Consider the following 53,791-nt stretch of genomic DNA (forward strand, 5'->3'; position numbering starts at 1 on the left):
CAGGTCGGCGCCGCCGTGGGACATCGCGGCGATGTCATCAAGGGTCAGGTTCAGCTCCTGGAAGCTGAAGCCGCCGGCCTTGCGGATGGTCCCGGCGAGCAACTGGTTGCCGGTGATCGACAACGGGTGGCTCTCCGACCAGGCCGGGCCTTCGGCGCGCACCTCGACCCCGAGAAACCCGTTGGCGTCGAGGCGCAACACCCGCGCGCCGACCACGTCGATGGCGTGCAGGGCATCGCCGATGATCATCTGCTGGGCGGTAAAGCTGGGGTCGAGCCAGTTCAGCGAGGGCTGGCCTTCCTTGAAGTAATGCAGGTACACCCAGCGCCGGCGCACGCCGTCGACGCCGACGACCGGCGCGGTGGCGCTCCAGTCGGTCTCCTTCACCCCGGGCTCGAAGAAGATCACCCGCTGCAACTGGCCAACGATGTAGTGCTTCTCGCGCAAGGCATCGACCACCGCCGGCGGCAGGTTGACCGCGTCACGCCCGGCCGGCACCTCCGGCAGCAGCGGCCAGTCGTCTTCGCGGATCTCGACCATGTGGTACAGCCCGGGGTAGTCGGCGTGGCCCAGCTCGGCCAGGCGGAAGTCCGCGCCCTTGCCGGTGTGCGAGGGGATGGCGTCTTCGATCACGATGGCATTGTGCGCCGCGGCCATGCGGCTGAGGTTGTGCAATTGGGCGTCGGTGCCCAGCGCTGGGTCGACGTCAAAACTGATGCGGTCGAAGTTGCCGTCGATGGTGGGCGTGTATTTTTTACCCTTCAGGCCGCCGCTGAGCTTGAGCGGGCCGTTGTGGATGCCCTGGATGCCAATCTGCGACAGCGCCTGCCAGAGGTCCTGGTCGCCCAGGGCCTGCAGCACGGTTTCACCGTCGCGGGTCACGATCGACGCTGGGTAGGCGGTGAACCACACCGAGGCGATGGCCGAGGCGTCGCGCGCCCGGGCCTGGGCGAACGGCCGCTGCCACAGGCGCGCCTGGCCGGAATACAAGCGCGCGCGGGCCTTGGCCGCTTGCAGCATGGAGCGTTCGACCAGCCATTGTACGTGGGCGGGGTCCGGTGTGGTCATGGCAGGGTTCCTGATGGCGGGTGACCCTTTCTATGAGCGCAACGCTGGCCGAACGTTGCATGGCAGGCGCGGAGTTATTACCGGCGAGCGCGCGCGCCCGGCTAGCGCAGGCGTGTTCTGTTCACCGCCAGCGCAGTGTCTCTCAGGCCGCCGTAGAGGCCGCGCATCTGCTGGCCGGTGGTGGCATACCAGGCATCGAATTCCCGCACCGCTTTTGCCGGAACGGAGCGGCGCACCGCCTGCTGGGCGATCCGATCGATTGTGTGATGGCCAAGGTCGTCATACAGCCGGTTCAGCCGGCTGTAACCTCGCGTATGCGGGCTTGGTGCCCCGGAGATCACCTCGGCGACGGCTAAGCGAGTGCTGCTGGCAAGATGGGCGTAACGGCTGGCATTGGCAGGGTCGCCCAGCGGGCCTGAGCGAAACACTGGGTGGTTGCGCTGGGTGATGAACGTCAGTGAGTCCAGTTCGAGCCGCCGAATGGCAGCCTGCGCGGCCTGCTGGCTGGCCGCAGCTGCCTGGGGGTCGATGCCGCCGCGCAGCATGGGCAGCAGTTCCTGCACCAAATCGCCCAACGCGTTGAAGATATGTTCACCCTGCCGGCTGATTGGCATGTGTTCGCCCCCCCTGTACCCCGATTTATCAAGACTGCCCGGCCCACGCCGTTGGTTGACGATAGCGGCCCCGCCTGCGGGCTGCCTTGAAAAACTGCTTACGCCCGCCACCGCCATTGGCCACCTGCTTTTACCCAGGATTGGCCATTGGGCCCCCGCGGCCAGGGCAGTAAGGTAGCGCCATCCTTTCGACCCCTTGGGAGCCACCCGATGAACGCACGCCTGGAATGGGCCAAGAAATCCCCCGCCGCCTACAAGGCCATGAACCACCTGGAAAACGCCGTGGTCCACAGTGGCCTGGAGCACGCGCTGCTCGAGCTGATCCGCCTGCGGGTGTCGCAGCTCAACGGCTGCGCCTATTGCATCAACCTGCACGCCAACGACGCACGCAGCGCCGGTGAAACCGAAGCGCGCCTGCAAACCCTGAGCGTGTGGCGTGAAACCCGCTGGTTCACCCCACGCGAGCAAGCCGCCCTGGCCTGGGCCGAAAGCCTGACCCTGCTGCCCGGCCGCGGCGCGCCGGAAGGCGAATACGGCCAGGTGCTGGAGCACTTCAGCGAGCAGGAGGCCGCCGACCTGACCCTGGCCATCGCCACCATCAACGCCTGGAACCGGTTCGGCGTCGGCTTCGCCATGGTCCCCGATTGATCGGCGCGGGTGTAGCCATTAGGATACGGGCATCAACTTGCCATCACTGACAGGGATGCCCTCTGATGCTCAAAGCCAGCCTGCTGGCGCTGCTGTGCCTTCCCGCCGAGGCCTGGGCCGATGCCTACAAGTGCATCGACCGCGGCGGGCGCATCAGCTATGCCGCCGTACCCTGCCCGCCGGAACAAGGCGAAGCGCAGTACCAGGGCAAGACCACCCCCGGGCACTACGTGAGCGCCAACGAAGAAGACGCCAAGCCCGCGAACATCAACAAGCGTGCGCTGCAGGTGCTGCAAACCAGCTACCGGGCGAAGGTCACCTACAAGGTGCACTACCTCGACGGCCCGGCCCCGGCGCGCACGCCCAAGCCAGCGCCCAAGCTGACCCCGATCAGCTGCCAGGCCGAGGCCGGGGTCACCCGTTGCAGCAAGGCGCGTTGATCAGGCGGCCGCCAGCACCGCCGCGCGCTTGCGCTCAAGCAACACCACCACGCTCAACGCCGCCACCACGCACATCGCCCCGGCGAAGAAAAACGCCGGCAGGTAGCTGTGCAGCTCGGTGCGCGACCAGCCGGCGCCATAGGCCGCGGTGGCCGCGCCCAACTGGTGGGCGGCGAACACCCAGCCAAACACCAGGCCGGCTTGCTCGCGGCCGAAACGGTCGGCCACCAGCTTGACCGTGGGCGGCACGGTGGCGATCCAGTCGAGGCCGTAGAACATCGCGAAGACCGACAGCGCGTAGGGGTTGAAGCCGGTGAACGGCAGGAACATCAACGACAGCCCACGCAGGCCGTAGTACCAGAACAGCAGCCAGCGGTTATCGTAGCGGTCCGACAGCCAGCCCGAGCCGAGGGTGCCGACGAAGTCGAACAGCCCCATCACCGCCAGCAGGCTGGCCGCGCCCACCGCGGCCATGCCGTAGTCGCCGCACAGCGAAACGAAGTGGGTTTGCACCAGGCCGTTGGTGCTCAGCCCGCACACGAAAAAGGTGCCGGCCAGCACCCAGAAGGTCAGCGTGCCGCTGGCGAGCTTCAAGGCCCGCAGCGGCGACAACAAATGGGCGATGAACGGCTGCGGCGGCACCGCCGGGGCGACCTCGGTTTCGCCGTACAGCGGCAGGCCCAGGTCGGCCGGGCGGTCACGCATCAGCAGCAGCGCCACCACCGCCGCCAGCACCAGCAAGGCGCAGACGAACAGCGTCGCGCTGCGCCAGCCATAACGGCTGGTGAGTTCGGCCATCAGTGGCAAAAACAACAACTGGCCGGTGGCCGAGCTGGCCGACAGCAGCCCCAGCACCAGCCCGCGGCGGTGCACGAACCAGCGCGTGGCCACGGTGGCGCCCAGCACCATTGCCACCATGCCGGTACCCACCCCGACCACCACGCCCCACAGGGCCAGCAGTTGCCAGGTGTTGGTCATGCCCAGCGAGCCGAGAAAGCCCAGCGCGATCAGGCCCATGGCGCAGCCCACCACCGGGCGCAGGCCGAAGTGGTTGATCAGCGCCGCGGCAAACGGCCCGAATAGGCCGAACAACACCAGGCGCACCGCCAGGGCCACGGAGATTTGCGAGGTGGACCAGCCAAACTCAGCCTGCAGCGGCTGGATCAGCACCCCGGGCGCGCCCATGGCGGCGGCCGCCACCAGCATCACCAGGAAGGTGGCGAACACCACGGCCCAGCCGTAATGCACCTGCCGGCGCGCAAGGCCGGCGGCAAGGGAACGCGCGATCATCGGGGCACACTCTGAAGAGGTTCAAGGCTAGGGAGGGCAAGCATACAAGCCTTGTAACAAATTTGCCTCTGGGGCCGCTACACCGCCGCCGCGACAACGCTCGCCTCAGGCCTGATAGCGCCCGGAACGGTGGTTCAGCGCGATGATCAGGTTGAGCACCACTGCCCCCGCCACCGACACCGCCAGCACCGCGGGGCTAACGATGGTCAGCGACAGCAGCAGGATCGCCACGTCAGCGCCCATCTGCAGCCAGCCGGCGCGCCAGCCGAAGCGGCTTTGCAAAAACAGCGCAAGGATATTCAACCCGCCCAGGCTGGCGCGGTGGCGAAACAGCACGAGGAACCCTACCCCCAGCACCATGTTGCCAATCAGCGCGGCGTACACCGGCTCGACGTGGCGCAGGCTGATAACCGCCTGTTGGTGATCGCTGAACAGCGACACCAGGCCGATCGCGGCGAAGGTTTTCAGGGTGAACGGCCAGCCCATGCGGCGCACGGCGAGGTAATAGAACGGCAGGTTGATCAAGAAGAACGTGCTGCCGAAGGCCAGGCCGAAGGCGTAGTGCAGGTACAAGGCGATGCCGGCGGTGCCGCCGGTGACGATGCCGCCTTCGCGCACCAGCAACAGCCCGAGGGCGACCATCAGCGTGCCGACGAACAAGGCCATGGCGTCTTCGCCGTGGCTATGGGGATAGGGTATGGGGCTGGCGGAGGGCATGGGCACGCTCGATTGCGGATTCCGGGCGCATGATAGCCAAAAACCGATCACTTCATGAGAATATAATTACATCCATGCACAGAAGCCGCGCCTTAAATAAGAATTACGCACTGATCAACGCAAGCCTTCATTCACCGCGCGCCCAGCCCGGCCTCCTTCACCCGTTGCAGCACCACGGCGGTTTTCAGGTGGCCGATGGCGCCGCTGCTCGCCAGCCGGCCCATCAGGCCGTTGAGCTCGTCCAGGCCGGCCACCGCCACCTTCAGGGTGTAGTCAGCATCGCCGGTGGTCTTGTAGGCGTCGATGATCGCCCCCTCGCCCAACACCAGCGCCTCAAAGGCCGCCGAACGGGCCGGCTCATGGTTGACCAGGCTCACTTCGATCATCGCCACCATCTCGGTGTTCATCGCCTGCGGCGCGAGCCGTGCGTGGTAGCCGAGGATCAACCCGCCCTGCTCCAGGGCAATGCGCCGGCGCGAGCATTGCGAGGCCGACAGGCCGACCAGGTCGCTGAGGTCTTGGTTGCTTAGGCGCCCGTTGGCCTGCAGTTGGGTGAGGATCTTCAGGTCGAATGCGTCAATCGTGGGCATGGCGGGTTCCGAGGTAGCCATCTTCAAGGCCGCTACCTTAACAGCAGTGGCCCGTGGCGCGGCACAGCGCTGGACAACCCCGGCGCCGCTTTGTAGCGTTCAGGCATTCCCCCTGGAGTGGCTTGCATGCAAACGATCAAAGCGGGTGCGGTGCTGTTCGCCAAAGACCTGGCCGGCCTGGCGCTGTTCTACGAGCAAGTGGCCGGGTTCACCACCGTGGTGCGCCTGGACGACCGCATAGTGCTGGAAACCGACCACTTCCAGTTGGTGCTGCACGGCCTGCCGGCGGTGATCGCGCAGAATCTGCAGATCGAGCAGCCGCCGCTGCGGCGCGACGACGTGGCGGTCAAGCTGGTGTTCCCCACCCCTTCGCTGGCGCGGGTGCGGGTGCTGGCGCGCACCCTCGGCGGTGGCCTGGATGAACCGCTGGAGGAATGGCAGGGCCCTTATTTCCGGGCCTGCGACGGCTTTGACCCGGAAGGCAACGTGCTGCAATGGCGCGAGCCGCTGCCCGGCAATGACATGGAATGAGCGGGCCCGGCCGTGGTCCACCGTAGGTACCCACCCACGCAGGGCCGCGCCATGAATGAGCCCCACGAACATGAAGAAGAATTCGAGCCCGGCGAGCTGCCGGTGATCAACGACCCCGGCAACGAAGACCCGGGGTCGGAGCTGGACGATGCGCCAGTGCCGTTGGTCGATGAGCCGCAGGTGCCGGGGTAGGGTTTCAGGGCCCATCGCCCGGCACAGCCGGCCTCCCACGGGTTCTGTGTTGGCTGGTAAATCAATCACTTACACAAATCTGGTGGGAGGCCGTGGTCCGGCACTCCGGCTGTGCCGGGCGAAGGGCCGTCAGCACCTACAACCCAAAGAAATCACAGGCCACGGTCGTCACGTCAAAGCCCTTGGCCTTCACCCCCAGAACCCGCGGTGCCCGCCCATTGGGCTGCGGCAACACGTGGCCACCGCCGCGCAGCTCATACAACGCCACCCGCGCCCCCGCCGCCACCACCCAGCGGTGCACGATCACCTCGCTGCGCGCCCCCCCGGGGTTAGGCAGTGGTTCGGGCGATTCGCCTCGGGCCTGGGCCAGCTCGCCAAAGTACGCGGCCGTGGCGCGGGCCGAGAGCACCTCGCCGCGCCCAGCAAAGCCGAACACACTCTCCTGGCCGCCCTCGAACGGGCTGATCGGGTCTACCGTGCCATGCACCAGCAGCGCCGGCACCATGCGCCGGCGGTGCTGGGCGATGTCGTTGGCCGGCACTGGCAGGTTGGCCGCCACCGCGGCGATGCCGGCGAGCTTGTCGGGTTTTTCCAGCGCCATGCGCAACGCCATCTGCCCGCCGCTGGCGTAGCCGAACAGCATCACCCGCTTCGGGTCTGCGCCATGGGCCTGCACCAGGCGCTCGATCAATTGCGCGAGGAACGCGCAGTCGTCGACCTGGGCCCGCCGCGCGGGCACGTCCAGTTGCTTGCGTGCATCGTTCCAGTGGCCTTGGTACGCCTCGGGGTAGACCAGCAAAAAACCGCGCTCATCGGCCAACTGCTCAAAGCGGTAGCCGCTGGCGCGGCGGATCTTCTGCGGGTTCTGCCGGCCGCCGTGCAGCACCAGCAGTATGCCGGCGCCTGCTTGCAGGTTGGCCGGGCGGTATTCGAGGTAGCGCCGCGCGCCCATTTCGGCTTCGGTGAACTGCCCGCCCAGCGGGACCTGGCGCGGTTTACCGGGCAGGATGAACCACGCCGCGGCGAGGGCGCAGAGCACGATCATGGCGAAGGTGGGAATCAGGAACAGCATCGGGCAGGCTCACGGCGGCAAAGGGCGGGACTTTAGCCCCGCCCTGGCGCCAGATCAATGCCTCAGCACACCTGGGTGGTGAGCTGCTTGTTCTCGAAGAAGTAACCCGAGAGGTTGCGGTACACCAGGTCGGCCATGGCCTGGCGGGTTTCGAAGGTGCCGCTGGCCAGGTGCGGCAACAGCACGGCGTTGCCCGCCTCGATCAATGCCCGCGGCACCTTGGGTTCGTGCTCGAACACATCCAGCCCGGCGCCGGCGATGGTGCCGGCCTGCAAGGCCTGGATCAGCGCGGGTTCATCGACCACGGTGCCGCGGGCGATGTTGATCAAAAAGCCCTTTTCGCCCAGCAACGCCAGGCGCCGGGCGTCGATCAGGCGCTCAGTGGAGGCGCCACCGGGGACCGCCAGCACCAGCACGTCGGCGGCGCTGATCATCGCGTCGAGGTCGGCGTAGTAGCGGTAGGCAACGCCGGGCTTTTCGCGGCGGTTGTGGTACAGCACGTCCATGCCGAAGGCGGCGGCGCGCTTGGCGATCTGCTCGCCGATGTTGCCCAGGCCGACGATACCGACCTTTTTACCGCCCAGCTTGGTCGCCAGCGGGAACTTGGCGCTTTCCCATTGGCCAGCGCGCAAGAACCGTTCGGCTTCGGGCAGGCGGCGCATCACGTTGAGCATCAGGCCCAGGGCCGTGTCGGCCACGCATTCATCGAGCACCCCAGGGGTGTTGGTCACCACCACGCCGCGGTCCTTGGCGGCGCCGATGTCGATCGCGTCGTAGCCCACGCCGAAGCTGAAAATCCCTTCGAGGTTGGGCAACTGGTTGATCAGTTCGGCGGTCGCGCCGTACACGCCACTGGTGACCACGCCGCGGATGCTGGCGCCGTGCTCGGCCAGCCAGGCGGCCGGGTTGGCCAGTTCGTAATAGCGGGTGGCGGCGAAGTGGGTTTCGACGTTGTTCTGCAACGCGGGGTGCAACGCGCCCATGATGAGCACGGGGATGGCCTGAGTCATATTACCTCCTGTTGGATGACCAACGTGTTGTTGTTATGGCGTACGCTCAAGGGCGGGCTTGATGGGGTACGACAGGCAGCCCGCGCCGGTTTCGGTCATCGTACAACTTACCGGTTGCGATCCACAACCCGCTAGGCGGCGACAAAGCGCATGGTGGCCAGTTCGACCAAGGTGAAATAGCCCTCGCTCCAGCCGGCGGTGTCGATATGCCACACGTTGCCCAGGCGCCGTGGCCGGCGCAGCGGGGTATGGCCGACGATCACCGCGCGCACGCCGCTGACCCCGGCGTCGTTGCGGTTTTTCAGGCGCTCGCGGGACCACTGGAATACATCTTCCACGGCGGGGTCGGCCGGCAGCTTGCCCTGCAGGTAGGCGCGCAGGGTGGCCCAGTTGTCGAACGGGCAGTTGGCATGCACCAGCCCGACCAGGCCGCGGCGGGTTTCGACTTCCAGGGCGATGGGCAGTTGGCCGAGCTTGCCGGCCACCAGCCGCTGTTGCTCCGGTGGCGCGTCGAGGAACCAGCCGCCGCCGCTGATGCGGTAATCGAACACGTCGAGTTGCGGGTCGCCGGCGAGAAACTGCTGGGTGAGCACCTCGTGGTTACCCTGCACCGCGTGGAACCAGGGCTTGGCCAGCCATTCCAGAGCCAGCTCGCTTTGCGGGCCACGGTCGACCAGATCGCCCACGCTGAACAGGCGGTCTACGCGGCTATCGAACTGGGCGCGGTCGAGCACTTCCTGCAGGCGGCCGAAGTGCCCGTGGATGTCGCCCACGGCGAAGTCGCGCCCGCGGGTGTTGAGCCGGTAGTGTTTGAAACGGGCCATCGGGCTGCCTCCTTGCGCCGCTCAGGGTTGTTGGCTGTCGAGTACCAGGCTGTTGCGGATGCCATCGACCTCGCCCTGGTGCGCGGCATAGCCGGCCACGGTACCGGCATAGCTCAACGACCAGGCATTGCCCGGGCCGGTGGCCGCGACCAGGGTCTGGGTCATCACATGGCCGCCATTGAGGGTGATCTCGCAGGTGGTTTGCGCCGAATTCAACCCACCCAGGCTACCCCCGCGCAAGGGCGTACAGGCGCTCTGGTAGCCCTGGCGGGCGAGGTCCGCCTGGGAGGCCTTGCGCATTTGCAGCAGCACCGCCTCGATATTGACCTGGTGCCCGGCCTCGACCGCAGTGCGGGTGAGCTCTACGACCATTTCCGGGTCACCGTTGGCATCGGCCTTCACCGCCCGCTCGCGGCTGGGGCCGCCTTCGGCGCTGGGCAGGGTTTGCACCTCCCAGCCCGGGGGCCAGTTGACCTGCGCCCAGGCCATGCCTGGCAAGGCGGCAACCAGCAGCAGGGAGAGTAAGGGCCGAGCGTTCACGAGGGGGCGCCAGTCAGCGAAACATCCGCACAGTCTCGCAGAGGGGGGTGGTGCTAGGCAACGGGCGGCGTTGGGGGGTGGCGTTCAGGGGCCCTGAAACCTCACCCACGCCCCAGCGTCTGGCTCGGCAACTCGCCAAACAACCCTCGGTAACTCTCGGCAAACCGCCCCAGGTGCCAGAACGACCAGTGCATCGCCACCTCCGCCACCGTGGTGCTGCCTGGGGCCGCCCGTTGCAGGTCGCGGCGCGCCATGTTCAGCCGGCGCAGGCGCAGCCATTGGGTGGGGGATAACCCGGTGAAGGCGCGAAACTCCCGCTGCAGGCGTTCCAGCGGCACCCCGGCCAGGCGCGCCAGTTGCGGCGCGGTCAGGTTGGCGGTCGGGTCCGCGGCCACGGCGTCCATCACCCGGTGCACCGTTTGCCGCTGCGGCGAGCGCGGGGCCTCGCGGGGCAGCGAGCTTTCGAGCACGAACAGGCAGTCTTCGAGCAGTTGCCGGCCCAGGGTGGCGTCGGTCAATGGGCCACCTTCGCTGCGCAGGGTTTTGCCCAGCCAGCCGCTGAACACCCGGGCCTGCAGCGAGGCCAGCGGGGCCATCCGCCAGCGGCCGAGGGAGGCAGGGTCCAGCCCGTGCTCGGCGAGCAGCTCGGCATCGAACACCACCGCCAGCTCGCGATAATCCGGCGGGGTGATCCAGCAGTTGTGGCTGTGCTCGTCGAGCAGGTACAGGGCGTGGTCGGCGGTGTCGAAGCTGAACACCAGCGCGCCCCGGGGGGCGGCGAATTGTTGCTCCACGCGGATATTCAAGCGCTCTTCGAACACCTGCACCTGGCCGGCCACCTCCAGCACGCGCAAGTGCCCCTCGAAGCGGCCGGGCGACATCTGCTGGTAATGCTGCTGCCACAGCGGGGTGCTGCGGGTTTGTTCGTCGAGGTCGCTGGTGGTGAGGGTGTGGCTGCGCATGGCCGGCGGTCCGTGTCGAAAGCTTTGCACCAATGCAGTGCACACCGAAGCGGGTAAAACGGATAGACCCCGCCCCCGGCGCTGGCCGAGCATAGCCCCGCCGGGCGCCCTGGCGAAAGCCCCCTCCCCGGCCCTTCTTCTCCCACAAGCCCCGAGGCTTTATGAGTACCCTCACCGATCCCCTGTCGCAGTGGCTCAAGGAACGCCGGATCAGCGAAGTCGAGTGCGTGGTCAGCGACCTGACCGGCATCGCCCGCGGCAAGATCCTGCCCACCAACAAGTTCCTTCAGGAACAGGGCATGCGCCTGCCGGAAAGCGTGCTGCTGCAAACGGTCACCGGCGACTACGTCGAAGACGAGCTGTACTACGACCTGCTCGACCCGGCAGACATCGACATGACCTGCCGCCCCGACCCCAGCGCGATCTACACCGTGCCCTGGGCGCTGGAGCCCACCGCGATCGTGATCCACGACACCTTCGACCGCTACGGCAACCCCATCGAGCTGTCGCCACGCAACGTGCTGAAAAAGGTGCTGGCGCTGTACGCCGCCCGCGGCTGGCGGCCGATCGTGGCGCCCGAGATGGAGTTCTACCTGACCCAGCGCAGCGACGACCCCGACCTGCCCCTGCAAGTGCCGCTGGGCCGCAGCGGCCGCCCGGAAAGCGGCCGGCAGTCGTTCTCGATCGACGCCGCCAACGAGTTCGACCCGCTGTTCGAAGACGTTTACGACTGGTGCGAGGCCCAGGCGCTGGACCTCGACACCTTGATCCACGAAGACGGCCCGGCGCAGATGGAGATCAACTTCCGCCACGGCGACGCCTTGCACCTGGCCGACCAGATCACCGTGTTCAAGCGCACCCTGCGCGAGGCCGCGCTCAAGCACAACGTGGCGGCCACCTTCATGGCCAAGCCGATCACCGACGAGCCGGGCAGCGCCATGCACTTGCACCAGAGCGTGGTCGACAGTCAGGGGCGCAACCTGTTCGCCAACGAGCACGGCGGCCACAGCGAGCTGTTCCTGCAGCACATCGGCGGCCTGCAGAAGTACATCCCCGAATTCCTGCCGTTGTTTGCCCCGAACGTGAACTCGTTCCGGCGCTTCCTGCCCGACACCTCCGCCCCGGTGAACGTGGAGTGGGGTGAAGAAAACCGCACCGTGGGCCTGCGCGTACCCGGTGCCAGCCCGGCCAACCGGCGGGTCGAGAACCGCCTGCCGGGCGCCGACGCCAACCCCTACCTGGCCATCGCCGCCAGCCTGCTGTGCGGTTACCTGGGCATGGTCGAAGGGCTGGCGCCGAGCGAGCCGGTGGTTGGCCGTGGCTACGAACGGCGCAGCCTGCGCCTGCCGGTCACCCTTGAAGACGCCCTGGCGCGGATGGAAAACAGCACCGCGCTGGCCCAGGTACTGGGCGAGAAGTTCGTGCGCGGCTACGTGGCGGTCAAGCGCGCCGAGCACGAAAACTACAAGCGCGTTATCAGCTCATGGGAACGCGAGTTCCTGATGATGACGGTTTAAAAACAACAACAACCCAAGCCTCTCATTCAGCACCTGCCGTTTACGACCTAGGAGCACTGACATGAAGTTGAACACGCTGTACATCGCCCTGGCCCTGGCCGCCCCCCTGGCCAACAGCGCCCAGGCCGCGCCCACCGTGAGCATCTATAACTGGACCGACTACATCGGCCCCACCACGCTGGCCGACTTCCAGGCCGCCACCGGCATCGCGCCGGTGTACGACGTGTTCGACTCCAACGAAACCCTCGAAGGCAAGCTGCTGGCCGGCCGCACCGGCTACGACGTAGTGGTGCCGAGCAACCACTTCCTCGGCCGGCAGATCAAGGCCGGCGCCTTCCGCCCGCTGGACCGGGCGAAAATCCCCAACTGGAAGAACCTCGACCCGGCGCTGATGAAGCGCCTGGAACTGAACGACCCCGGCAACCAGTACGCCGTGCCCTACCTGTGGGGCACCAACGGCATTGGTTACAACGTCGACAAGGTCAAGGCCGCGCTCGGCGTAGACACCCTCGACAGTTGGGCCACGCTGTTCGAACCGGAAAACCTCAAGAAGCTGCAAAAATGCGGCGTGGCCCTGATGGACTCGCCCGATGAGCTCTACCCCGCCGTGCTCAACTACCTGGGCCTGAGCCCGCGCAGCACCGACCCGAAAGACTACGCCAAGGCCACCGCCAAGCTGCAGGCCATCCGCCCCTACGTGACTTACTTCCACTCCTCCAAGTACGTCACCGACCTGGCCAACGGCGACGTGTGCATCGCCTTTGGCTACTCCGGCGACGTGTTCCAGGCCGCCAACCGCGCCAAGGAAGCCCACAACAACGTGCACGTGGCCTATGCCATCCCCAAGGAAGGCAGCAACGTCTGGTTCGACATGCTGGCCATCCCCAAAGACGCCGAACACCCGGAGCAGGCCGAAGCGTTCATCAACTACGTGCTAGAGCCGCAGGTGATCGCCAAAATCAGCGACACCGTGGGCTACGCCAACCCCAACGTGCCCGCCCAGGCGCTGATCGACGCCGACATCAAGAACGACCCGGCCATTTACCCTTCCGAAGCGGTAATGGCCAAGCTGTATGTGTCGGCCGAGCTGCCGCCAGCGATCATGCGGCTGATGACCCGTGACTGGACCAAGATCAAATCCAACCGCTAACAGGCTGCCCGTATGCGCGAACTCCCCGACCACGCCCCGTCCTATTACGCCGCCAGCAGCGCGCCCGCCCCCCGGCGGCCGGTGCTGGCCGGCGAGTTGCGCGCCGATGTGTGCGTGGTCGGCGGCGGCTTCACTGGGCTGAACACCGCCCTGGAGCTGGCCGAGCGCGGCCGCTCGGTGATCCTGCTGGAGGCCAAGCGCATCGGCTGGGGCGCCAGCGGGCGCAACGGCGGGCAGTTGATCCGCGGGGTGGGCCACGACCTGGCGCCGTTTCGCCGCTATGTGGGCGAGGCTGGGGTGCGCCAACTGGAGTTGGCCGGGTTCGAGGCGGTGAACATCGTGCGCCAACGCATCGAAGGCCACGGCCTGGACTGCGACCTGCGTTGGGGTTATTGCGACCTGGCCAACCGCCCGGCCCATTTCGACGGGTTCAAGGCCGAGCGCGAGCACCTGCTGCAACTGGGCTACCCCCACCCACTGGAGCTGGTCGAGCCGGGGCAGATGGCCACGGTGGTGGGCTCGCAACGCTACGTGGGCGGGCTGATCGACCGCGGCTCCGGCCACCTGCACCCGCTCAAGCTGGCGTTGGCCGAGGCGCAACTGGCCGAACGCCTGGGCGCGCGCCTGTTCGAGGGCAGCGCGGTGACCGCGATTGAACCGGGGCGCGAGGTGACCATACGCACCGCCCATGGCGTGGTGCGTGCTGGCCAGGTGGTGCTGGGCTGCAATGCCTACCTGGGTGGCCTGGTGCCGCCGCTGGCGGGCAAGGTACTGCCAGCCGGCAGCTATATCATCGCCACCGAACCGCTGCCCGAAGCGCTGGCGCGGCAGTTGATCCCGCAGAACATGGCCCTGTGCGACCAGCGCGTGGGGCTCGACTACTACCGGCTTTCAGCCGACCGCCGGCTGTTGTTCGGCGGCGCCTGCCATTACTCCGGGCGCGACCCGGTGGACATCGCCGCCTACATGCGGCCGAAAATGCTCGAGGTGTTCCCGCAACTGGCCACCGTTGGCATCGACTACCAATGGGGCGGGATGATCGGCATCAGCGCCAACCGGTTCCCCCAGGTCGGGCGCCTGCCCGGCCAGCCCAACCTGTATTACGCCCAGGGCTACAGCGGCCACGGCGTGAACGTCACCCACCTGGCCGCGCGGGTGCTGGCACGGGCGATGTGCGCCGAAGACGAAGGGCTGCTGAAACTGTTCGAACAGGTGCCGCACCGCACCTTCCCCGGCGGCGAGCGCTTGCGCTCACCGCTGCTGGCACTGGGGATGCTGTGGTACCGGTTGAAGGAGCGTTTGGGGGGTTAGGCGATGCGCGCGAGGGTGTCGAGGTCCAGTTGCCTGGCAACCGCCAACTCGCTGAAGGGGTTCGCCGTGCTCGCCGCTGGCAAGCCCGCGCCGCGTGCTTTGGTGGCCTGGCGTGCTTCGATCACAGCCTTGGGGATACGGGGTTTCTTTTTCATGGTGCCTCCGGAGCATCACGTTCAATACTAGGGGGTGGCCAACGGCCTGACAAGGCGCTGGCAACGGTCGAAGTAAAAGCCCAATTTTAGGTAGGTTTGCACTGCGCCTACTGCCGGCGACTGAATCTCCATCTGTTCGCAGCCCAATAGCACGCCATAATCCAGCACCGCACCCAGCGCCAAGGGCGCGATGATGCCTTTGTGGTTAGGGGCGCGGCCGGGCTTGCCTTCGAGCAGGATGATTTTGAGGGTGATCACGCTCTTACGCGGCGTTGCATAACACAGCCCCCAAAGGTCATCGCCATACCACAACGCCAGATCGAACCCTTTTGTGTCTGTTTCCTTCCAACGCGGCACCTGTTCCCAAGGGTAGGTGCCCCATTCGTAAGAGGCCTCCACCGCCGCCGGGGTAATGGCTTCGAAGCGAAGCTGGGTGGGGTCGATGGCACTGCGCGCCAGCAGTGGGTCGAGCAAGGCACGGCGAGCCGCCAATTTACGGGTGTGTGACCGGAGAAGCTGGTAACGCAGTGGGTTGCCGTAACGCTTTGCCATGGGCTGGCCACTCATGAGGGCTGGGCAACGCAGGGTATCGGCCGCCACATTGAATGTCTTTTCCCAATAGATTCAAAGAATTACAAGAAACACTCAGTCATCTCCCACCCTGCCCTCAGCGCCTGAACAGAGCGCATCGCCATGCCAAGAGATTTTTCCTAAAAAACCGCCGGCAGAAAGGCAAAACACCCTACATACGCTGCCCCCGCCCCCACCAAAGAGACAAACTTTCCCTCCCAACCGGCCTAAACTCATCTCTGACGCCACCCTCTCCAACAATCACAACAGCAGGGATGTCAACGATGAACCACCCTCATCAACCACTGCGTTTGCACGTGCCCGAGCCTACCGGCCGGCCGGGTTGCACGCCCGACTTCAGCTACCTGCGGGTCACCCCCGCCGGGCAGGCAGCCAAGCCGCCGCTGGAAGTCGAACCCAAAGACACCGCCGAACTCGCCGTGGGCCTGGTGCGGGTGCTCGACGAGCACGGCCAGGCTCAAGGCCCCTGGGCCGAGAACATCCCCACCGCGGTGCTGCACGCGGGCCTTGTGGCGATGCTGAAAACCCGCCTGTTCGACAGCCGCATGCTCACCGCCCAGCGGCAGAAGAAGATGTCGTTCTACATGCTGTGCCTGGGCGAAGAGGCGGTGGCCTGCGCCCACACCCTGGCGTTGAACGAAGACGACATGTGCTTCCCCACCTACCGCCAGCAGGGCATCCTGCTCACCCGCCAGGTGCCGCTGTTCGAGATGATCTGCCAGCTGTTCTCCAACGAGTGCGACCCGCTCAAGGGCCGCCAGTTGCCGGTGATGTACTCGAACAAGGCCAAGGGGTTTTTCAGTATTTCCGGCAACCTCGGCACCCAGTTCGTGCAGGGCGTGGGCTGGGCGATGGCTTCGGCGATCCGCGGTGACACCCGCATCGCTTCGGCCTGGATCGGCGACGGCGCCACCGCCGAGACGGACTTCCACACCGCGCTGACCTTCGCCCACGTGTACCGCGCGCCGGTGATCCTCAACGTGGTCAACAACCAGTGGGCGATCTCCAGCTTCCAGCACATCGCCGGCGGCGAAGCCACCACCTTCGCCGGCCGCGGGGTGGGCAGCGGCATCGCCTCGCTGCGGGTCGACGGCAATGATTTTCTCGCCGTGTACGCCGCCTCGCGCTGGGCCGCCGAGCGCGCCCGCGGCAACCTCGGGCCCACGCTGATCGAATGGGTCACCTACCGCGGCGGCCCCCACTCCACCTCCGACGACCCGTCCAAGTACCGCCCCGCCGACGACTGGGCGCACTTCCCGCTCGGCGACCCGATCGCCCGGCTCAAGCAGCATTTGATCGTGCTGGGTGAATGGGACGACGCGCGCCACCAGGCGCTGGAAACAGCCCTGGACCAGGAGATCGTCAACGCCACCAAGGCGGCCGAGCGCCACGGCACCCTGGGCGATGCCAGCATCGCCAGCGCCGCGACGATCTTCGAGGACGTGTACCACGCCATGCCCGCGCACCTGCGCCGGCAACGCCAGCAGATGGGAGTGTGAGGCGATGAACATGCCTGAAGACAACCTGCCCGGCAGCCAGCAGGCCACCCGGGTGATGACCATGATCCAGGCGATCCGCAGCGCCATGGACGTAATGATGGAACGCGACGAGCGGGTGGTCGCCTTTGGCGAGGACGTGGGCTACTTCGGCGGGGTGTTCCGCTGCACCGAGGGGCTGCAGGCCAAGTACGGCAAGCACCGCTGCTTCGACACGCCGATCTCCGAAAGCGGCATCGTCGGCACCGCCATCGGCATGGGCGCCTATGGCCTGCACCCGGTGGTGGAAATCCAGTTCGCCGACTACGTGTACCCGGCCTTCGACCAGTTGGCCTCCGAGGCCGCGCGCCTGCGCCACCGCTCGGCGGGCGACTTCAGCGCGCCGATCACCGTGCGCATGCCCTGCGGCGGCGGCATCTATGGCGGGCAAACCCACAGCCAAAGCCCTGAGGCGATCTTCACCCAGGTGTGCGGCTTGCGCACGGTGATGCCGTCAAACCCCTACGACGCCAAGGGCCTGTTGATCGCCAGCATCGAATGCGAAGACCCGGTGATCTTCCTTGAGCCCAAGCGGCTGTACAACGGCCCCTTCGATGGCCACCACGACCGCCCGGTCACGCCCTGGACGGCCCATGCCCAGGCGCAGGTGCCGGAGGGCTATTACCAGGTGCCGCTGGACAGCGCGGCGATCGCCCGGCCAGGCAACGCGGTCACGGTGATCACCTACGGCACCACCGTGCACGTGGCGCTGTGCGCCGCCGCCGAAACCGGCATCGACGCCGAAGTGATCGACCTGCGCAGCCTGTGGCCGCTGGACCTCGACACCCTGGTGGCGTCGGTGCGCAAAACCGGCCGCTGCGTGATCGTGCACGAAGCCACACTCAGTTGCGGGCTGGGCGCCGAGCTGCTGGCGCTGGTGCAGGAACACTGCTTCTACCACCTCGAAGCCCCGGTGGAACGGGTGGCCGGCTGGGACACCCCCTACCCCCACGCCCAGGAATGGGCTTACTTCCCCGGGCCGAACCGGGTTGGCGCGGCGCTCAAGCGCGTGATGGAGGCTTGAATGGGTACCCATGTGATCAAGATGCCCGACATCGGCGAAGGCATTGCCCAGGTCGAGCTGGTGGAGTGGTTCGTTGCCGTGGGCGATGAGGTGAGCGAAGACCAGGTCCTGGCCGACGTGATGACCGACAAAGCCACCGTGCAGATTCCCAGCCCGGTGGGCGGCAAGGTGCTGGCCCTGGCCGCCGAGCCGGGCGCGACCATGGCGGTGGGCAGCGAGTTGATCCGCCTCGAGGTGGAAGGCAGCGGCAACCTGCGCGAACCGCTGGCCCCCAAGGCGCCAGCCGCCGAGCCAGCCGCCAGCGCCCCCGCGCCGGCCGAGCCCGCGCCTGCGCCCGCGCCCGTTGGCGCCGCGCGGCAGCGCCCGCTGGCCAGCCCGGCGGTGCGCCAGCGCGCCCTGGAAGCCGGTATCGACCTCGCCCAAGTCAAGGGCCGCGGCCCGGCCGGGCGGATCGAACACGCCGACCTCGACGCCTGCCTCGGCGGCGGCCACGCGCCGCGCCCGGCGGCCAGCGACGCGGTGGAGCGGGTGCCGGTGATCGGCCTGCGGCGCAAGATCGCCGAACGTATGCAGGCCGCCACCCAGCGCGCGGCGCACTTCAGCTATGTAGAAGAGGTGGACGTCACCGCCCTGGAGGCCCTGCGCGCGCAATTGAACCAGCGCTACGCCGAGCAGCGCGGGCACCTCACCGTGCTGCCGCTGCTGGCCCGCGCGCTGGTGCTGGCGCTGCGCGAGTTCCCCCAGCTCAATGCCCATTACCTCGATGACGCGCAGTTGATCGAGCGCCACCAGGCGGTGCACCTGGGCATCGCCACCCAGGGCGCCAACGGCCTGCTGGTGCCGGTACTGCGCCATGCCGAAGCCGGCAGCTTGTGGCACAACGCCGGGGAAATCGCCCGGTTGGCCGCTGCCGCCCGTGCCGGCCAGGCCCCGCGCGAGGCCTTGAGCGGCTCGACCATCACCCTGACCAGCCTCGGCGCCCTTGGCGGGATCGCCTCCACGCCGGTACTGAACCTGCCCGAGGTGGCCATCGTCGGGGTCAACCGCATGCGCGAATTGCCGCGCGTGGTCGCGGGCCAGGTGGTGGTGCGCCAGGTGATGAACCTCTCCAGCTCGTTCGACCACCGGGTGGTCGACGGCATGGACGCCGCGCGTTTCATCCAGGCCGTGCGCCAGTGCCTGGAAGCCCCCGCCTGCCTGCTGGTCGATTAAGGAGCGCAACATGGCAACCCTCACCACCCAATTGCTGGTACTCGGCGGCGGCCCCGGCGGCTATGTGGCGGCGATCCGCGCCGGGCAACTGGGCATCGCCACCACCCTGGTCGAAGCCCAGGCCCTCGGCGGCACCTGCCTGAACGTGGGCTGCATCCCGTCCAAAGCGTTGCTTCACCTCGCCGAGCAGTTGCACGCCAGTGCCCACGGCAGCGCCCTGGGGATTCGCTACCACGGCGTGAGCTTCGACCTGGCGCAGGCCATGCACTGGAAAAACAGCCTGGTCGACCGCCTGACCAGCGGCGTGGCCAGCCTGCTGAAAAAGCACAAGGTCAACGTGATCCACGGCCACGGCCAGGTGCTCGACGGCAAAACCGTGCAGGTCGGCGATACGCGCATCCACTGCGAGCACCTGCTGCTGGCCACCGGCTCGCGCAGCGCGGCGCTGCCCGCGTTGCCGCTGGGCGGCGCGGTGGTCGGCTCCGGCGAGGCGCTGGCGCCAACCAGCCTGCCGCGCCAGTTGTGCGTGGTCGGCGCCGGCTACATTGGCCTGGAACTGGGCACCGCCTACCGCAAGCTGGGCGCCGAGGTCACCCTGATCGAAGCGCAGCCACGCATTTTGCCGAGCTACGACGCCGAACTCAGCCAGCCGGTGGCGGGACGCCTGGAGGCGCTGGGGATTGGCGTGCGCCTGGGCGAGAAGGTCAGCGGCTTCGACGGCACTTCGCTGCGCCTCGAGAGCGGCGAGCGGCTGCCCTGTGACCGCGTGCTGGTCGCCGTGGGCCGCGTGCCCAACACCGAAGGCTATGGCCTGGAAGGCCTGCAACTGGCAATGAACGGCCGCGCCGTGGCGGTGGACGGCCAATGCCGCACCAGCATGCGCAACGTGTGGGCCATCGGCGACCTCACCGGCGAACCGATGCTGGCCCACCGCGCCATGGCCCAGGCCGAAGTGGTGGCGGCGCTGATCGCCGGCCAACCGCGGCGCTTCGACCCGGTGAGCATCCCGGCGGTGTGCTACACCGACCCAGAAGTGGTGGCCGCCGGCCTCAGCCCGGAGCAGGCCGGCGCCGGCCACCGGGTGGCGAGCTTCCCGTTCGCCGCCAACGGCCGCGCGCTTACCCTGCAGGCTGGCGGCGGTTTCGTGCGGGTGGTGGCGCGCGAGGCGGACCAAGTGATCGTCGGCTGGCAAGCGGTGGGGGCCGGGGTGTCGGAGCTGGCGGCAGCCTTTGGCCAAAGCCTGGAGATGGGCGCACGGTTGCAGGATATTGCCGCCACCGTGCACGCCCACCCCACCCTCGGCGAGGCCATCCAGGAAGCGGCGTTGAAGGCCTTGGGCAAGGCGCTGCACGCCTGAAGCGCCGCGCGCGGGATTAACGCATCATTAGATAGTTCGCTTACGAAGTATCAAAAAGGGTGATTGCAGCAACCACCCGCATCGATTTCTCCTGGCGCGCGCGGGGGTGTTCAATAAACCCATCGAAAGCAAACACCCCCGCCCTCAAGGAGAGCCACCATGAAAACCGCCTTCGCCATTGCCGCACTGACTGCCGTGTTCGCCACCGGCGCCTACGCCGCCGACGGCGCCAGCCGCTCGCTGGCCAACATCCCCACCGAGCAGTACCACTACGGCATGAACCTCGACGTTCAGCGGATCATCTCGAAAACCGACGTGAGCAACAAAACCGGTACCGTGCCGGTGACCATGGTCTACGAAGACAGCCACGGCCAAGTGCACAAACTGCAGTACCTCGAAACCGGCGGTTTCGACAACGACAACAGCTAAGCCCGGCGCCACGCCTCGCTTGCCAGCCCAAAGCCCCGCACCCGCGGGGCTTTAGCTATTGCAGCGGTTGAACTTACGCTTTGTAACAGCCTTCTGCTTTACTACCCCTTTTGTGTGTGGATTCCCGCCGATGCCCTCTTCTGCCGCCACCCCCGCCGTGGCCCCGATGACCCGCGCCCTGGTGCTGTTGTTCGCGTTCTGCTGTGGCGCGATCGTTGCCAACATCTACTATGCGCAGCCGATCATCGCGCTGATCGCCCCAGACGTTGCGCTGTCCACCCAGGGCGCCAGCCTGGTGGTGGCGCTGACCCAGGTCGGCTACGCCGCCGGGCTGTTTTTTCTGGTGCCGCTGGCCGACCTGCTGGAAAACCGCCGGCTGATGATGGCCACCGTGGTGCTGGCCGGCCTGAGCCTGCTGGCGGCCAGCGTGGTCAGCCAGCCGGGGCCCTTTCTCGCGGTGTCGCTGTTGATCGGCTTCAGCTCGGTGGCGGTGCAAATGTTGATCCCGCTGGCCGCGCACATGGCCCCGGAAGCCAGCCGCGGGCGGGTGGTGGGCAGCATCATGAGCGGGTTGATCCTCGGCATCCTGCTGGCGCGGCCGCTGGCGAGCCTGGTGGCGGACCACTTCGGCTGGCGCGCGGTGTACCAGTTGGCGGCGGCGGCGATGCTGGTGATCCTGCTGGTGTTGGCCACCACCATGCCGGCCTACCGCCCCGCCCACCGCGCCAGCTACCCGGCGCTGATCGCCTCGCTCGGGCACCTGTTCAAGCGCCATGCGCTGTTGCGCCAGCGGGCGATGCTGCAGGCGTTGATGTTTGCCGCCTTCAGCCTGTTCTGGACCGCCGCGCCGCTGGAGCTGGCGCGGGTGCATGGCTTGAGCCAAAGCCAGATCGCCGTGTTCGCCCTGGTCGGCGCGGTGGGCACGGTGGCCGCGCCGCTGGCCGGGCGCTGGGCCGACGCCGGCTACACCCGCCTGGCGACCCTGGCGGCGATGCTGATGGCAATCGTCGCCTTCACCCTTGGCCTGGCGCCGTCGGTGGTGTGCCTGGCCTTGACCGGGGTGCTGCTGGACTTTGCCGTGCAGATGAACATGGTCATGGGCCAGCGTGAGATCTACGCCCTGGATGCCCACAGCCGGGCACGCCTCAACGGCATCTACGTGACCAGTATCTTTCTCGGCGGCGCCGCCGGCTCGGCATTGGCCAGCCCGGTGTACGAAAGCCTGGGCTGGCCCGGGATCGCTGGCATCGGCATGGCCCTGGGTGTGCTCGGCTGGCTCGGCAGCCGCCGATCCGCGCGCGCGGCAAACGCGTGAACGCGGTGAACTGGCGCCACGCGGCCAAGTCCCATAAGGTAAGCGAACCCTCTGGCGCCTGGAGCGAACGTGCACGCCGAACCGAGTAGTCCCCTGATCGAGTCACCCGCCCACGGCCCCCGTGAGGTGCACCGCATGCGGGTGCTCACGGTGAACACCCACAAGGGTTTCACCGTGTTCAACCGGCGCTTCATCCTGCCAGAGCTGCGCGAGGCGGTGCGCAGTACCCAGGCAGACATCGTGTTTCTGCAAGAGGTGCTGGGCGGGCACGACCGCCACGCCAGCCGCTTCGCCAACTGGCCGCAGATGTCGCAGTACGAGTTTCTCGCCGACAGCATGTGGAGCGACTTCGCCTACGGGCGCAACGCGGTGTACCCCGACGGCCACCACGGCAACGCGCTGCTGAGCAAGTACCCGATCCTGCACTACCGCAACCTCGATGTGTCGATCACCGGCCCCGAGCGCCGCGGCCTGCTGCACTGCGTGTTGCAGGTGCCCGGCCACCCCGACGGCGTGCACGCCATCTGCGTGCACCTGTCATTGCTTGAAAGCCATCGCCAGCAGCAGCTGCAATTGCTGCGCAAGTTGCTCGACTCGCTGCCCGAGCACGCGCCGGTGATCATCGCCGGGGATTTCAACGACTGGAAGCTGCGCGGCAACGCCACCCTGGTGCGCCACGGCGACCTGCACGAAGCGTTCGAACGCCACCACGGCGTGCTGGCGAAAACCTACCCCGCGCGCCTGCCGATGCTGCGCCTTGATCGCATCTACCTGCGCAACGCCACCAGCCACGAGCCGCGGGTATTGGGGACCAAACCCTGGAGCCACCTCTCCGACCACCTGCCGTTGGCGGTCGAGGTGCATTTGTAGGGCCCTTCGCCCGGCACAGCCGGCCTCCCACGGGGTCTGTGTTGCGCCTAAAATCAATGGCTTACACAAATCTGGTGGGAGGCCGGCTGTGCCGGGCGAAGGGCCCTCAACCGCTAGCGCCAATCATCCAGCAACCACACATCCTGCCGGTCATACCCCGGCCCGTTGTGCAGGGTCACGCCGAGGATCCGCGTGCGAAAGCCGCTGTCGAGCAGCCAGCGGTAAGCCTGCAGGCGCGCGGTGTTCACCCCCAGCAGCAGATGCCCGGCGCCCTGCTGCCAGGCCATCGCCTCGCAGCGCCCGAGCAGTTCGGCCATCTGCGCCGCGCCGCCACCCGGGCGGATCGCCGCCAGGCGAATGTAGAACGCCTGGCTGCCGGCCTCGCAGTACTCACCGTGGTGGCAGATGGCAAAACCGTCGGCGGTGAGCACCATGCTGCCCAACTGCTGGCGCTGCACCGCCTCTACCTCGCCGTCCACATCCATGCCCGGCACCAGGGTTTCGAGGATTTCCCGGCAATGCGCCTTGACCCGCGCCGGCGCCAGCGCCGCCGGGTGGTAGGGCTGCGCCGGGCGGTTCACGCCGCGGCTCATTACCGCCGCCAGGTGCCCGGGCCAGAAGCCGAACTTCTGGTACAGCGCCAGGTGCCGCGGGCTGTCGGGGAAGGTGAACAAACCGCTGTGGGCACAGCCCCAGGCCTCGATTTGCGCGCACACCTCGGCCATCAGGCGTTGGGCGATGTCGTTTTCCCAGTGGTCGGGCACCACCGCCAGCGGCCCGACGATCGCCTGGCTGCCCCAGCGCGCCACGCAGGCCACGCCGAGCAGGCGGCTGCCGCTGAAGGCCTTGAACCATTGGGTGTGCGGCGCGTGCCAGCGGCAGGTCACGTAGTCGCGGTCGTTCCAGAACTCATCCGGCTCGGCCTCGCCCAGTACCTCGGCAAAGGCTTCGCGAACCAGATCGCGGGCGGCGTTGAGGTCGTCGCGCTGCAGCGCGCCGAGTTCGATGCGTTCAGTGCCGGGCATGCTGGGTGGCCTCCCGGGGCACTTGCAGGCCGGAACGCTGGCGGTCTTCGACCAGGGCGCGGGCATCGGCCAGCGCCATCGGCCGGCCGAGCAGGTAGCCCTGCACCTTGTCGGCGCCCAGGCGCTTGAGGATGTCCAGCTCAGCGGCGGACTCCACCCCTTCGGCAACGATCGAGCAGCCGGTTTCCCGGGCAAAGGCGATCAGCGCCGAGGCCAACGCGCGGCGTTGGGGGTCTTGGTCGATGCCTTGGGTCAGGCTCATGTCGAGTTTGATCATGTCGGGGCTGATCTTGATGATATGGCGCATGCTTGCGTAGCCAGCGCCGGCGTCGTCGATGGCGATGCGCAGGCCACGCTTGCGCAGCGGCGCCATGGCGCAGAGCAGGCTGCCGTAGTCGGCAACGATGGCGTGTTCGGTGACCTCGAGCACCAGCCGGTGCGCCGGGTACGGGTCGAGCAGCGCCGCCAGGCGCCCTTCGAGGAACATCTCCGGCGAGCAGTTGATCGACAGGTAGCTGTCTTCGGGCAGGCTCGCCAGCCCGGCCAGCGCCGTGCGAATCGCCTGGGCTTCCATCTCCTGGCCCAGGCCCGCCTCGGCGGCGTCCTTGAACCACAGGTCGGGGCTGCGCACTGGCTCGCCACTGAAGCGCGAAAGTGACTCCCAGCCACACAACTGGCCGTCTTCCACATCGAAGATCGGCTGGTACACCACGCTCAGTTGCGTGCCGTTCAACGCATCGCTGATGAAGCGGTGCTTGCGCAGGCGCTCGCTGATCTGCCGCAGGTCGGTTTCCAGGCGGTCGGCGATCAGGTCGGCGAACACCTTCATCATTTGCAGGTCGCGGTCGGTCAGGCTGCTGTCGGCCTGGTAGCCAAAGCAGCAGAAGGTGCCGTACAGGCGGCCGTCGCTGAGGTAGATCGGCACGCTCATGTGTGCGCCGATCGGCAGCGCGAGGGTTTCCGGGATGGCCAGCGCCGCCGGCAGCAGCGAGGTGTCGGGGATCAGTTGGGGCAACTCGCCGGCGACTACCTTCTGGCAATAGCCCGCCTCCATCGGCAGCGCGTCGCCGGGCTTGAGCGGCCCGGGGCCTTCGCTGTCAACATGGGTGAACAGCCGGTCCCGGCCACGAAACTGCGAAATAAAGGCAACGTCCATGTTCAGATGCTGGCGCAGCCCACGCAGCACCCGGTCGATACCCCCGGGGCCCGTGGCGTTACGCACATCCAGCGAAACGACATTGGCGAACGACATGGCCGATACCTCCTTGTGGCCGTAATACTCGTTAACGACAGCGTAGATCTGCCAAGGAATAATTTCGATGAAACCGTCGCCGATTTGTAGAGGGCTTTAAACACTTTCGGACCAAATGCACACAATGGATCCGGTCACTCGTCGGCTGCCGGGACCTTTCTCGCGGCGCAACAATAATTACACCCTGGCGGCGAACCTTTACCCGCCCGCGACCCTCCCATTGCTGCCGGCGCGCGGATCGCCGACTATGCGCCTGTCGCGCCCTGTTCCTCTTCAATCGGCGGCCCACCCATGCCCTTGTACACTTGCGCCCCACCCTGCCCCTGGGAGATGCCATGCCCGTAGCGCGTTACCACGGTTTCGCCCAGGCGCTGCACTGGCTCACCGCCCTGGCCCTGTGCCTGTTGTTGCCGTTCGTGTGGGTCGCGGAAAACCACCCGCCGGGCAGCGAACGGGTGTTCTGGTACCTGCTGCACGAATCCACCGGGATCTGCGTGTTCCTGCTGGTGCTGCTGCGCCTGACCTGGCGCTGGCGCCACCGGCCGCCGGCACTGCCTAGGCGCACCCCGCGCGGGGCGCGCTGGCTGGCCCAGGCCAACCATGGTTTGCTCTACCTGGTGCTGCTGGTGATGCCCATCAGCGGCTACCTGATGGCCGGCAATGGCCGCCCGGTGCCGGTGTTCCGGCTGTTCTCGCTGCCGGGCTTCCCCACCTTCGACGCCTTGGGCGAATGGGCCAACAGCGTGCACGTGGCCGGGCAGTATGCGCTGTACACACTGCTGGGCCTGCACGTGGCGGCCACCGTGTGGCACGTGGCGGTGCTGCGCGATGGCCTGCTCGAACGGATGCTGCCGGCACAGCGCCCGGCGCCGGAAGATGAACGTACCCCCTGATCGCTGCGCGGCACCGATGCTATAGTGCCGGTGCCTTCAACCTGCCTTTGCGAGCCGCCCCCCGCATGACCACCGCCCCCGGCGTGCCAGCCCAACCCCCGCGGCCTTCTGACCTACCGGCCTTCCTCCAGGGGGGCGGCGACATGGCCCGGCGCATCGCCGCGCTGGACTGGGCGCACACCCCGCTCGGGCCGCTGGCCAGCTGGCCAGCCGCGCTGCGCACCACCACCGCCATGCTGCTGCGCTCGCCGATCCCGATCGTGCTGCTGTGGGGCGAGGCCGGCACGATGATCTACAACGACCCCTACTCGCGCTTCGCCGGCCAGCGCCACCCGCGCCTGCTTGGCCAAGCGGTGCGCGAAGGCTGGCCGGAGGTCGCCGACTTCAACGACAACGTGATGCGCGTGGGCCTGGCCGGGGGCACCCTGGTGTACCGCGACCAGCAACTGTCGCTTGACCGCCACGGCCAGCCGGCGCCGGCCTGGATGGACCTCTACTACTCGCCGGTGCCGGGTGACGACGGCCTGCCCGAAGGGGTGATCGCCACGGTGATCGAAACCACCGAGCGGGTGCTCACCGAGCAGCAGCGGCGCGCCAGCGAGGCGCGCCTGAGCGCGCTGGTCAACGCCACCGCCGATGTGGTCTACCGCATGGCACCGGACTGGTCGACGATGATCCACCTCGACGGCAAGGGGTTTATTTCCGACAACCTCGCCCCGAGCCACGACTGGCTGGGCACCTATGTACACGCCGAAGACCGCGCGCTGGTCAACCAGGCGGTGGCACGGGCGATCGCCGAGCGCAGCCTGTTCGAACTGCGCCACCGGGTCTTCCGGGTCGACGGCAGCGTCGGCTGGACGCTGTCACGCGCAGTGCCATTGTTCGACGAGCAGGGCCAGATCAGCGAATGGTTCGGCACCGCCAGCGACATCACCGAGCACGAACAGGCCCAGTTGGCCCTGCGCGAGAACGAAGCGCGGCTGCGCTTTCTCGATGAACTCGGCAAGCAGACCACGCGCAGCCAGGACGCCGACGTGGTGCTCGAGGTGACCACCCACCTGCTCGGCCTGCACCTGGGCGTGAGCGTGTGCGCCTACGCCGACATGGACGCCGACCAGGACGGCTTTACCATCCGCGGCAACTGGCACGCCCCCGGGGCGAAAGGCATCCTCGGCCATTACCGGTTGGCGGACTTCGGCCGCCTGGCGGTGCACAACCTGCGCGCCGGCCTGCCGCTGGTGCTCGAAGACAACGCCGCGCAGCTACCGCCTCACGAGGCGCGCACCTTCCTTGACCTCGGCCTGGCCGCCACGGTGTGCATGCCGCTGGTCAAGGAGGGCCGGCTGACCGCGCTGATGGCCGTGCACGACCGCCTGCCGCGGCGCTGGAGCGATGCCGAGCGGGCGCTGCTGGCCGAAGTGGTCGAGCGCAGTTGGGCGCACATCGAGCGGGTACGCTCGCAGGTCGAGGTGCGCGAAGGCGAGCAACGCTTCGTGCAAGAGCTCGAGCGCCAGGTCGCCGAGCGCACCGCGGCGCTGGAGCAGAGCGAGGCGAACATCCGCCGCACCGAACAGGCCCTGCAACAGGCGCAGAAGATGGAAGCGCTGGGCAACCTCACCGGCGGCATCGCCCACGACTTCAACAACCTGCTGATGGCCGTGCTCGGCAACCTTGAATTGATGCAGCGCCGGGTGGGCGATGACCCAGCCCTGCTGCGCCTGCTGGGCAACGCCCAGGCCGGCGCGCAGCGTGGCGCGGCGCTGATCGAGCGCATGCTGGCCTTCGCCCGGCGCCAGGAACTGCGCCCGCTGCGCCTGGATGCCACGGCCCTGGTGCAGGGCATGGCCGACCTGCTGCGGCGCTCGCTGGGGCCCACGGTGCAGGTTGAGCTGGACTTCGCCGCCGGCCTGCCGTGGGTCGAAACCGACCCCAACCAGCTCGAATCGGCCCTGCTCAACCTGGCGGTCAACGCCCGCGACGCGATGGGCGGCCAGGGCCGCCTGCGCCTGACCGGCCATGCCCAGGGCGGCCGGGTGTGCCTGGCGGTGGCCGACAATGGCCAGGGCATGAGCGCCGCTACCCTGGCGCGCGCCACCGAGCCGTTCTTCACCACCAAGGGCGTGGGCAAGGGCACCGGCCTCGGGCTGTCGATGGTGCTCGGCCTGGCCGAGCAATCCGGCGGCAGCCTGGTGCTGCTGAGCGAACCCGGCCAGGGCACCACCGCGCAAATCTGGCTGCCGGCCCACGCCCCCGGCAGCCCGCCTGGCAGCACCCCGTTGCCGCCGCCCGGCAACACCCCGGCCGCGCGCTGGCGGGTGCTGGCGGTCGACGACGACGAACTGGTGCTGGGCAGCACCCTGTGCCTGCTCAAAGCCCTCGGCCATGACGTGGTGGCGGCCAATTCCGCCGCCCAGGCCCTGCGGCTGCTGGCCGGCCAACCCTTCGACGCGCTGGTCAGCGACCACGCCATGCCGGAAATGACCGGCACCCAGCTCGCCGAGCAGGTGCGCGCGCTGCACCCGCAACTGGCCATCGTGCTGGTCTCGGGCTACAGCGACGTACCGCTGCCGGCCGCCCTGAACGTGGTGCGGCTGGCCAAACCCTTTTCGCAAAACCAGTTGGCCCAGGCGCTGCACAGCGCCGTGGCACCGTGACAGAGGCTTTACCATGAACAGCAAAACCCGCGTCGGCATCGTTTACGGCGGCCGCTCGGCCGAACACGACGTGTCGCTGCAATCGGCGCGCAACCTGCTCCAGGCGCTGGACCGCGAACGCTTCACGCCGGTACTGATCGGCATCGACCCGCAAGGCACCTGGCACTTGCACAGCGGCGACGGCGAGCTGGCCTGCAGCGGCCCGAAGCTGGCCCTGCACCCGGGTGAGCCGGGCCAGGCGCTGGGTACCCTGGTAGACGTGGTGTTCCCCATCGTGCACGGCACCCAGGGTGAAGACGGCTGCCTGCAAGGCCTGCTGCGCATGCTCGGCGTGCCCTTCGTCGGCTCCGACGTGCTCGGCTCGGCGATCTGCATGGACAAAGACGTCAGCAAGCGCCTGCTGCGCGAGGCCGGCATCGCCGTCACGCCGTTTCTCTGCGCCCGCCGCGCGCGCCCGGTCAGCTTTGCCCAGGCCGAGGCGGCGCTGGGCCTGCCGCTGTACATCAAGCCGGCGAACATGGGCTCGTCGGTCGGCGTGAGCCGCGCCAGCAATGCCGCCGAGTTCGACCGGGCCATGGCCGAAGCGCTGCGCTTCGATGAAAAAGTCCTGGTCGAGGCCGCGGTGAACGGCCGCGAAATCGAATGCGCGGTGCTTGGCAACGACCAGCCACAGGCCAGCGGCTGCGGCGAGATCGTCGTCGGCCAGGGGTTTTACTCCTACGACAACAAGTACATCGACGAAAACGCCGCCCAGGTGGTGGTGCCCGCCAGCCTTGAAGCAACCACCGGCGAACGGATCCGGCAAATCGCCGTCCAAGCCTACCAAGCGCTGGAATGCGCGGGCCTGGCGCGGGTCGATGTGTTTCTCACCGGCAGCGGCGAAGTGCTGGTGAACGAACTCAACACCCTGCCCGGCTTCACCCGCATCAGCATGTACCCCAAGTTGTGGCAAGCCACCGGCATGAGCTACAGCGCGCTGGTCAGCCAGTTGCTCGACCTTGCGCTGGAACGCCACCAGGCCCGGCAAACCCTGCAAGTCACCCGCTGAATGAGCCCGATGACCACCCACCGCCTGCCCCCCCTGCTGCGCCGCGCGCTGCGCCCGCTGCTCGACCCCTACCGGCGCTTTCGCCATGCCCGCCTGATCCACGCCCTGCGCGTGGCGGTGGGCCTGGTGGCGACCATCCTGCTGACCACCGGCATCCACCTGCCCCACGGCGAGTGGGCCTCGGTGACCATGTTGATCGTGATCGGCGGCCTGCAGCACCACGGCAACATCCGCCGCAAGGCCACCGAGCGGGCCTACGGCACGCTGATCGGCGCGGTGATCGGGCTGGCCATCGTCGCCCAGCAGAACTACCTCGAGATGCCGCTGTTAACCTACGTGCTGATGTCTTCGGCCTGCGGCTTCTTTGCCTACCATGCGATCGGCAAGGGCGGCTACACCGCGCTGCTGTCGGCGATCACCGTGTTCATCGTCGCCGGCCATGGCGACAACCCGATGTCCGACGGGCTGTGGCGCACGGTCGACATCCTGATCGGCAACGTGCTGGCGCTGGCGTTCTCCTTCGCCCTGCCGCTGTACGCGGTGTACTCCTGGCGCTACAACCTGGCCAGCACCCTGCGCGAATGCGCCGCGGTGCACGGGCGCATCGTCGCCGGCGCGGTGGTCACCAGCGATGAGCACCTCAAACGCATGCGCGGGCTCAGCGCCTCGCTGGTGCAGTTGCGCAACCTGATGGCCTCGGTGTCCAAGGAAGTGCACATCTCGCAAACCGAGCTCGACGCCCTGCAGCGCAACCTGCGCCTGTGCATCTCGCTGCTGGAGATCCTCGCCGACACCCGCCCGCCGGGCGACGACGCCGCCGCCATGGAGGCGTTGAAACGCTCACTGCAGGTCGAACACCGCTACGTGCGCCGCCAACTGGTGGCCATGGCCCGCGCCTTGCGCGACGGCCATGCCGAGCGCCTGCAACGCAGCGGCGAGCTGTACGGCGAGCTGGCGCGCAACGACTACCCGGCGCTGGACGGCTACCGCGCGCTCACCCGGCAGTTGGTGGCCAACGTCGACGACATGCGCCAGCGCCTGGCCCACACCGCGCCGCGCTGGACCTTCGCCCAACGAGAAACCCAGGAGCAGCCTGAATGAAACCGATCACCCGCGTACTCATCAGCAACGACGATGGCATCGCCGCCCCAGGGCTGGCGGTGCTCGAAGCAGTGGCCGCGGAGCTGGCCGATGAGGTGTGGGTGGTAGCGCCCGACCATGACCAGAGCGGGATTTCCCACGCGCTGAGCCTGCACAGCCCGCTGCGGGTCAGCACCCACGGCGAGCGGCGCTTTTCAGTCTCGGGCACCCCGGGGGACTGCGTGATGATGGCCGTGCACGCGCTGATGCCGGAACCGCCGCAACTGGTGCTGGCGGGCATCAACAAGGGTGCCAACCTGGGGGTGGAAACGGCGTTTTCCGGCACCGTTGGCGCGGCCATGGCGGCGCTGCTGCTGGGCCTCCCGGCGATTGCCCTGAGCCAGGCATTCAGCCGCCGCGACGCGGTGCGCTGGGCCACCGCCCGCGCCCTGGCGCCGGCCACCATCGCCCGCCTGTGGGCCGCCGGCTGGGCGCCGGGGGCGTGCTTGAACGTGAACTTCCCCGACGTGCCAGCCGAGCAGGCCGGCCCGCTGCAGGTCACCCGCCAGGGCCGCGGGCGCATCGACGGGGTGAGCATCACCGAACGCACTGACCTGCGCGAACAGGCCTACTACTGGCTGAACATCCGCCGCAGCGACCAGGACGACGCCGAAGACAGCGAAACCCGGGTACTGGCTGCCGGCGGGATCAGCGTGACCCCGCTGCACTTCGAGCGCACCGAAGAGCACGCGCGGTTGGGCCTGGTGGCGCGGTTGGCTGGCGAGGGTTGACCGCAGGGCCCCTCGCCCGGCACAGCCGGAGTGCCGGACCACGGCCTCCCACGGGTTCTGTGTTGCCTCGTAAATCAAGTACTTACACAAATCTGGTGGGAGGCCGGCTGTGCCGGGCGAAGGGCCCTGAATCTCATGCACAAAATCAGCAGAGCTCCCAGATTGATCCCTTCCATAAAGCCGTGAAATGGCTTAAATGAACAGCATTACGGCACAGCCGGGCAAAGGGCCCTCCCCGCTCAAGCCCCCTTCACCGCCTCGCAGCGGTAAATCACCGACATATCCTTACGCGCCTTGTTCAACGCCTCGGCATGCTCGGCACACTGCTGCACCCGCTCCTCTTCAGCCAAAAACTTCGGCGCCATCCACACGAACTGCGCCGGCATGCAGGTGCTGTGGGCGGGGCTGGTGCACATCAAAGCGTTCAGGAAAACAGCAGTCGCGCTCATGGCCTGCTCCTTGATTGGGGTGCTGCATGGACCCGCCATAATGACGAGAGTTCCGCCATTATGACTGTCACATCATTTTAATTAGCAAGCTAGCTATCTAAACTGGCACATTAACATCACTCTCGTCGATATTCATCTTCGAACCATTCGATTCGTCGATGGCCCGCGCGCGCCGCAGACTCCGCCCATCCTCATTAACCGAAGATTAAAGGCGGGCTTTACATGGACCAGCAATTCAAACCTTTGCGCGTGCCGTTGGCGGCACTGGCGGTTGTGGTGCTCGCCGCGTGCGGCAAGGCGCCCCAGCAGGCCAACGCCGGCGCTGGCGCGGCGCCAGCCACCCCGGTCAGCGTGGCCAAGGTGATCGAGCAACCGGTCAACGAATGGGACGAGTTCACCGGCCGCCTCGAAGCGCCGGAAACCGTGCAGATCCGCCCGCGCGTGTCGGGCCAGATCGACCGCGTGGCCTTTACCGAAGGCGCCATCGTGCGCAAGGGCGATGTGCTGTTCCAGATCGACCCGCGCCCGTTCCAGGCTGAAGTCGACCGCCTGCAGGCGCAGGTGCTGCAAGCCAAGGCCAACGCCAGCAACGCCGAAAACGAAGCCCAGCGCGGTGAGCGCCTGCGCGCCAGCAACGCGATCTCCGCCGAGCTGGTGGATTCGCGCAACACCGCCGCCCAGGCCGCCCGCGCCGAGGTGCAGGCGATCCAGGCGCAACTCGACCTGGCCCGCCTCAACCTGAGCTTCACCAAGGTGGTGGCGCCGATCAGCGGCCGGGTTGGCCGCGCCGAGATCACCGCCGGCAACCTGGTCAGCGCCGACACCAGCAACCTCACCAGCGTGGTCAGCACCGACAAGGTGTATGCCTACTTCGACGCCGACGAACGCGCCTTCCTCAAGTACAGCCAACTGGCCCGCGACGGCCAGCGCGGGCAGGCCACCCCGGTGTACCTGGGGCTGTCCAGCGAAGACGGCAACCCGCACCTGGGCCAGATGAACTTCGTCGACAACCAGGTCAACCCGCAAACCGGCACCATTCGCGGCCGCGCGGTGTTCGACAACAGCAAGGGCGAGTACACCCCCGGCCTCTACGCCCGGCTCAAGCTGGTGGGCAGCGGCACCTACGAAGCCGTGCTGATCAAAGACGAAGCCGTGGGCACCGACCTCGGCAAGAAGTTCGTGCTGGTGATGGACAAAGACCACAAGCTCGCTTACCGCGCCGTGGAACTGGGGCCGAAGCTCGAAGGCCTGCGCATCGTGCGCAAGGGCCTGGCCAAGGATGAGCAGATCGTCGTCAACGGCCTGCAGCGCGTGCGCCCCGGCGCCGAAGTGGCCCCCGAAGCCGTGCCGATGGCCAGCGAGCAAACCCTCGCGGCGCTCGCCCAGCAACGCGCCCTGCTCGAAGCCAGCAACCGTACCCAAGCGGCAGACCAGCCCAAGCTGGCCAACGCCGGCCCTCGCGGCTAACAAGGAAACGCTCAGATGAGTTTCTCTCAATTTTTCATCCGCCGGCCGATCTTCGCCGCGGTGCTGTCGCTGCTGATCCTGATCGGCGGCGCCATCTCGCTGTTCCAGTTGCCGATCAGCGAATACCCGGAAGTCGTCCCGCCCACCGTGGTGGTGCGCGCCAACTTCCCCGGCGCCAACCCCAAGGTGATCGGCGAAACCGTCGCCTCGCCGCTGGAACAGGCGATCACCGGCGTCGAGAACATGCTGTACATGTCGAGCCAGGCCACCGCCGACGGCAAGCTCACGCTGACCATCACCTTCGCCCTCGGCACCGACCTGGACAACGCCCAGGTGCAGGTGCAAAACCGCGTGACCCGCACCGAGCCGAAGCTGCCTGAAGAAGTGACCCGCCTGGGCATTACCGTAGACAAGGCCTCCCCCGACCTGACCATGGTGGTGCACCTCACCTCCCCCGACCAGCGCTACGACATGCTCTACCTGAGCAACTACGCGGTGCTCAACGTTAAAGACGAACTGGCCAAGCTCGGCGGCGTCGGCGACGTGCAACTGTTCGGCATGGGCGACTACTCGCTGCGGGTGTGGCTCGACCCCAACAAGGTCGCCTCGCGCGGGCTGACCGCCACCGACGTGGTTAACGCCATTCGCGAGCAGAACCGCCAGGTCGCCGCTGGCCAACTGGGCGCCCCGCCCGCCCCGGGCGCGACCAGCTTCCAGATGGCGATCAACACCCAAGGCCGCCTGGTCAACGAGGACGAGTTCGAGAACATCATCATCCGCGCCGGCAGCGACGGGCAGATCACCCGCCTCAAGGACATCGCCCGCGTCGAGCTGGGCTCCAGCCAGTACGCCCTGCGCTCGTTGCTGAACAACCAGCCGGCAGTGGCGCTGCCGATCTTCCAGCGCCCCGGCTCGAACGCCATCGAGATTTCCAACGAAGTGCGGGCGAAGATGGCCGAGCTGAAAAAAGCCTTCCCTGAAGGGATGGACTACAGCATCGTCTACGACCCGACCATCTTCGTGCGCGGCTCCATCGAGGCGGTGGTCCACACCCTGTTCGAAGCGCTGATCCTGGTGGTGCTGGTGGTGGTGCTGTTCCTGCAAACCTGGCGCGCCTCGATCATCCCACTGGCCGCGGTGCCGGTGTCGTTGATCGGTACCTTCGCGGTGATGCACATGTTCGGCTTCTCGCTCAACGCCTTGAGCCTGTTCGGCCTGGTGCTGGCGATCGGCATCGTGGTCGATGACGCCATCGTGGTGGTGGAGAACGTTGAGCGCAACATCGAGCTGGGCCTGGACCCAGTGCCGGCCACCCAGCAAGCGATGAAAGAAGTGACCGGGCCGATCATCGCCACCGCCCTGGTGCTGTGCGCGGTGTTCGTGCCAGCGGCGTTCATCTCTGGCCTGACCGGGCAGTTCTATAAGCAGTTTGCGTTGACCATCGCGATTTCCACGGTGATCTCCGCGTTCAACTCGCTGACCCTCTCCCCGGCCCTGGCCGCGGTGCTGCTGCGTGGCCACGACGCGCCGAAAGACCGCTTCTCGCGGTTCCTCGACCGCCTGCTGGGCAGTTGGTTGTTCCGCCCGTTCAACCGCATGTTCGAAAAAGCCAGCCATGGCTACGTGGGTACCGTGCGCAAGGTGCTGCGCGGCAGCGGTATTGCCCTGGTGGTCTACGCCGGGCTGATCGGGTTGTCTTACGTGGGCTTTACCTCCACCCCCACCGGCTTCGTGCCCACCCAGGACAAACAGTACCTGGTGGCCTTCGCCCAACTGCCCGATGCCGCCAGCCTCGACCGCACCGAAGATGTGATCAAGCGCATGAGCGACATCGCCCTCAAGCAACCGGGCGTCGAAAGCGCGGTGGCGTTCCCGGGGCTGTCGATCAACGGCTTCACCAACAGCCCGAACAACGGCATCGTGTTCGTCACCCTCAAGCCGTTCGAAGAGCGCAAAACCGCCGACCTCAGCGCCGGCGCCATCGCCGGGGCGCTGAACGGCAAGTTCGGCGCCATCCAGGACGCCTACATGGCGATTTTCCCACCCCCGCCGGTGATGGGCCTGGGCACCATTGGCGGCTTCCGCCTGCAGATCGAAGACCGCGGCAACCTGGGTTACGACGCGCTGTACAAAGAAACCCAGAACATCATCACCAAGAGCCGCAGCGTGCCGGAGCTGGCCGGGCTGTTCACCAGCTACACGGTAAACGTGCCGCAGGTCGACGCCAACATCGACCGCGAAAAAGCCAAGACCCTCGGCGTGCCGATCAGCGACATCTTCGACACCCTGCAAGTGTACCTGGGCTCGCTCTACGCCAACGACTTCAACCGCTTTGGCCGTACCTATCAGGTCAACGTGCAGGCTGAGCAGCAGTTCCGCCTGGAGCCGGAGCAGATCGGCCAGTTGAAGGTGCGCAACAACCGTGGCGAGATGATCCCCCTGGCCACGCTGATCAAAGTGCAAGACACCGCCGGCCCGGACCGCGTGATGCACTACAACGGCTTCGTCACCGCCGAGATCAACGGCGCCCCGGCCCCCGGCTTCAGCACCGGCCAGGCCCAGGCGGCGGTGGAGAAACTGCTCAAGCAAGAGCTGCCCAACGGCATGACCTACGAGTGGACCGAGCTGACCTACCAGCAGATCCTCTCCGGCAACACCGCGCTGTTCGTGTTCCCGCTGTGCGTGTTGCTGGCGTTCCTGGTGCTGGCGGCGCAGTACGAAAGCTGGAGCCTGCCGCTGGCGGTGATCCTGATCGTGCCGATGACGCTGCTGTCGGCCATTACCGGGGTGATCCTCTCCGGTAGCGACAACAACATCTTCACCCAGATCGGCTTGATCGTACTGGTGGGCCTGGCGTGCAAGAACGCGATCCTGATCGTCGAGTTCGCCAAGGACAAACAGCAAGAGGGCCTGAGCGTGACCGAGGCGGTGCTCGAAGCCTGCCGCCTGCGCCTGCGGCCGATCCTGATGACCAGCTTCGCCTTCATCATGGGTGTGGTGCCGCTGGTGATCTCCACCGGCGCCGGTGCCGAAATGCGCCATGCGATGGGCGTGGCGGTGTTCTCCGGGATGCTTGGGGTGACCTTCTTCGGCCTGCTGCTGACGCCTGTGTTCTTCTACCTGATCCGCCGCTTCGTGGAGCGGCGCAAGGCCCGCAAGGCCGCCGTAACCGCCGAGGTGCCTGCATGAACCTGCTCAAACCCTTCGCACCTTCGCTGCTCGCGCTGGCCCTGGCGGCCTGCGCGGTGGGCCCGGACTACCACGCCCCAGACACCGCGCCGGCCCAGGTGGCCAGCGCGCAAGCGGTGGGCAACGCCCAGTACGACCGCGGCCGTTTCGAAAGCCAGTGGTGGCAGCAGTTCGACGACCCGACCCTGAGCCAACTGGTGAACGCCTCGCTCAGCGGCAACCGCGACCTGCGCGTGGCCTTTGCCCGCTACAAGGCGGCGCGGGCGATCCGCGACGACGTGGCCAATGACGACCTGCCGGTGGTCACCGGCCGCGCCAGCAGCAACCTGGGCCGGGCGCAGAACCCCGGCTACGTGGACCACCGGGTGAACATCGAGCGCTACGACGCCGGCCTCGACATGGCCTGGGAGCTCGACCTGTTCGGCCGTATCCAGCGAGAGCTGGAAGCCTCCAACGCCCAGGAAGACGCGGCCATGGCCGACCTGCAACAGCTGAAGGTGAGCATGATCGCCGAGCTGGTCGATGCCTACGGGCAACTGCGCGGAGCGCAACAGCGCGAGCAGATCGCCCTGGCCAACCTCGACAACCAGAAGGCCTCGCGGCAGATCACCGTGACCCTGCGCGACGCCGGGGTCGGCAACGACCTCGACGTGGTCCGCGCCGACGCCCGCCTGGCCGGCGTGGAGGCGACCCTGCCGCAACTGCAGGCCGAACAGGTGCGCGCGCGCAACCGTATCGCCACCCTGCTCGGCCAGCGCCCGGAGCAGCTCACGGTCGACCTCTCGCCCAAGGCGTTGCCAGCGATCGCCAAGGCGCTGCCGATCGGCGACCCGGCCGAACTGCTGCGCCGCCGCCCCGACGTGCGCGCCGCCGAACGCCGGCTGGCCGCGCAAACGGCGAACATCGGCGTGCAAACCGCCGACCTGTTCCCGCGGGTGAGCCTGGCCGGCTTCCTCGGTTTTACCTCCGGGCGCGGCTCGCAGATCGGCGCCGGCGCGGCGCAGGCCTGGACGCTCACGCCAACCATCAGCTGGGCGGCGTTCGACCTCGGCAGCGTGCGCGCACGCATTCGCGGCGCCAAGGCCGACGCCGAAGGCGCCTTGGCCAGCTATGAGCAGCAGGTGCTGGGCGCGCTGGAGGAATCCGAAGACGCCTTCAGCGACTACGGCAAGCGCCAGCAACGCTTGCTCTCGTTGATCCGCCAGAGCGACGCCAGCCGCAAGGCCGCGGACCTCGCCGAGGTGCGCTACAAGGAAGGCAGCGTGGATTACCTGGTACTGCTCGACGCCCAGCGCGAACGCCTGGCCGCCGAAGACTCCCAGGCCCTGGGCGAAGAAGACCTCTACCACGGTATCGTGGCGATCTACAAAGCCCTCGGCGGCGGCTGGCAGCTGCCTGAAAGCAACGCGGCGGTGGCGGCGCGCTAAGCGCCGCGACCTTTCATGAAGCCGGGGCAACTTCGCGGGCCCCGGCGTGGTCAGGTGCAGTAACCCGCACGGTTACGGCACCGGCCACTGGCCGGGCCGCTAATCGACTTCACCGTCGAAAGGACCCTTGCCATGCCTGCAACTGCCCCCTCCGATCTTGACCGCCTGTGCACTGACACCCTCCGCACCCTGAGCATGGACGCGGTGCAGAAAGCCAACTCCGGGCACCCCGGCACGCCGATGGCTTTGGCACCGGTGGGCTACACCCTGTGGAACGGCTTTTTACGCTACCACCCCGACCACCCCGACTGGCCCAACCGTGACCGTTTCGTGTTGTCGGCCGGGCACGCCTCGATGCTGCTGTATTCGCTGCTGCACCTGGCCGGCGTGGTCGAAATCGACGAACACGGCGCCCCCACCGGGCAGCCAGCGGTGAGCCTGGAAGACATCAAGCAGTTCCGCCAGCTCGATTCGAAAACCCCCGGCCACCCCGAATACCGCATGACCACCGGCGTGGAGACCACCACCGGGCCGCTCGGCCAGGGCTGCGCCAACAGCGTGGGCATGGCGATGGCCGCGCATTGGCTGGGGCAGCGCTTCAACCAAGGCGATATCACCCTGTTCGACTATGACGTGTACGTGGTGTGTGGCGACGGCGACATGATGGAGGGCATCAGCGGCGAGGCGGCGTCCCTGGCCGGGCACCTGCAACTGGGCAACCTGTGCTGGATCTACGACAACAACACCATCAGCATCGAGGGCCACACCGAGCTGGCCTTCAGCGAGAACGTGGCGGAGCGCTTTCGCGGTTACGGCTGGCGCACCCTGCACGTAAAAGACGCCAACGACACCGCCGCGCTGGCGCAAGCGCTGCGCACCTTCAAAGACACCACCGACGCGCCCACGCTGATCGTGGTCGACAGCGTGATCGGCTACGGCTCGCCGAACAAGCACAACACCGCTGCCGCCCATGGCGAGGCGCTGGGCGAAGAGGAAGTGCGCCTGACCAAAAAAGCCTACGGCTGGGATGAAAACGCCCAATTCCTGGTGCCGGATGAGGCCAAGCACCACCTGCGCGACGCCCTGCGCGCACGGGTGGAAGACCGCTACGCCGGCTGGGAAGCGGCCCAGGCGCAATTGCAGAACCAGCACCCGGCACTGGCCGACGAGCTGGCGCGCATGCGCGAAGGGCACATGCCTGAAGGCTGGAAAGCCAACCTGCCGCCGTTCGAGGCCGACGCCAAGGGCGTGGCCAGCCGCGCCTCCGGCGGCAAGGTGTTGAATGCCCTGGCCCAGCGTGTCGGCTGGGTGATCGGCGGCTCGGCAGACCTGTCTCCGTCGACCAAGACCAACCTCACCTTCGACGGCGCAGTGGGCTTCCAGGCCGGCCACTACGGCGGCCGCAACCTGCACTTCGGGGTGCGCGAGCATGCCATGGGCGCCATCGCCAACGGCCTGGCGCTGTGCTATTTGCGTTCGTACACCTCGACCTTCCTGGTGTTCAGCGACTACATGAAACCGCCGATCCGCCTGGCGGCGATCATGGAGATCCCGGTGGTGTTCGTGTTCACCCACGACTCGATCGGCGTGGGTGAAGACGGCCCCACCCACCAGCCCATCGAGCACCTGGCGCAACTGCGCGCCACCCCCGGCCTGCTGACCCTGCGCCCGGGCGATGCCAACGAGGTGACCGAGGCCTGGACCACGGCGCTCGGGCAAACCCACCGCCCCAGCGCCATCGTGCTCTCGCGCCAGCCACTGCCGACGCTCGACCGCAGCCGCTATGCCAGCGCCGAAGGCACCACCCGCGGTGCCTATGTGCTGGCCGACAGCCCCGGCGGCGAGCCACAGGTGATCCTCATGGCCACCGGCAGCGAACTGTCGCTGGTGGTCGAGGCCCATGAGCAGCTGCAGCAGGCCGGCGTGCGCTCGCGGGTGGTGTCGATGCCGTGCTGGGAGCTGTTCGAAGAACAGGACCAGGCCTACCGCGACGCCGTGCTGCCGCCGCACATCACCGCGCGGGTGGCAGTGGAACAAGCCGGCCCGCTGGGCTGGGACCGCTACGTCGGCTTCCACGGGGCGAAGGTGGTGATGAACAGCTTCGGCGGCTCGGCGCCGATCGCCAAGCTGCAGGCCAAGTTTGGCTTCACCGTCGACAATGTGGTGAAGGTCGCGCGCCAGCAGCTCGGCTGAAGGCCCCCTCGCCCGGAGGGGATCTGTAAGCTCTGCGGATTTTGTGCATGAGCTTCAGGGCCCATCGCCCGGCACAGCCGGCCTCCCACGGGTTCGGTGTTGGCTCGTAAATCAAGCACTTACACACATCTGGTGGGAGGCCGGCTGTGCCGGGCGAAGGGCCAGTCCGGTCATGCGCTTGGTAAAACCTCGGGAGAGGTCAGGGCTTTTTACCCTCGATTTAGCGCTCTGATTGCTTAAGTGAACAGCATTACGGCACAGCCGGCCTCCCATGGGTTGTGTGTTGCCCGGTAAATCAAGTAGTTACACAAATCTGGTGGGAGGCCGGCTGTGCCGGGCGATGGGCCCTCAACCCCTACCCCAAAAACAACCGATACGCCGGGTTATCGTTTTCATCCCACCACGGGTAGCCCAACCGGTCGAGCCAGGGCGCCACCTCGGCGCGCTCGGCCGGCGCCACCTGCAGTGCCGCGAACACCCGCGCCTCGGCCGAGCCATGGTTGCGGTAATGGAACATGCTGATGTTCCAACGCTGCCCCAGCCGCTCCAGAAAACCCAACAGCGCCCCCGGCCGCTCGGGGAACTCAAAGCGCACCACGAACTCCTCCTCCAACTGCGCCGCGTGCCCGCCCACGGTGTGGCGTACGTGGGCCTTGGCCAGTTCGTTGTCGGTCAGGTCGAGCACATCGAAGCCGCGCTGGGCGAGGTCTTTGAGCAGCTCGGCGCGGCCGCCGGCCTCGGCGGTGGTTTGCACCCCGACAAACAGCCGCGCGCGCCGGGGGTCGTTGTAGCGGTAGTTGAACTCGGTCACCTGGCGCCGCCCTAGGGCCTGGCAGAACAGCCGGAAGCTGCCCGGCCGCTCAGGCACGGTCACGGCGATGATCGCTTCGCGCTGCTCGCCCAGCTCGGCCCGCTCGGCCACATAACGCAGGCGGTCGAAGTTCACGTTGGCGCCGGAATTGACCGCCACCAGGGTGTGCCCACGCAGCCCCTCACGGGCCACGTAGCGTTTGATCCCGGCCACCGCCAGGGCCCCGGAGGGCTCGCAGATGGCGCGGGCATCGTCGTAGATGTCCTTGATCGCCGCGCACAGCTCATCGTTGCTGACGGTGATCACCTCATCCACCGCCACCTGGCACACCTCGAAGCAATGCGCGCCCACCTGCGCCACCGCCACGCCGTCGGCGAAGCTGCCCACCTGCGGCAGTACCACCCGCTCTCCGGCGCGCAGCGCGGCCTGCAGGCAGTTGGACTCGGCCGGCTCGACACCGATCACCTTCACCTCCGGGTGCAGGTACTTCACGTAGGCCGCCACCCCGGCGATCAAGCCGCCGCCGCCCACCGGCACGAAGATCGCGTGCAACGGCCCACGGCGCTGGCGCAGCACCTCCATGGCCACGGTGCCCTGGCCGGCGATCACATCGGGGTCATCGAACGGCGGCACAAAGGTGGCGCCGGCTTCGGCCCGGCGCAGCGCCTCGGCCAGGGCCTGGGGGAAGTTATCGCCGTGCAGCACCGCGCGGCCGCCGCGGGCGCGCACGCCATCGACCTTCAACTGCGGGGTGGTGGTGGGCATCACGATGGTTGCTTCGATCCCCAGGCGCTGCGCGGCCAGGGCCACGCCCTGGGCGTGGTTGCCGGCGGACGCCGTGACCACCCCAGCGGCACGCTCGGCCTCGCTCAGTTGCAGCAGGCGGTTGTACGCGCCGCGCACCTTGAAGGAGAACGTGGGTTGGAGGTCTTCACGCTTGAACAGCACCTCGTTGCCCAGCCGCTCGCTGAGGGCGCGGGCGGGCTGCAATGGGGTTTCCACGGCGAGGTCGTAGATGCGCGCGGCCAGGGTGCGGCGCACGTAATGGGCGAGCAAGGCGCTGGTGTAGTAAGCGGGGGGTTGCGGGGCTGCGGCCATGGGGTCTCCGGTGTTCGAAAAAGCCCCGGAGAGATGTTGCGTTGGGTGATCAGACCCGCCTCCAGGGCGGGTCAGGTGCTATGCGCTAGCCCGCCATGCTGATAATGGCGGTAATAATGCTTGGCTGGCGCAGTGCGGTAAGGGTTTGCATGGGCAGGGAAACTAACCCGCCGCCGGCGCTGCCGTCAACCACTCGTCGAATCCCCGGCACCTCCACCCCTGGGGCACAGCCCAACACAGTGTGTACCCCAACAAGAGTGGCCACCATGAACACCCGCCGCCTTACCTCATTCTGCCTCAGCGCCCTGCTCGGCCTCAGCTGCGCCAGCGCCTTCGCCGATGCCAGCACCGGCACCACCAACCCGGCGCCCAAGGGCACCAACCCATCGTCGGTGGGCGTGCCGTCTGGCACCGGCACCGCCATGCCCAACGGCAATACCGACGGCTCCGCGGCCCCCCGCGAGCCCACCAGCGGCGACGTGCTCAAACCCCAGAGCGGCGGCAACCCCGAAGGCAGCAGCATGGGCGGCGCCACCCAGCCGAACAACGGCATGGGCGGCATGAAAGATGGCAACGGCGGCGAAGGTGGTAAAGCCGGCGGCGCCAGCCAGTAACCGCAGAGGAGATCGACCATGGTCACCAAAGCCCCAAATGACGACACCCGTGGGCGCCCAGCGCCCGACAGCGGCCGTAACGACCCGGCCATCGACCCACAGGGCCGCGACAGCAAGCGCCCCGAAGGTGGCAGCCGCGGCAGTAGCCGCACCGCCGAGGGCAACGCCTACAGCCCGGACTTCGAACCCCGCCGCGACAAGGCACCGGCCAAGGGCCGCGACGCAGACATCGACACCGACGGCGGCTAGCCGCCCGCGCGCGGTTGCGCATTTCATTCAATCCTCGCGCCGGTAAACCGGCCACAGTGCCCCTCGATTTCATCCGAACCGAGGGGCACCATGAGCCTTGCACTGTCCATGGCCGCGTTCGCGCTGGCCACCTCCATCACACCCGGCCCGGTCAACCTGGTCGCCCTCAGCGGCGCAGCGCGCCACGGCCTGGCCCCGGCGCTGCGCCACGTCAGCGGCGCCACCGTGGGCTTTACCTTGCTGCTGTTGCTGTCTGGCCTGGGCCTGCACACGTTGCTGCGCGATTACCCGCTGCTGGGCCAAGGCCTGCAAGGGGTGGGTGTGGCCTACCTGGTGTGGCTGGCGCTGAGCCTGGCCTTGGACAACGGCCAGTTGCACGCCGGCAGTGGGCCGAAGCCGGCCTTTATCAGCGGCGCCCTGATGCAGTGGCTCAACCCCAAGGCCTGGTTGGCCTGTGGCGCCGGCATGGCGGCGTTCGCCGGTGATGGCGGCTGGGCACGGGTCGGCCTGTTCGCGGCGATCTACTTCGTGGTGTGCTATGCCTCGCTGGCCTGCTGGGCCCTGGCTGGGCGCTGGCTGCGGCAGCGCCTGGGCAACCCGGCGCGGGTGCGGCTGTTCAACCGTTCGATGGCGGCGCTGCTGGCCGGCAGCGCGCTTTACCTGTTGCGGTAGTGCCCGGGGGTGGCCGCCAGGTGGCGCTTGAAGGTGCGCTGCAAGTGGGCCTGGTCGGCGAACCCGGCGGCCTGCGCGGCGCTGGCGATGCTGGCGCCACTGCGCAAGTGCAGGCGCGCCACCTGCACCCGGCGGTTGACCAGAAACTCATGGGGGGTAAAGCCAAAGCGTTGCTTGAAGCTGCGCACCAGTTGCGACGGCGACAGCCCGGCGACCTCGCTGATGCGCTGCAGGCTGAGCGGCTGCTCGCTGTGGGCGTGGATGAACTCCTGGGCCCGGCGCAGGCGGCGGTCGTCGCGCACCGGCGCCACGGCAAAGCCCTGTAAGCGCTGCTGCACGGCACTGGCCCACTCGGTCAGGCGCTCTTCGCGGCCCAGGCTGCACAGCGCCGGGCCGCTCAGGGCGGCAAAGGCCCCGAGCACCGCCTGGTATAGCCAGGGTTCGCGGCTGTGGGTCAGCGCCAGCGGCTGCCAGCCGCGGCCCTCCGGCAGCCCGCCCTCGTGTTGGCGGGCCCGCAGCCAGGCCACGTCGAGGTAAAGCATCACATAGGCCCAGCCCTGCCCGGCCACCGGGTTGCAGGCGTGCAGGTCACCGGGGTTCATCAACACCACGGTGCCGGCGCCGATGCCATGGCGTTGGCGCAGGTTCAGGTAACTGCTGCGCCCGGCGGTAACCGCGCCGATCGAGAAGGTCTCGTGGCTATGGGCGGCGTGGCCGTGGCAGCGGCCGTCGTCGACCCGCCGCGCCTCGATGAACGGCAGCGCCGGGTCACGCCAGAAACTTGAGCGGGGGTGCATGGGCGGCCTCCTGCCGGTTGCCGGCAGAGCTTAGCCGGCAAGCGGGGATCAGGGAAGTACCGGCGGCGTGTACGCCAAGGTGCTGCCCAACGCCCACAGCAACAACAGCACCAGCGGCGCGTGCACCAGCAACTGCACGAACGAGAAACCAATCAGCTCCCGCGCCTTGAGCCCCAGCACGCCCAGCAGCGGCAGCATGTAGAACGGGTTGATCAGGTTCGGCAGCGCCTCGGCGGCGTTGTAGATCTGTACCGCCCAGCCCAGGTGGTACTGCAGGTCGTTGGCCACCTGCATCACATAGGGCGCCTCGATGATCCACTTGCCGCCGCCCGAGGGAATGAAGAACCCCAGCACCGCCGAGTACACCCCCATCAACAGCGCGTAGGTGTCGTGGCTGGCGATCTGCACGAAGAAGGTGGAAATGTGGTGCGCCAGGGTTTGCGCGTCGCCGCCCTTGACCGTAGTCATGATCGCGGCGATCGAGCCGTACAGCGGGAACTGGATCAGCACCCCGGTGGTGGTCGGCACCGCCCGCGCCACGGCGTCGAGGAAGCTGCGCGGGCGCCAGTGCAACAGCGCGCCCAGCATGATGAACAAAAAGTTGTAGGTGTTGAGCCCGGAGATCGCCAAGATCAGCGGCTTGCTGGCGAACTCATGGGCCAGCCAGCCGGCCGCCAGCAGCACCAACAGCACGGTGAGCAGCGGGCTGTATTCCAGCCACTCGCCAGGGCGCGAACGCTGCGCCGCCGGTGGCGCGCTGAAGGCCGGGTCGACCCCGCAGGCCTGGGCGCTGCGCGCCGAGCCGGCGCCGGGCGCGGTGAGGTAGGCCACCACCACCGACACCACGATCAACGCCAGCAGCATCAGCCCCGACTGCCAGAGGAAGATGGTCTGGGTGAAGGGGATCACCCCGGTGATCGCCAGGATCGACGGCGGCAGGCTGGCCGGGTTGGCCTGCAACTGCGCCGCGGAGCTCGACAACCCCAGCGCCCACACCGCGCCCAGCCCGAGGTAGGCGGCGGCGCCGGCGGCGCGGTAGTCCATGTGCAGGTCTTCGCGGCGCGCCAGGGCGCGCACCAGCAAGCCGCCGAACACCAGCGACAGGCCCCAGTTGAGCAGCGAGGCGACCATCGAGATCAGCGCCACCCAGGCCACCGCGCTGCGGCCGTTGCGCGGCAGCCGCGCCAGGCGGTCGATCAGCCGCGCCGCCGGCGGCGAGCTGGCCACCACATAGCCGCCGATGACCACGAAGGCCATCTGCATGGTGAACGGGATCAGGCTCCAGAACCCGTCGCCGAAGGCCGTGGCCGTGGCCATGGGCGTGCCACCGATGGCCAGCGCGCCGAGGGCGACGATCACCACCGCCAGGGCGGCGAATACGTAGGAGTCGGGGAACCAGCGCTCGGCGAAATTCGAGCACGCCAACGCGAAGCGCGCGGCGCTGGAGTCTTGAGGTGTTGCGGGCATGTAGGTGAGACCTTTTTGTAGTTGTTGTTGTTGAGAAAGAGCCGCTTCGCCCGGCGTGGCCGGGCAAAGAAGCTTCAAGAAAGAGCCGCTTCGCCCGGCATGGCCGGGCAAAGAAGCTTCAAGCTTCAAGCCTCAAGCTTGCCGCTTGCCGCTTACCGCTTGCGACTTACCCCTTACTTCTTAAAACTCCATCTCCAGCACTTCATCCGGCACCACCAGCTTGCCGGCGGTCTTGGCCTGAATTTCCTCCACGCTCACCCCCGGCGCGCGTTCGCGCAGCACGAAGGCGCCGTCGATGATTTCCAGCCAGGCGAGGTCGGTCAGCACCTTCCTGATGCACCCCGCGCCGGTCAATGGCAGGGTGCAGGCCGGCAGCAGCTTGGATTCGCCGTCCTTGGAGGCGTGGGTCATCACCACGATGATGTTCTCGGCGCCGGCGACCAGGTCCATCGCCCCGCCCATGCCCTTGACCAGCTTGCCGGGGATCATCCACGAGGCAATGTTGCCGCTCACGTCGACTTCGAAGGCGCCGAGCACGGTGAGGTCGACATGGCCGCCGCGGATCATCGCGAAGGAGGTGGCCGAGTCGAAGATCGACGCGCCCACCCGGGCGGTCACGGTTTGCTTGCCGGCGTTGATCATGTCGGCGTCGACGGTGGCCTCGGTGGGGAACTCGCCCATGCCGAGCAGGCCGTTTTCCGATTGCAGCATCACGTCCATGCCTTCGGGCACGTAGTTGGCCACCAGGGTGGGGATGCCGATGCCGAGGTTCACGTAAAAGCCATCCTGCAGCTCGCGGGCCACGCGCTGGGCCATTTGTTCGCGGGTCAGTGCCATGTGCGTCGCTCCTTAGGCCTGCTTGAGGGTGCGTTTTTCGATGCGCTTCTCGAAGCGCCCAAGGATCACCCGGTCAACGAAAATCCCCGGGGTGTGGATCTGGCTCGGCGGCAGTTCGCCGGGTTCGACGATTTCTTCGACCTCGACCACCGTGATGCGCCCGGCGCTGGCCACCAATGGGTTGAAGTTCTGCGCGGTGTGGCGGTACACCACGTTGCCGAAGTGGTCGGCCTTCCAGCCTTTGACGATGGCGAAATCACCGGTGATGGCCTGCTCGAGCACGTACTGGCGGCCGTTGAACTCGCGCACCTCCTTGCCCTCGGCCACGGGTGTGCCGACCCCGGTGGCGGTGTAGAAGGCCGGGATGCCGGCGCCGCCGGCACGGAGTTTTTCCGCCAGGGTGCCTTGGGGGGTGAGTTCCACTTCCAGCTCGCCGTCGAGCAACTGGCGCTCGAACAGGGCGTTTTCGCCCACGTAAGAGGCGATCATCTTGCGGACCTGCCGGTCTTCGAGCAGCACGCCGAGGCCAAAGCCGTCGACCCCGCAGTTGTTCGACACCACCGTCAGGCCCTTCACGCCGAGGGTTTTGATCTGCGCGATGAGGTTTTCCGGGATGCCGCACAGGCCGAAGCCTCCGGCCAGCACGGTCATGTTGTCGGCCAGGCCTTCAAGGGCCTGCTCGATCGAGTACACGCGTTTATCCAGCCCTGCCATTGTCGACCCCTTTGTTGTTCTTGAGTGCGTGCGTTGATTATTGGCTACGATCAATCCATTTGTTAATTTTGATTTATTCATCGATTATTTTTAAAAGCCAAACAAATGAACCTCAAACAGCTTCGCGCATTCGTGGCCGTGGCCCGCCACCTGAGCTTCGCCCAGGCCGGTGAGCACCTGCATTTGTCGCAGCCGGCGCTCAGCCTGACGATCAAGGCCCTTGAAGAAGACCTCGGCGGCCCGCTGCTGTTGCGAACCACCCGCCAGGTGAGCCTGACCCCGGAAGGCGAAACCCTGTTGCCGCTGGCCCAGCAACTGCTGGCCGACTGGGACAACACCGAAGAACTGCTGCGCCAGCACTTCACCCTGCAAACCGGCCGGGTGTCGATCGCCGCCATGCCGTCGTTCGCCGGCAACCTGCTGCCGGTGGCGCTGCGGCGGTTTCGCGATCGCTACCCGAAAGTGAACGTCTCGGTCGATGATGTGATCAATGAACAGGTGCTGGAGATGGTCCGCCACCGGCGCGTTGAGCTGGGCATCGGGTTTGAGCCGCAAAGCACCCAGGACCTGGTGTTCACGCCGCTGTACCTGGACCGCTTCGTCGCGGTGGTGCCGCTGGGCTCGCCGCTGGCCAACCAGCCCACGGTGCGCTGGGCACAGTTGCTGCAACACGACTTCATTACCCTGCAACGGCCCTCGGCGGTGCGCTTGCTCCTCGAAGACGCACTGCTGGCCGAGCATGGCCGGCTCAACGTGGCGTTCGAAAGCCACCAACTGAGCACGGTTGGGCGAATGGTCGCCAACGGCCTGGGGGTGAGCGCGGTGCCGGCGTTGTGCATCGCGCAGATGCGTGAACTGGGCGCGCAGTGCGTGGCCCTGGAAGACCCGCTGATCCAACGCCGGATCAGCATCATGCGCCTGGCCGAGCACAAGCTCTCGGCCGCCGCCCTCGCCTTGCAGGAGGCGTTGGTCGGCGCGGGGCTGGCGCCCTCACTCACCACAGGAGACGAGGCATGAACAGCGTGGAACTGGCTGGCAACACCCTCCCGGCCATCGGCCAGGGCACCTGGCGCATGGGCGAGGCGCGCGAACAGCGCGATGCCGAAGTGGCCGCCCTGCGCCTGGGCATCGAACTGGGCCTGAAGCTGATCGACACCGCCGAAATGTACGGCGAAGGCGGCGCCGAGGAAGTGGTCGGGCGCGCCATCGCCGGGCTGCGCGAGCAGGTGTACCTGGTCAGCAAGGTGTACCCACACAACGCCAGCCGCCAGGGCGTGGTCCAGGCCTGCGAGCGCAGCCTGCGCCGGCTCGGCACCGAACAGCTCGACCTGTACCTGCTGCACTGGCCCGGTTCGCACCCGCTGGAAGACACCGTGGCCGGCTTCGAGCAGTTGCGCGAACACGGCAAGATCGCCCGCTGGGGCGTTTCGAACTTCGACGTCGCCGACCTGCAGGCCCTGCCCGGCGCCGGCTGCGCGACCAACCAGGTGCTCTACAACCCCGAAGCCCGCGGCGTGGAATACGACCTGCTGCCGTGGTGCCGGGAGCAGGCGATGCCGGTCATGGCCTACTGCCCGATCGGCCAGGGCGGGCGCTTTCTCGAACACCCGCTGCTGAACCAACTGGCGGCCAAGCACCAGGTGAGCCCGGCCGAAGTGTGCCTGGCCTGGGTGATCCGCGACGGCAACACCCTGGCCATCCCCAAGGCCACCGACCCGGTGCACGTGCGCCTGAACGCGCGGGCGGCGCAGTTGCAACTGGGCGCCGAAGACTACGCCGCGCTGGACGGCGCGTTTGCCGCGCCGACTCGCAAGCAGCGGTTGCGGATGGTTTGACCTAGGCTGTGGGGTGTTTCTCGCGGTAATGCAAAGGTCGCGGTCGCGCGCGAGCGCGGCTCCTACGGGGTTTAGAACAGGAATTCATCGCATGGCACTCACAGGCAGAACCGCCCTGATCACCGGTTCCACCAGCGGCATAGGCCTGGGCATCGCCGATGTGCTGGCCCAGGCTGGCGCCAACGTGGTTCTCAACGGCTTTGGCGACACCCAGGCGGCGGTCAAGCACCTCGAACGCCACGGCGGGCGGGTGGGGTTCCATGGGGCGGACCTTGCCGACCCGCGGCAGATCGGCGAACTGGTGGCCTACACCGAGCGCGAATTCGGCGCGCTCGACATCCTCGTCAACAATGCGGGCATCCAGCACGTGGCCAAGGTCGAGCAGTTCGCGCCGGAGCGTTGGGACGCGGTGATCGCGCTGAACCTCTCGGCGGTGTTCCACGCCACCCGCCTGGCCCTACCGGGCATGCAGGCGCGCAACTGGGGGCGGGTGATCAACATCGCCTCGGTGCACGGCAGCGTTGGCTCGGTGGGCAAGGTGGCCTATGTGGCGGCCAAACACGGGGTGATCGGGCTGACCAAAGTGGTTGCGCTGGAAAACGCCCGCAGCGGGGTCACCTGCAATGCGATTTGCCCCGGCTGGGTACTCACCCCACTGGTGCAGCAGCAGATCGACGCCCGGGTGGCCGCCGGCGAACCCGCCGAGCAGGCCGCCCGCGCGTTGCTGGCGGAAAAACAACCCTCGGAAGCGTTCGTGACCCCACAACAGCTCGGCGAGCTGGCGCTGTTCCTGTGCGGCACGGGCGCCGAGCAGGTGCGCGGCGCGGCGTGGAACGTCGACGGCGGCTGGCTGGCCCAGTGAGCAGCGGCTCAGGCCTGGCCGTCGGGGCTGTCGTCGATCAGCCCCCAGTCGGCCTGGCGCGGCTCGCTGGCGCCGCGCGGCGCCGCCGGGGTGGCGGTGTAGTCGCCGTTGCCGCCACCCTGCTGCAGCTTCAGGCGCAGCCGCAGGTTGTTCACCGAGTCGGCGTTTTTCAGCGCTTCTTCCTCGCTGATCGCCCCTTCGCCGACCAGTTCGTACAGCGCCTGGTCGAAGGTCTGCATGCCCAGGTTCACGGACTTTTCCATGATCCCCTTGAGCTCGCCGAATTCGCCACGGTGGATCAGGTCACGGATGGTCGCGGTGCCGAGCATCACCTCCACCGCCGCGCGGCGCTTGTTGTCGATGGTCTTGACCAGCCGCTGCGAAACGAACGCCTGCAGGTTGTTGCCGAGGTCTTGCAGCAACTGCGGGCGGCGGTCGTCGGGGAAGAAGTTGATGATGCGGTCCAGCGCCTGGTTGGCGTTGTTGGCGTGCAGGGTGGAGATTGCCAGGTGGCCGGTGTCGGCAAAGGCCAGGGCGTGCTCCATGGTTTCGCGGTCGCGAATCTCGCCGATGAGGATCACATCCGGCGCCTGGCGCAGGGTGTTCTTCAGCGCGGCGTGGAAGCTGCGGGTGTCGACCCCGACCTCGCGCTGGTTGATGATGCATTTTTTGTGGCGGTGGATGTACTCCACCGGGTCTTCGATGGTGATGATATGGCCGCTGCTGGTGCGGTTGCGGTGGTCGATCAGCGCCGCCAGCGAGGTCGACTTGCCCGAACCGGTGGCGCCGACGAACAGCACCAGGCCGTGCTTGCGCAGCACCACGTCGAGCAGCACCGGCGGCAGCTTGAGGTCTTCGAAGCGGGGGATGTCGAGCTTGATGTTGCGCGCCACGATCGACACCTCGCTGCGCTGCTTGAAGATGTTCACGCGGAACCGCCCCACCCCGCTGATCGACAGCGCGAGGTTCATTTCGAGGTCTTTGTCAAAGTCGACCTTCTGCTCGGCATCCATGATCGCCGCGGCGATCTGCGCCACTTCGCCCGGGCGCAACGGGTCTGTGCCCAGCGGGCGCAGTACGCCATTGAACTTGGCGCACGGCGGCGCGCCGGTCGACAGGTACAGGTCGGAGCCGTCCTGGGTGGCCAGTATTTTCAGCAGGGCCTGAAGGTCCATAGCGATAGAATCCGTGAACGCGAAGGTTATAAGTTAGGCATAGCTTGGCGGTTTTGTACCCCGCCAGGCAACTTGAGGTACATCCGATGAGTGACAGCCACCGCGCGGGCAGCCCCGGCAACCTGCTCGCCGCCCTCAGCCAGGCCGCCGACCCGGCCCTGCGCGAGCGCCTGGCCGGCCAACTGCACCAGCACCTGCTGGCCCAGGCCACTGAATTGGCGGCCTGCCAGGCGCGCCTGCAAGCGGCATTGAGCACCAGCGAAAGCGTTGGCACCTGGGACTGGGACATCCGCGCCGACCGCTTCGAGGCCGATGGCCAGTTCGCCCGCATGCACCATGTCGACCCCACCGCCGGCCAGCGCCCGATCGACGACTACCTGCTTGCCGTGCACCCCGAAGACCGCGGCCGGGTGGCCCGGCAGATCCGCGCCTGCCTGCATGGCCAGGGCGATTTTCGCCAGGAGTACCGCCGCCAGGAGGGCCCCGGCCAGTGGCGCTGGATGCTCGCCCACGGGCGTTGCCTGCATGACGACCACGGCCGGCCGTCACGCTTCATGGGCGCGGCGCTGGACATCAGCGAGCGCAAGGCGCAAGAGCAGCGCCTGCGCGAGCTCAACGAAACCCTCGAGCTGCGGGTGGCCGAACGCACCCAGGCGCTGGCCGAGCTGAACGCCCGCCTGCAGGCCGAGATGCAGGCCCGCGAGCGCACCGAAGAAGCCCTGCGCCACGCGCAGAAGATGGAAGCGGTCGGCCAACTGACCGGCGGCATCGCCCACGACTTCAACAACATGCTCACCGGCATCATCGGCAGCCTCGACCTGCTCAAGCGCAAGCTGGCGGCCGGGCGCGGCGAGGAAGCCGGGCGCTTCATCGAGGCGGCCACCAGCTCCGCCCAGCGCGCCGCCGCCCTCACCCACCGGCTGCTGGCGTTTTCCCGGCGCCAGCCGCTGGACCGCCAGCGGGTCGAGCCGCCGGCGCTGGTCGGTGCCCTGCGCGAGCTGATGCTGCGCACCACCGGCGAGCAGATCCGCCTGGAGCTGGCCCTGGACGACGCCACCTGGCCGGTGGACACCGACCCCAACCAATTGGAAAACGCCCTGCTCAACCTGGTGATCAACGCCCGCGACGCCATGCCCGAAGGCGGTACGCTGCGCATCGCCAGCCATAACCTGGCGCTGGCCGAGGTGCGCGACAACAGCCCGATGGAGCCGATCCGCCCGGGCCACTACGTGTGCCTGAGCGTCAGCGACAGCGGCTGCGGGATGCCGGCCAACGTGCGCGCCAAGGCCTTCGAGCCGTTCTTTACCACCAAGCCCACCGGCCAGGGCACCGGCCTTGGGCTGTCGATGATCTACGGCTTCGCCCAGCAAAGCGGCGGCCATGTGATGCTCGACAGCGAGGTGGGCCGCGGCACCACGGTCAGCCTGCTGCTGCCGCGCCTGCGCGACGCGCCACCGCTGCCCAGCGGGCCGCCGGTAACGAGCAGCGCGCCCCGGGCGGCGGGCGGTGAAAGCGTGCTGGTGGTCGAAGACGACCCCGCCGTGCGGCTGTTGATTCTCAACCTGCTGCACGAGCTGGGCTACCAGGGTTACCCGGCGGCCGACGCCGAGGTCGCGGTGCCGCTGCTGGAGTCGAGCCTGCGCATCGACCTGCTGGTCACCGACGTCGGCCTGCCCGGCACCAACGGCCGGCAACTGGCCGATATCGCCCGGCGCCTGCGCCCGGGGCTGAAGGTGCTGTTCATGACCGGCTACGTCGGCCAGGACGCCGAAGCCCTGAGCGACGCCGGCATGGCGATCGTCAGCAAGCCGTTTAGCCTCGACCGGCTGGCGGAGCACCTGCGCGGGATGTTGGGTTGAGGCGGCTGGCCTATCGCCCGGCACAGCCGGAGTGCCGGACCACGGCCTCCCACCAGATTTGTGTAAGCCATTGATTTTGGAGGCAACACAGACCCCGTGGGAGGCCGGCTGTGCCGGGCGATAGGCCCTGAAGCTCATGCACAACATCAGCAGCGCTCACAGATTGATCCCCTCCATGAAGCCCTAGAATCGCTTAAGTGAACAGCATTACGGCACAGCCGGGCTCCCACCAGATGAGGTGAACTGGAGTTATAGGAAGGGCTTGAGGGTTGCTTTGCTCTTGCTCTTGCTTTTGGTGCGCGATCGCCCAGGCGCCGCCGAACGCGCGATTCGGGAGGCCGAGTGGAGGTGTCGCGGAAGGGGTCGAGG

51 protein-coding genes (1 of these 51 cut by a window edge) are annotated in these 53,791 nt (G+C 67.5%); 30 read left to right on the forward strand and 21 right to left on the reverse strand.

Features of this window, described 5'->3' with window-relative positions; translation table 11 throughout:
* Positions 1-1,068, reverse strand: partial view of a maltose alpha-D-glucosyltransferase gene (gene treS / locus ACFZCE_RS17985; RefSeq protein WP_390941417.1) — the 5' portion only. It extends 1,002 nt beyond the left edge of the window; the window shows 1,068 of its 2,070 coding nt (coding positions 1-1,068); the start codon lies at positions 1,066-1,068; its stop codon lies beyond the left edge, outside the window.
* A gap of 101 nt (positions 1,069-1,169) precedes the next feature.
* The gene (locus ACFZCE_RS17990; RefSeq protein WP_390941419.1) at positions 1,170-1,682 is read right to left on the reverse strand and encodes a hypothetical protein; all 513 of its coding nucleotides are present in this window, start codon (positions 1,680-1,682) and stop codon (positions 1,170-1,172) included.
* A gap of 210 nt (positions 1,683-1,892) precedes the next feature.
* Here ACFZCE_RS17990 and ACFZCE_RS17995 point away from each other — a divergent pair, with 210 nt between their 5' ends.
* Positions 1,893-2,330: a carboxymuconolactone decarboxylase family protein gene (locus ACFZCE_RS17995; protein ID WP_390941421.1), complete on the forward strand. Its 438-nt coding sequence runs from the start codon at positions 1,893-1,895 to the stop codon at positions 2,328-2,330.
* A gap of 65 nt (positions 2,331-2,395) precedes the next feature.
* A complete protein-coding gene (locus ACFZCE_RS18000) occupies positions 2,396-2,770 on the forward strand; it encodes a DUF4124 domain-containing protein (RefSeq protein WP_390941423.1) in 375 nt (124 codons plus the stop codon).
* Here the strand turns inward: ACFZCE_RS18000 and ACFZCE_RS18005 are convergent, their stop codons facing one another.
* The 3 genes from ACFZCE_RS18005 to ACFZCE_RS18015 all read right to left on the reverse strand — a co-directional run bounded on the left by ACFZCE_RS18005 (position 2,771) and on the right by ACFZCE_RS18015 (position 5,367).
* Positions 2,771-4,060 carry an MFS transporter gene (locus ACFZCE_RS18005; RefSeq protein ID WP_390941425.1) on the reverse strand — a complete coding sequence of 430 codons (1,290 nt, stop codon included), beginning with the start codon at positions 4,058-4,060 and terminating at the stop codon, positions 2,771-2,773. It lies immediately after the preceding gene.
* Between the two features lie 105 nt (positions 4,061-4,165).
* Positions 4,166-4,777 carry a YitT family protein gene (locus tag ACFZCE_RS18010; protein WP_390941427.1) on the reverse strand — a complete coding sequence of 204 codons (612 nt, stop codon included), beginning with the start codon at positions 4,775-4,777 and terminating at the stop codon, positions 4,166-4,168.
* Positions 4,778-4,908: 131 nt separating this feature from the next.
* Complete coding sequence (locus ACFZCE_RS18015) at positions 4,909-5,367, reverse strand: AsnC family transcriptional regulator (protein ID WP_390941429.1); 459 nt, start codon at positions 5,365-5,367, stop codon at positions 4,909-4,911.
* Between the two features lie 126 nt (positions 5,368-5,493).
* Between ACFZCE_RS18015 and ACFZCE_RS18020 the strand changes: the two genes are divergently transcribed.
* Positions 5,494-5,898, forward strand: a complete 405-nt coding sequence (locus ACFZCE_RS18020; RefSeq protein ID WP_390941431.1) for a hypothetical protein — start codon at positions 5,494-5,496, stop codon at positions 5,896-5,898.
* A gap of 51 nt (positions 5,899-5,949) precedes the next feature.
* Positions 5,950-6,090: a hypothetical protein gene (locus ACFZCE_RS18025; protein ID WP_390941433.1), complete on the forward strand. Its 141-nt coding sequence runs from the start codon at positions 5,950-5,952 to the stop codon at positions 6,088-6,090.
* A 136-nt stretch (positions 6,091-6,226) separates the two neighbouring features.
* Here the strand turns inward: ACFZCE_RS18025 and ACFZCE_RS18030 are convergent, their stop codons facing one another.
* The 5 genes from ACFZCE_RS18030 to ACFZCE_RS18050 all read right to left on the reverse strand — a co-directional run bounded on the left by ACFZCE_RS18030 (position 6,227) and on the right by ACFZCE_RS18050 (position 10,498).
* On the reverse strand, positions 6,227-7,162 hold the full coding sequence (locus ACFZCE_RS18030; RefSeq protein ID WP_390941435.1) for a PHB depolymerase family esterase: 936 nt from the start codon (positions 7,160-7,162) through the stop codon (positions 6,227-6,229).
* A gap of 62 nt (positions 7,163-7,224) precedes the next feature.
* Positions 7,225-8,172 (reverse strand): NAD(P)-dependent oxidoreductase, encoded by a 948-nt coding sequence (locus ACFZCE_RS18035; RefSeq protein WP_390941437.1) that lies wholly within the window; start codon positions 8,170-8,172, stop codon positions 7,225-7,227.
* A 131-nt stretch (positions 8,173-8,303) separates the two neighbouring features.
* Entirely contained in the window at positions 8,304-8,996 is a 693-nt protein-coding gene (locus ACFZCE_RS18040) for a metallophosphoesterase (protein ID WP_390941439.1), read from the reverse strand.
* 21 nt (positions 8,997-9,017) lie between these two features.
* On the reverse strand, positions 9,018-9,485 hold the full coding sequence (locus tag ACFZCE_RS18045) for a DUF4946 domain-containing protein (protein ID WP_390941521.1): 468 nt from the start codon (positions 9,483-9,485) through the stop codon (positions 9,018-9,020).
* Between the two features lie 152 nt (positions 9,486-9,637).
* Complete coding sequence (locus ACFZCE_RS18050; RefSeq protein WP_390941441.1) at positions 9,638-10,498, reverse strand: helix-turn-helix domain-containing protein; 861 nt, start codon at positions 10,496-10,498, stop codon at positions 9,638-9,640.
* 161 nt (positions 10,499-10,659) lie between these two features.
* On the opposite strand from ACFZCE_RS18050, the gene ACFZCE_RS18055 reads away from it, so the two are divergent.
* The 3 genes from ACFZCE_RS18055 to ACFZCE_RS18065 all read left to right on the forward strand — a co-directional run bounded on the left by ACFZCE_RS18055 (position 10,660) and on the right by ACFZCE_RS18065 (position 14,476).
* Positions 10,660-12,015 (forward strand): glutamine synthetase family protein, encoded by a 1,356-nt coding sequence (locus ACFZCE_RS18055; protein ID WP_390941443.1) that lies wholly within the window; start codon positions 10,660-10,662, stop codon positions 12,013-12,015.
* 61 nt (positions 12,016-12,076) lie between these two features.
* On the forward strand, positions 12,077-13,165 hold the full coding sequence (locus ACFZCE_RS18060) for an extracellular solute-binding protein (RefSeq protein ID WP_390941445.1): 1,089 nt from the start codon (positions 12,077-12,079) through the stop codon (positions 13,163-13,165).
* 12 nt (positions 13,166-13,177) lie between these two features.
* The gene (locus tag ACFZCE_RS18065) at positions 13,178-14,476 is read left to right on the forward strand and encodes an FAD-dependent oxidoreductase (RefSeq protein WP_390941447.1); all 1,299 of its coding nucleotides are present in this window, start codon (positions 13,178-13,180) and stop codon (positions 14,474-14,476) included.
* On the opposite strand, the gene ACFZCE_RS18070 is transcribed toward ACFZCE_RS18065, so the two are convergent.
* The gene (locus tag ACFZCE_RS18070) at positions 14,473-14,631 is read right to left on the reverse strand and encodes a hypothetical protein (protein ID WP_390941449.1); all 159 of its coding nucleotides are present in this window, start codon (positions 14,629-14,631) and stop codon (positions 14,473-14,475) included. The genes ACFZCE_RS18065 and ACFZCE_RS18070 overlap by 4 nt on opposite strands.
* A 27-nt stretch (positions 14,632-14,658) precedes the next feature.
* Positions 14,659-15,183 (reverse strand): N-acetyltransferase, encoded by a 525-nt coding sequence (locus ACFZCE_RS18075; protein WP_390941451.1) that lies wholly within the window; start codon positions 15,181-15,183, stop codon positions 14,659-14,661.
* Positions 15,184-15,485: 302 nt separating this feature from the next.
* Here ACFZCE_RS18075 and ACFZCE_RS18080 point away from each other — a divergent pair, with 302 nt between their 5' ends.
* From ACFZCE_RS18080 to ACFZCE_RS18110, 7 genes are all read left to right on the forward strand, one after another.
* The gene (locus ACFZCE_RS18080; RefSeq protein ID WP_390941453.1) at positions 15,486-16,721 is read left to right on the forward strand and encodes a thiamine pyrophosphate-dependent enzyme; all 1,236 of its coding nucleotides are present in this window, start codon (positions 15,486-15,488) and stop codon (positions 16,719-16,721) included.
* Positions 16,722-16,725: 4 nt separating this feature from the next.
* Positions 16,726-17,781 (forward strand): transketolase C-terminal domain-containing protein, encoded by a 1,056-nt coding sequence (locus ACFZCE_RS18085; protein ID WP_390941455.1) that lies wholly within the window; start codon positions 16,726-16,728, stop codon positions 17,779-17,781.
* Positions 17,782-18,993 (forward strand): 2-oxo acid dehydrogenase subunit E2, encoded by a 1,212-nt coding sequence (locus ACFZCE_RS18090; RefSeq protein ID WP_390941457.1) that lies wholly within the window; start codon positions 17,782-17,784, stop codon positions 18,991-18,993. It begins immediately after the preceding gene.
* A gap of 10 nt (positions 18,994-19,003) precedes the next feature.
* Positions 19,004-20,350, forward strand: a complete 1,347-nt coding sequence (lpdA, locus tag ACFZCE_RS18095) for a dihydrolipoyl dehydrogenase (protein ID WP_390941459.1) — start codon at positions 19,004-19,006, stop codon at positions 20,348-20,350.
* Positions 20,351-20,509: 159 nt separating this feature from the next.
* Positions 20,510-20,779 carry a DUF2790 domain-containing protein gene (locus ACFZCE_RS18100; protein ID WP_390941461.1) on the forward strand — a complete coding sequence of 90 codons (270 nt, stop codon included), beginning with the start codon at positions 20,510-20,512 and terminating at the stop codon, positions 20,777-20,779.
* A gap of 130 nt (positions 20,780-20,909) precedes the next feature.
* Positions 20,910-22,094 (forward strand): MFS transporter, encoded by a 1,185-nt coding sequence (locus ACFZCE_RS18105; RefSeq protein ID WP_390941463.1) that lies wholly within the window; start codon positions 20,910-20,912, stop codon positions 22,092-22,094.
* 135 nt (positions 22,095-22,229) lie between these two features.
* Positions 22,230-22,964 carry an endonuclease/exonuclease/phosphatase family protein gene (locus ACFZCE_RS18110; RefSeq protein ID WP_390941523.1) on the forward strand — a complete coding sequence of 245 codons (735 nt, stop codon included), beginning with the start codon at positions 22,230-22,232 and terminating at the stop codon, positions 22,962-22,964.
* 113 nt (positions 22,965-23,077) lie between these two features.
* Here ACFZCE_RS18110 and ACFZCE_RS18115 read toward each other — a convergent pair whose 3' ends face one another.
* Together ACFZCE_RS18115 and ACFZCE_RS18120 are read right to left on the reverse strand one after the other, a co-directional pair.
* Positions 23,078-23,989: a GNAT family N-acetyltransferase gene (locus ACFZCE_RS18115; protein ID WP_390941465.1), complete on the reverse strand. Its 912-nt coding sequence runs from the start codon at positions 23,987-23,989 to the stop codon at positions 23,078-23,080.
* Positions 23,976-25,241, reverse strand: coding sequence for an EAL domain-containing protein (locus tag ACFZCE_RS18120; RefSeq protein WP_390941467.1), 1,266 nt, complete (start codon positions 25,239-25,241; stop codon positions 23,976-23,978). Before ACFZCE_RS18120 ends, ACFZCE_RS18115 begins: the two co-directional genes overlap by 14 nt.
* 335 nt (positions 25,242-25,576) lie before the next feature.
* On the opposite strand from ACFZCE_RS18120, the gene ACFZCE_RS18125 reads away from it, so the two are divergent.
* The 5 genes from ACFZCE_RS18125 (at position 25,577) to surE (ending at position 31,707) form a co-directional block, all read left to right on the forward strand.
* Complete coding sequence (locus ACFZCE_RS18125) at positions 25,577-26,134, forward strand: cytochrome b/b6 domain-containing protein (protein WP_390941469.1); 558 nt, start codon at positions 25,577-25,579, stop codon at positions 26,132-26,134.
* A gap of 65 nt (positions 26,135-26,199) precedes the next feature.
* Positions 26,200-28,788 (forward strand): ATP-binding protein, encoded by a 2,589-nt coding sequence (locus tag ACFZCE_RS18130; protein ID WP_390941471.1) that lies wholly within the window; start codon positions 26,200-26,202, stop codon positions 28,786-28,788.
* A 13-nt stretch (positions 28,789-28,801) separates the two neighbouring features.
* Positions 28,802-29,836 carry a D-alanine--D-alanine ligase gene (gene ddlA, locus ACFZCE_RS18135; RefSeq protein WP_390941473.1) on the forward strand — a complete coding sequence of 345 codons (1,035 nt, stop codon included), beginning with the start codon at positions 28,802-28,804 and terminating at the stop codon, positions 29,834-29,836.
* 9 nt (positions 29,837-29,845) lie between these two features.
* Positions 29,846-30,937, forward strand: a complete 1,092-nt coding sequence (locus ACFZCE_RS18140) for an FUSC family protein (RefSeq protein ID WP_390941475.1) — start codon at positions 29,846-29,848, stop codon at positions 30,935-30,937.
* A complete protein-coding gene (gene surE / locus ACFZCE_RS18145) occupies positions 30,934-31,707 on the forward strand; it encodes a 5'/3'-nucleotidase SurE (protein ID WP_390941477.1) in 774 nt (257 codons plus the stop codon). Before ACFZCE_RS18140 ends, surE begins: the two co-directional genes overlap by 4 nt.
* Positions 31,708-31,946: 239 nt before the next feature.
* Here surE and ACFZCE_RS18150 read toward each other — a convergent pair whose 3' ends face one another.
* Positions 31,947-32,156: a hypothetical protein gene (locus ACFZCE_RS18150; protein ID WP_390941479.1), complete on the reverse strand. Its 210-nt coding sequence runs from the start codon at positions 32,154-32,156 to the stop codon at positions 31,947-31,949.
* A 222-nt stretch (positions 32,157-32,378) separates the two neighbouring features.
* On the opposite strand from ACFZCE_RS18150, the gene mexE reads away from it, so the two are divergent.
* The 4 genes from mexE (at position 32,379) to tkt (ending at position 40,432) form a co-directional block, all read left to right on the forward strand.
* Positions 32,379-33,623 (forward strand): multidrug efflux RND transporter periplasmic adaptor subunit MexE, encoded by a 1,245-nt coding sequence (mexE, locus tag ACFZCE_RS18155; protein WP_390941481.1) that lies wholly within the window; start codon positions 32,379-32,381, stop codon positions 33,621-33,623.
* 15 nt (positions 33,624-33,638) lie between these two features.
* Complete coding sequence (locus tag ACFZCE_RS18160; protein WP_390941483.1) at positions 33,639-36,812, forward strand: multidrug efflux RND transporter permease subunit; 3,174 nt, start codon at positions 33,639-33,641, stop codon at positions 36,810-36,812.
* Positions 36,809-38,239 carry an efflux transporter outer membrane subunit gene (locus ACFZCE_RS18165; RefSeq protein WP_390941485.1) on the forward strand — a complete coding sequence of 477 codons (1,431 nt, stop codon included), beginning with the start codon at positions 36,809-36,811 and terminating at the stop codon, positions 38,237-38,239. Before ACFZCE_RS18160 ends, ACFZCE_RS18165 begins: the two co-directional genes overlap by 4 nt.
* Before the next feature lie 132 nt (positions 38,240-38,371).
* Positions 38,372-40,432, forward strand: a complete 2,061-nt coding sequence (tkt, locus tag ACFZCE_RS18170; RefSeq protein ID WP_390941487.1) for a transketolase — start codon at positions 38,372-38,374, stop codon at positions 40,430-40,432.
* A 355-nt stretch (positions 40,433-40,787) separates the two neighbouring features.
* On the opposite strand, the gene ilvA is transcribed toward tkt, so the two are convergent.
* Positions 40,788-42,341 (reverse strand): threonine ammonia-lyase, biosynthetic, encoded by a 1,554-nt coding sequence (ilvA, locus tag ACFZCE_RS18175; RefSeq protein ID WP_390941489.1) that lies wholly within the window; start codon positions 42,339-42,341, stop codon positions 40,788-40,790.
* A gap of 266 nt (positions 42,342-42,607) precedes the next feature.
* On the opposite strand from ilvA, the gene ACFZCE_RS18180 reads away from it, so the two are divergent.
* The 3 genes from ACFZCE_RS18180 (at position 42,608) to ACFZCE_RS18190 (ending at position 43,876) form a co-directional block, all read left to right on the forward strand.
* The gene (locus ACFZCE_RS18180; protein WP_390941491.1) at positions 42,608-42,955 is read left to right on the forward strand and encodes a hypothetical protein; all 348 of its coding nucleotides are present in this window, start codon (positions 42,608-42,610) and stop codon (positions 42,953-42,955) included.
* Between the two features lie 18 nt (positions 42,956-42,973).
* Positions 42,974-43,204, forward strand: a complete 231-nt coding sequence (locus tag ACFZCE_RS18185) for a hypothetical protein (protein WP_390941493.1) — start codon at positions 42,974-42,976, stop codon at positions 43,202-43,204.
* A 90-nt stretch (positions 43,205-43,294) separates the two neighbouring features.
* A complete protein-coding gene (locus ACFZCE_RS18190; protein WP_390941495.1) occupies positions 43,295-43,876 on the forward strand; it encodes a LysE family transporter in 582 nt (193 codons plus the stop codon).
* On the opposite strand, the gene ACFZCE_RS18195 is transcribed toward ACFZCE_RS18190, so the two are convergent.
* The 4 genes from ACFZCE_RS18195 to ACFZCE_RS18210 all read right to left on the reverse strand — a co-directional run bounded on the left by ACFZCE_RS18195 (position 43,861) and on the right by ACFZCE_RS18210 (position 47,691).
* Positions 43,861-44,673, reverse strand: coding sequence for a helix-turn-helix domain-containing protein (locus ACFZCE_RS18195; RefSeq protein ID WP_390941497.1), 813 nt, complete (start codon positions 44,671-44,673; stop codon positions 43,861-43,863). The two genes, ACFZCE_RS18190 and ACFZCE_RS18195, sit on opposite strands and share 16 nt — an antisense overlap.
* A 48-nt stretch (positions 44,674-44,721) precedes the next feature.
* Positions 44,722-46,140, reverse strand: coding sequence for a TIGR00366 family protein (locus ACFZCE_RS18200; protein WP_390941499.1), 1,419 nt, complete (start codon positions 46,138-46,140; stop codon positions 44,722-44,724).
* Between the two features lie 180 nt (positions 46,141-46,320).
* Entirely contained in the window at positions 46,321-46,977 is a 657-nt protein-coding gene (locus ACFZCE_RS18205; RefSeq protein WP_390941501.1) for a 3-oxoacid CoA-transferase subunit B, read from the reverse strand.
* Between the two features lie 12 nt (positions 46,978-46,989).
* On the reverse strand, positions 46,990-47,691 hold the full coding sequence (locus tag ACFZCE_RS18210) for a 3-oxoacid CoA-transferase subunit A (protein ID WP_390941503.1): 702 nt from the start codon (positions 47,689-47,691) through the stop codon (positions 46,990-46,992).
* A 105-nt stretch (positions 47,692-47,796) separates the two neighbouring features.
* On the opposite strand from ACFZCE_RS18210, the gene ACFZCE_RS18215 reads away from it, so the two are divergent.
* The 3 genes from ACFZCE_RS18215 to ACFZCE_RS18225 all read left to right on the forward strand — a co-directional run bounded on the left by ACFZCE_RS18215 (position 47,797) and on the right by ACFZCE_RS18225 (position 50,388).
* Positions 47,797-48,708, forward strand: coding sequence for a LysR substrate-binding domain-containing protein (locus ACFZCE_RS18215; RefSeq protein ID WP_390941505.1), 912 nt, complete (start codon positions 47,797-47,799; stop codon positions 48,706-48,708).
* On the forward strand, positions 48,705-49,526 hold the full coding sequence (locus tag ACFZCE_RS18220; protein WP_390941507.1) for an aldo/keto reductase: 822 nt from the start codon (positions 48,705-48,707) through the stop codon (positions 49,524-49,526). Before ACFZCE_RS18215 ends, ACFZCE_RS18220 begins: the two co-directional genes overlap by 4 nt.
* Before the next feature lie 91 nt (positions 49,527-49,617).
* Positions 49,618-50,388, forward strand: coding sequence for a 3-hydroxybutyrate dehydrogenase (locus ACFZCE_RS18225; protein ID WP_390941509.1), 771 nt, complete (start codon positions 49,618-49,620; stop codon positions 50,386-50,388).
* Between the two features lie 8 nt (positions 50,389-50,396).
* On the opposite strand, the gene ACFZCE_RS18230 is transcribed toward ACFZCE_RS18225, so the two are convergent.
* Positions 50,397-51,563: a PilT/PilU family type 4a pilus ATPase gene (locus ACFZCE_RS18230; RefSeq protein ID WP_390941511.1), complete on the reverse strand. Its 1,167-nt coding sequence runs from the start codon at positions 51,561-51,563 to the stop codon at positions 50,397-50,399.
* Positions 51,564-51,649: 86 nt separating this feature from the next.
* Between ACFZCE_RS18230 and ACFZCE_RS18235 the strand changes: the two genes are divergently transcribed.
* Positions 51,650-53,422: an ATP-binding protein gene (locus ACFZCE_RS18235; RefSeq protein WP_390941513.1), complete on the forward strand. Its 1,773-nt coding sequence runs from the start codon at positions 51,650-51,652 to the stop codon at positions 53,420-53,422.
* Positions 53,423-53,791 lie beyond the last annotated feature (369 nt).

This window comes from Pseudomonas sp. NPDC007930 (genome assembly GCF_042958985.1).
GTDB lineage: Bacteria > Pseudomonadota > Gammaproteobacteria > Pseudomonadales > Pseudomonadaceae > Aquipseudomonas.

Coding starts and splice junctions, on each gene's coding strand:
- ACFZCE_RS18125 (WP_390941469.1), top strand. CDS start 25,577: ATGCCCGTAGCGCGTTACCACGGTTTCGCCCAGGCGCTGCACTGGCTC.
- ACFZCE_RS18220 (WP_390941507.1), top strand. CDS start 48,705: ATGAACAGCGTGGAACTGGCTGGCAACACCCTCCCGGCCATCGGCCAG.
- ACFZCE_RS18215 (WP_390941505.1), top strand. CDS start 47,797: ATGAACCTCAAACAGCTTCGCGCATTCGTGGCCGTGGCCCGCCACCTG.
- ACFZCE_RS18060 (WP_390941445.1), top strand. CDS start 12,077: ATGAAGTTGAACACGCTGTACATCGCCCTGGCCCTGGCCGCCCCCCTG.
- ACFZCE_RS18105 (WP_390941463.1), top strand. CDS start 20,910: ATGCCCTCTTCTGCCGCCACCCCCGCCGTGGCCCCGATGACCCGCGCC.
- ddlA (WP_390941473.1), top strand. CDS start 28,802: ATGAACAGCAAAACCCGCGTCGGCATCGTTTACGGCGGCCGCTCGGCC.
- ACFZCE_RS18115 (WP_390941465.1), bottom strand. CDS start 23,989: ATGCCCGGCACTGAACGCATCGAACTCGGCGCGCTGCAGCGCGACGAC.
- ACFZCE_RS17990 (WP_390941419.1), bottom strand. CDS start 1,682: ATGCCAATCAGCCGGCAGGGTGAACATATCTTCAACGCGTTGGGCGAT.
- ACFZCE_RS18140 (WP_390941475.1), top strand. CDS start 29,846: ATGACCACCCACCGCCTGCCCCCCCTGCTGCGCCGCGCGCTGCGCCCG.
- ACFZCE_RS18185 (WP_390941493.1), top strand. CDS start 42,974: ATGGTCACCAAAGCCCCAAATGACGACACCCGTGGGCGCCCAGCGCCC.
- ACFZCE_RS17995 (WP_390941421.1), top strand. CDS start 1,893: ATGAACGCACGCCTGGAATGGGCCAAGAAATCCCCCGCCGCCTACAAG.
- ACFZCE_RS18010 (WP_390941427.1), bottom strand. CDS start 4,777: ATGCCCTCCGCCAGCCCCATACCCTATCCCCATAGCCACGGCGAAGAC.
- ACFZCE_RS18110 (WP_390941523.1), top strand. CDS start 22,230: ATGCGGGTGCTCACGGTGAACACCCACAAGGGTTTCACCGTGTTCAAC.
- ACFZCE_RS18000 (WP_390941423.1), top strand. CDS start 2,396: ATGCTCAAAGCCAGCCTGCTGGCGCTGCTGTGCCTTCCCGCCGAGGCC.
- ACFZCE_RS18225 (WP_390941509.1), top strand. CDS start 49,618: ATGGCACTCACAGGCAGAACCGCCCTGATCACCGGTTCCACCAGCGGC.
- surE (WP_390941477.1), top strand. CDS start 30,934: ATGAAACCGATCACCCGCGTACTCATCAGCAACGACGATGGCATCGCC.
- ACFZCE_RS18195 (WP_390941497.1), bottom strand. CDS start 44,673: ATGCACCCCCGCTCAAGTTTCTGGCGTGACCCGGCGCTGCCGTTCATC.
- mexE (WP_390941481.1), top strand. CDS start 32,379: ATGGACCAGCAATTCAAACCTTTGCGCGTGCCGTTGGCGGCACTGGCG.
- ACFZCE_RS18005 (WP_390941425.1), bottom strand. CDS start 4,060: ATGATCGCGCGTTCCCTTGCCGCCGGCCTTGCGCGCCGGCAGGTGCAT.
- ACFZCE_RS18205 (WP_390941501.1), bottom strand. CDS start 46,977: ATGGCACTGACCCGCGAACAAATGGCCCAGCGCGTGGCCCGCGAGCTG.
- ACFZCE_RS18075 (WP_390941451.1), bottom strand. CDS start 15,183: ATGGCAAAGCGTTACGGCAACCCACTGCGTTACCAGCTTCTCCGGTCA.
- ACFZCE_RS18040 (WP_390941439.1), bottom strand. CDS start 8,996: ATGGCCCGTTTCAAACACTACCGGCTCAACACCCGCGGGCGCGACTTC.
- ACFZCE_RS18165 (WP_390941485.1), top strand. CDS start 36,809: ATGAACCTGCTCAAACCCTTCGCACCTTCGCTGCTCGCGCTGGCCCTG.
- ACFZCE_RS18120 (WP_390941467.1), bottom strand. CDS start 25,241: ATGTCGTTCGCCAATGTCGTTTCGCTGGATGTGCGTAACGCCACGGGC.
- ACFZCE_RS18200 (WP_390941499.1), bottom strand. CDS start 46,140: ATGCCCGCAACACCTCAAGACTCCAGCGCCGCGCGCTTCGCGTTGGCG.
- ACFZCE_RS18055 (WP_390941443.1), top strand. CDS start 10,660: ATGAGTACCCTCACCGATCCCCTGTCGCAGTGGCTCAAGGAACGCCGG.
- ACFZCE_RS18045 (WP_390941521.1), bottom strand. CDS start 9,485: ATGGCCTGGGCGCAGGTCAACTGGCCCCCGGGCTGGGAGGTGCAAACC.
- ACFZCE_RS18130 (WP_390941471.1), top strand. CDS start 26,200: ATGACCACCGCCCCCGGCGTGCCAGCCCAACCCCCGCGGCCTTCTGAC.
- ACFZCE_RS18190 (WP_390941495.1), top strand. CDS start 43,295: ATGAGCCTTGCACTGTCCATGGCCGCGTTCGCGCTGGCCACCTCCATC.
- ACFZCE_RS18030 (WP_390941435.1), bottom strand. CDS start 7,162: ATGCTGTTCCTGATTCCCACCTTCGCCATGATCGTGCTCTGCGCCCTC.
- ACFZCE_RS18070 (WP_390941449.1), bottom strand. CDS start 14,631: ATGAAAAAGAAACCCCGTATCCCCAAGGCTGTGATCGAAGCACGCCAG.
- ilvA (WP_390941489.1), bottom strand. CDS start 42,341: ATGGCCGCAGCCCCGCAACCCCCCGCTTACTACACCAGCGCCTTGCTC.
- ACFZCE_RS18235 (WP_390941513.1), top strand. CDS start 51,650: ATGAGTGACAGCCACCGCGCGGGCAGCCCCGGCAACCTGCTCGCCGCC.
- ACFZCE_RS18065 (WP_390941447.1), top strand. CDS start 13,178: ATGCGCGAACTCCCCGACCACGCCCCGTCCTATTACGCCGCCAGCAGC.
- tkt (WP_390941487.1), top strand. CDS start 38,372: ATGCCTGCAACTGCCCCCTCCGATCTTGACCGCCTGTGCACTGACACC.
- ACFZCE_RS18230 (WP_390941511.1), bottom strand. CDS start 51,563: ATGGACCTTCAGGCCCTGCTGAAAATACTGGCCACCCAGGACGGCTCC.
- ACFZCE_RS18100 (WP_390941461.1), top strand. CDS start 20,510: ATGAAAACCGCCTTCGCCATTGCCGCACTGACTGCCGTGTTCGCCACC.
- ACFZCE_RS18025 (WP_390941433.1), top strand. CDS start 5,950: ATGAATGAGCCCCACGAACATGAAGAAGAATTCGAGCCCGGCGAGCTG.
- ACFZCE_RS18090 (WP_390941457.1), top strand. CDS start 17,782: ATGGGTACCCATGTGATCAAGATGCCCGACATCGGCGAAGGCATTGCC.
- ACFZCE_RS18080 (WP_390941453.1), top strand. CDS start 15,486: ATGAACCACCCTCATCAACCACTGCGTTTGCACGTGCCCGAGCCTACC.
- ACFZCE_RS18180 (WP_390941491.1), top strand. CDS start 42,608: ATGAACACCCGCCGCCTTACCTCATTCTGCCTCAGCGCCCTGCTCGGC.
- ACFZCE_RS18085 (WP_390941455.1), top strand. CDS start 16,726: ATGAACATGCCTGAAGACAACCTGCCCGGCAGCCAGCAGGCCACCCGG.
- ACFZCE_RS18035 (WP_390941437.1), bottom strand. CDS start 8,172: ATGACTCAGGCCATCCCCGTGCTCATCATGGGCGCGTTGCACCCCGCG.
- ACFZCE_RS18050 (WP_390941441.1), bottom strand. CDS start 10,498: ATGCGCAGCCACACCCTCACCACCAGCGACCTCGACGAACAAACCCGC.
- ACFZCE_RS18150 (WP_390941479.1), bottom strand. CDS start 32,156: ATGAGCGCGACTGCTGTTTTCCTGAACGCTTTGATGTGCACCAGCCCC.
- ACFZCE_RS18160 (WP_390941483.1), top strand. CDS start 33,639: ATGAGTTTCTCTCAATTTTTCATCCGCCGGCCGATCTTCGCCGCGGTG.
- ACFZCE_RS18015 (WP_390941429.1), bottom strand. CDS start 5,367: ATGCCCACGATTGACGCATTCGACCTGAAGATCCTCACCCAACTGCAG.
- ACFZCE_RS18210 (WP_390941503.1), bottom strand. CDS start 47,691: ATGGCAGGGCTGGATAAACGCGTGTACTCGATCGAGCAGGCCCTTGAA.
- ACFZCE_RS18020 (WP_390941431.1), top strand. CDS start 5,494: ATGCAAACGATCAAAGCGGGTGCGGTGCTGTTCGCCAAAGACCTGGCC.
- lpdA (WP_390941459.1), top strand. CDS start 19,004: ATGGCAACCCTCACCACCCAATTGCTGGTACTCGGCGGCGGCCCCGGC.